Origin of the sequence: Arenibacter sp. ARW7G5Y1, from assembly GCF_003201775.1 — a bacterium.
Lineage (GTDB): Bacteria > Bacteroidota > Bacteroidia > Flavobacteriales > Flavobacteriaceae > Arenibacter.
The window spans coordinates 1-57,671 of the sequence record NZ_QJJZ01000013.1; the positions used below are offsets into that span (position 1 = coordinate 1).

The window sequence follows — 57,671 nt, forward strand, 5'->3', positions numbered from 1 at the left end:
ATTGCGTCTGATTATTGGTCTTCCAAACGACATTGCTTTTCATACCATTAAGATAAGAAAATCAATACTTTTTTTAAAATCATAAACAAAAAAAAAGAGACTGCCTTTTTAGACAGCCTCTTTTTTATATGATAAAATACTATCTAGAATTCCAATTCAAAGTATAGACTACTTGCCTCGTTTTCTTCGGTAATATCTTCCCCTTTTAACACCTCTCCTGTACTGTTCAACAGTTTTAGATTTAATTTCCAATACCCTGTCATGGTCAAGGACAACTTACCCTTATAGGATTTGGAAGCCGCATCATAGGTTAAATCCTCATTGTTGGGGGAACTGTGGTTACCCATACCTGGCATTCGCGGATCAAGTGCTACCGAATAGTTTTCCACATGGGAAAAGCTCATCATACTGTCCATTTTATATAGCAGGGCCTCTATATCGTTAACGGCAACTTCAGGATCGGTCGGTTCAACCATGGCCAAGACATACCTCGTTTCATCACTACCCATAAAAGAAGAAACCGTTTGCTTGCCATCACTTGGTGCTGTAACATCTATGGTTTCCGTTACCGAAAATTCCTGTCCCGCTACCGTGTAGGTGAAAGTTATGTCCCAGAATTCATCTGCATTACCAGGCATCTGGAATACAATATACCCTTTGGCCACCGTGTCATAATCATCCGTAATGTTTAGTTCGGATATTGGACAGGAATGGTTCATGCTCATCATATGCATTACGGGCAACCAGGTAATTTCCGGATTGGCATAATAAGTATCATCGGCAGTATTCTTTATACGTACAAAAAGTTCATTGTACCCAGTTGTAAAGCCGGTTTTTTCTTCCGAATACAGCTCCAAACTATGGCCATTGGCCGTAATATTTGTTACTAAATTAAATTCTGCCAAAGGATCAATTTCGTTTTTAGGTGAATCGTCCCCATCAGATGAACAGGATGACAGCCCTATGGCGGCTATAAATGTTATTAGACCTAGTTTTATTGTTTTCATAAGTTTATTTTTATTTAATTAATTGAATAAGAAAGTGTTAAAAAGAAGTTTCGCCCCATGCGCGGAATGTTTTTCCAATCGGTATAGGTGGAGTAGTTTTCATCAAAAATATTCTCAACCCCGAACTTCGCGTACATGGAATCGTTGTTAAAATTAAAGGTCTTCCCAAAGGTCAAGGAACACACCGTATAGGCCTTTGTTTGATCTTCCCCGAATTCCGGGTTATAGTTCACTTGTTTTCCTCCACCGGTAACCCTTAGGGCTGCCGAGAACGACCTATTGTCAAATTGAAACCCTGAGCGGTAGGAAAATGGACTTATAAAGGGTATGTTTCCCCCATTATTGTCGGTACCACGATGATAGGAAATCAACCCGGACCATTTCAGTTCTGGCAGAATGGCGTATTCCACATCCAAGGATGTGTTGAACAAATTGGCATACTCCAGGTTCTTGTAGATCTTTACCCCTTCCGCTCCTATGGTCATCACACTCAGGGAAGGATCAATTTCCCCAATGATATAATCGGCGATATGGAAATAATTGGCCTCGGCACTTAGCTTTAGCTTGGATTTTTCCCAAGAGATCTTGGCATTGGCCTCCATGGACTTTTCATTGGCAAGTTCCGGATCCCCAATATAATCATGGTTATCGAAGCTGTTGAACAAATAAAATCCATAACCTTCGGTTACGGAAGGTGCCCTATCGCCATAGGAAAGTCCCGCATTAAAATGCCATGGCATCCACATTTTATGCCATTGCCCAGAAATACTTTTTAGGAATCGCGTTTTGGATTTCTCCATCTCCGGATAAAAAATCTTTAGACTATTCAATCCAAACTCGTCTGCAACATTCTGGTTCTGAACGGTCATCCTGGTCGCTATTTTAAGAAAACTACCATTTAGGTCCAGTTCATCTTCCGCATAGATTCCGCCATTCGCAGTACGAACATCGGGCCAAGTAAGCATAAACATGGGCAATTCATTAGGGTCATTGGGGTACATTGTCATTTCTGCCAATGATTTGTTGTAATACCCATCTACCTTAAATAACAATTGATGTTTTTTGGCCTGTAGTGCTGCTTGGGTATAAAATCCATAAGTATCGCTCCAACCCGGCATATCCATGTGGATGGGTACATCTGGCCTTTTGGTATCGTCCATGACATGGGTTACCTTATTAAAATACAACTTGGATTTCCAATTACGTAAACTGCCCCATAAGGTATTCTGTTCAAAACCCACCGATGCAATAATGGCCCTTGCCAAGGAAACATCCATAGTCAGTGCCGGATAACCTACATCCCTTGCTTCATCGTAAATAAGACTCGCGGTCAGGGCTTGATCTTCTGCAATTTTATAACCCCCATTGGCCGAAAAATTATATTTTTCAAACTGGGAGAAATCCACTTCCTGATCGCCCCCTGCAAAATAATTTTCCGCTATGCGATAAATAATATCCGTATCCACATAGAAATTGGGATTCGAATAATTAAGTTCTGCCCCAACAACCCCCATTTGATTGTTGCTCTCAAAACCTGTCTCCACTCCACCATAAAGGCCCGTATCCTTAAAATTACCACGATCCAGCTCCAAATTAATGGCTCCACCGATGGTATTTCCATGTTCGGTACCTTGCTGACCGGACGCTATATGCGCCTGCGATAGGTTGGACACATCCACATAGGAGGTAACTGGATCCATTTTATCGGTACATGCACCAAAGATCTTCATTCCGTCAATAGTTACCGAAAGACGTTCCGAAAACATATTGTTCAAAGTTGGTTCCCAGGCATATGCTCCCCGTTTCACCATATCTACCTTTTTAGAGGATTCCAGATACTCGTCCAAAGTGGAAAGGGGTTTGGGCTGCCGATGGTAATCCAAAGCCTTTCTGGCCGAAATTAGGATTACTTCGTCCAAATTAATGGTTATGACCGAATCCCTTTGCAAAACCAATTCCTGCGCGCCAATGTCTTTGGGGAAAATACAAATCCCCAATAACAAAACCCAATAATTAATAGGTCTGCCAGTTTCCATAAGTATTAGGTATACCTTATGGACACATTTAAAAATGTTCATTTGATTTATTTAGATAATACAATTCCTTTAAGACGCCATAAGCCTTGTAGAGGTATTGGACCGAGCCCAATTCCCTATGGCGATGATTGAATTATCCCAGCTCTGGTGGCTGTGCAATATCTGTAGTATATAGAGCGGGAATTAAAGTTTGGATTCCCTTATAATTATTTTGTACTGTAAAATCGTATTCATTGACCGATCCAAGAACGAATAAAGGGTCGAACGGAGAATTGTACTGTATTTCAAAATTGAACCGTTTGCCCTCAAACGGGTTTTTATCGCTTCCCTCCGATTCTTTGGCCAATTGTTTGGCCAAGTAACATTTACCATCACAATGTAAGGAAGGGGTAGCCCTATTTTCGCAAAGATTCTCAACAATATAATCGTAATTTACTGCATATTCCGCTAAAGGCCATAGTGGCTTTATCAGCATTATTATCGCAACAAATAGGACTAAATGTTTCATTATCAATTTTTAAATTAAGGCAGGCTCCATGATAAAAGACGGCCATATTTAAAATACAGGACAAATATAATACATATTGAATAGATATAAAGATGACAATTGTCAGGTAATGCACCTTTTTGTTTTTATTCAATTTAAATAAGCAATAATGTAACCTGTGTTACCCAATTTCATTTTTAGTTGTTTAATTTTAAACTTAAATTAAACCTTAAGTTTTTTTTCATGGAGGATATGCTCTTTTATGATAGAATGCAATTTGCCTTTACTATCACCTTCCACTATTTGTTTCCACAACTTACCATGGGTCTTTCCCTGATCATTGTCTATTTTAAATGGAAATTTCTTAGAACCCAAGTAGGCCATTACAATGATGCTGCCAAATTTTGGATGCGGATCTTCGCGCTTAATTTTGCCATGGGGGTTGTTACCGGAATACCAATGGAATTTCAATTTGGGACCAATTGGGCCAAATTTTCCGAATTGACCGGGGGAATCATTGGGCAGACCTTGGCCATGGAAGGGATGTTCTCTTTTTTCCTGGAATCCTCCTTTTTGGGGCTATTTTTGTTCGGTGAGAAATTATTGGGGCACAAATTACATTTTGTAACAGGTTTCTTGGTGTTTCTGGGTTCCTGGGCCAGTGGCTTTTTAATTATTGCCACCCATTCCTGGATGCAGCATCCGGTAGGATATGAAATATTGAGCAATGGCAAATTTGTATTGAATAATTTTACTGCCCTATTTTCAAACCCTTGGCTTTTACCCTCCTATTTGCACAATCAATTGGCCAGTTTGGTTACCGCATCTTTTGTAATGGCTTCCATTGGGGCCTTTTATATTTTGAACAACAGACATAGTAGCTTCGGTAAGTTATTTGTTAAAACCGGGGTCGTCTTCGGGCTTGTGTCCTCGGTATTGGTAGCCTTTCCTACAGGAGATTGGGCAGCGAAAAATGTGGTGGAGCATCAGCCGGTTACCTTCGCTGCCATGGAAGGGCTATTTGAAACCCAGGACGGCGGGTCGGAAATTGTATTGATAGGGCAACCCAATGTGGTTGATAAAAAATTGGACAATAAAATTGCGGTCCCCAATATATTGAGTTTTTTAACCTACAAAAAATGGGATGCGGAAGTGAAAGGATTAAATGAATTTGAACCGGAAAACTATCCCACCAATATTCCGGGCCTATATTACGCCTATCACATAATGGTAGGACTGGGTACCCTATTCATAGCGCTAATGGCGGCGGGAGCCATTCAGTTATGGCGTAAAAAATTATACGCCACCAAGTGGATTTTGTGGTCCCTGCTGTTCTTCCTTCCCTTTCCCTATATTGCCAATACCACCGGATGGTATACCGCAGAATTGGGGAGACAGCCCTGGTTGGTATATAACCTATTGCGCACTTCGGAAGGAATTTCCCCAACAGTATCCTCTGGAAATACATTGTTCACCTTATTGGGATTTATTGGATTATATCTATTGTTGGGGATGCTATTTTTGATATTGGTAGGTAAAATTATAAATAAAGGACCTGTAACTACTGAAGCTTAATTATGGAAATATTCTGGTATATAGTTTTAATGAGTATGTTGGCCATTTATGTCGTCTTGGATGGTTATGATTTTGGAGCGGGAATAGTACATCTATTTTTCGCAAAAAAAGAAAAGGACAAGAAAGCCATTACCAATGCCATTGGCCCTTTTTGGGATGCCAACGAGGTCTGGCTCATTGCCTCCGGAGGTGTTCTTTTCTTTGCCTTCCCTACCTTATATGCCTCTTCCTTTAGTGGGTTTTACCTACCGTTGATCATGATTCTTTGGTTGCTGATTTTCAGGGCCATTGGACTTGAACTACGGGGTCAAATACACCACCGATTATGGGAGACCGTATGGGACAAGGCTTTTGGAATTGCCAGCTTTCTATTGGCCCTTTTCTTTGGCATAGCCTTGGGCAATGTTGTACGGGGCGTAAATTTGGGAATGGTAGAAAATGGCGTCTCCGCCCACGAAGCCCACTATTTTTTTCTCCCCTTATGGAATCCTACTTTTAGTCCAACGGCTGCACATTTAGGAATTATTGATTGGTTTACCATTTTACTAGGTCTGGTGGGAGTGGTCACCCTAACCATCCATGGTGCCAATTGGATTATCTACAAGACCAATTCGGACCTCAACGACAAATTGAGGACCGTTATCTTTCGGCTCAATTTTGCCCTGTTGGCGTTGGTAATCCTCTCCCTTGTGGTATGGCACGTTATAGCACCCAAGCCTTTCCTCAATTTTATTGAAACGCCATGGCTATGGATTTTTCCTATATTGACCCTTATAGGTCTTGTTGGACTCTTTTGGGTAAAGGCCTTTAAAAAGGACGGAATAGGATTTATATTCTCCTCCTTGTTCATTCTGGGCGGCTTTGCCTCTACCGCGGCATCTATTTTTCCCAAGCTTCTGCCGTCTACCAATTCTATAAATCCATCCTTGACAGTTTACAATGTAGCGGCAGATGAATACGGACTTTCGGTAGGCATAAATTGGTTTATAATTGCCTTTATACTGTTAATAGCCTATGTATTTATTCAATATAGGGTATTTAAGGGCAAAATGGATGATATTGGGTACGGGGAGCATTGATATCCAAAACCCTATGCCCCACACTAAAAAATGGTGCCAAATTTTATTTAAGATAAATTTGTCCGAAATAAGAATAAGAATTATATTTGTATCGATTTAATTTAGCATTAATATGTTTTCAAAGGCTTGCGAATACGGAATAAAAGCTACTATATACATAGCCGTAAAATCTATGAGACACACGCGTGTAAGCCTTAAAGAGATTGCGGAAGAGGTAAATTCTCCGGTAGCATTTACCGCAAAAATATTGCAATCCTTGGCTAAAAGTGGAATTATTGATTCCCATAAGGGCCCAACAGGTGGCTTTGAAATCGAGGAATCGAAAATAGACACCATTAAATTACACGATATTGTACATGCCATAGATGGCGACAATATATTTGTTGGCTGTGGTCTGGGTCTGAAACAATGTGATGCCACACAACCTTGTCCTGTACATGATAAATTTGTAGGCATCAGGGAGAATCTAAAAATGATGCTGCAAAATACAAGCCTGTACGAATTGGCTACAGGACTGGATATAGGTCTAACCCACTTAAAAAGATAAAAATTTACCACAATAAACGATAAAAAGGTATTAAACTCCTTATATAAATTATGAACGAAACTGCTTATCTATAAAATCATAAAATCCATAACAACACTTACATGTTAAACATCACCGATAAACTTGTTGAAAAATACCGATCCCTTGGAGAAAATCCAGACACCTATCTGGAGGGCCTTCTTCACGCAAAACCTATCACATATTGGGATTATGTAGAGGTGGAAACCCTGCTTTCGCTGCAAAGACCACGGACCAATTTTAAAGATGAGTCCATTTTTATCATGTACCACCAAGTAACAGAATTGTACCTTAAAATGATGCTGCATGAATTACAGCAGATAGTGGATGAAAAAGGGCCTACTACGGCCTATTTAATCAATAAAGTGGACCGACTTAACCATTACACTTCCATGCTTATCAATTCCTTTGATATTATGAAGGTAGGAATGGACTATGAAGATTACAATACCTTTCGTAAAACCCTAACCCCTGCGAGTGGTTTTCAATCCGCACAATTCCGGTTTATTGAATTGCATTGTACTTCCTTGGTAAACCTAACTGGCCATAGATATAAAAAAGAAGGCTCCAACAATCCAAATTTGGAGGAATGTTTTGAACATATTTATTGGAAAGATGCCGGAACGGACCCCAGAACCGGCAAAAAAAGTTTGACACTTCAACTTTTTGAGGAGAAATACCTACCAGCCTTGGCGCAAACCGCCAAAACCGTAGCGGGCAATACCTTGGAAGACAAAATGGCCCAACTGCCCTATGTTCCAGATGCATTGAGAAACAGACTTCGCACCTTTGATAAATTATACAATATAGATTGGCCCATGGTTCATTTGAGCACCGCCGAATACTATTTGGACAAAAAAGGTGAAAACAAGCAGGCTACTGGTGGTTCGGATTGGAAAAAATACCTCCATCCAAAATATCAGCAACGCAAATTCTTTCCAAGTCTATGGACAGAAACGGAAAAACAAAATTGGGGAATTAACCATAAAAATGAACATTATGCAAGTACTGAACACACCACAGTTGACGCATCTACAAGTCGGTGAAAAGCTAAAAATACTGCAAATTGAGGCCTTGAAGGATATGGGTATGCCCGAGCACAACAGTTCGCACGAAGCGGTCATTGTTGTTCAAGAGGGTAAAGCCATTCTTAAAACCGAGCATAAGGAGTACGTCTTAAAGAAAGGGTCCACAATGCTGGTTCCGGCAGGATTGGAACATAGCCTTACCGTATTGAAGGATTTTAAAGCGGTTGCCATAATGGCAACAGATTCAATTATAAATTTCAAAAAATAATTACTATGAAAAATTTAATGACCAAAAATATTGGTGAAATAGTTGCAGAAAACTACCGTACGGCACAAGTATTCAAAAATCACAAAATAGATTTTTGCTGCAAGGGAAACCGGAGTATTGTAGAAGTGGCCGAAAAATATAAACTGGACGCCACTCTCCTTTTACAGGAAATTGAAACGGTGCAGCACCAAACCAATGAAAACAATATCGATTTTAAAACTTGGCCCCTGGATCTATTGGCAGACTATATAGAGAAAAAACACCATAGATATGTGGAGGCACAAATTCCGATACTAAATCAATATCTGGCCAAACTATGCCGAGTCCATGGAGACCGTCATCCAGAACTTTATGAAATTACGGAACATTTCAACAAATGCGCTGGAGAACTGGCCATGCATATGAAAAAAGAGGAACTGATCGTCTTCCCTGCCGTACGTAAAATGGTTCAGAACAAACAATACGGCCAAGCCCCTGCTGAACAGCATTTTGGCACCATACAAAATCCAATTCAAATGATGATGCAGGAACATGAGAACGAAGGGGACCGATTTAGGCTCATAGAAGAGTTGAGCAATAATTATAACCCACCTGCCGATGCCTGCAACACCTATAGAGTAACCTTTTCCCTTCTAAAGGAGTTTGAAGAGGATTTACACAGGCATATCCATTTGGAAAATAATATTCTCTTTCCAAAGGCCATTGCCTTGGAAAAAGAATTACGCGCTTAAAGCTTACCTAAAAAACAACTGTAACCAAATCCCCCAGCGACCCAATTTTATAACCATTAAGGTGTGGCACATTATCTTAAAAATCCCCCTCGCTGCACCTTATTGGCCATAAAAACCGAGGCCTCTCCTGTACAGGAACACCCACAGGGTGACCTTAAAATTTGAGCTTAACCATACTAAAACATCTTGATATGAAAGTTAAACCTATAAAAAGACATAAAGCTATACAACCTTTGAGCAGGGAACACCATCAAGGTTTATTGTTGTCATGGAAAATTAGGACCGGTCTCTCCAAAGGAGTATCCACAAAACGTATAAAGACTTACGTTGATTGGTTTTATACCACCTATTTGGCTCCCCATTTTGAAGAGGAGGAAAAACACCTTTTCCCTATTCTCGGAAAAGACAACGCAATGGTAAAAAAAGCAGTGGCACAACACAGAAGACTGGATCGCCTTTTCAAAAGCACCACCGAATTAAATAAGTCCTTAAACCGTATAGAGGAAGAATTGGAACAACATATCAGATTTGAGGAACGGGTACTGTTCAATGAAATTCAGAAGATGGCGACCGAACAACAATTGCAATTCATTCTAGAACATCATATCGAAACCAAATTTTCGGAAAATACCACCGATAGTTTTTGGGAATAACAATAAAAATGACGATTATGAGACTTTACAATCAACTATTAAACGAATTTAAAAGGGAACAAACAGGCTATTCAACCATTGCCATTATTGGTCAAAGCTGTATTGGATCTGTTGCCGCCATGGTAGTCCTAATGCACCACATACCTGCAGCACTAAAATTTACCTTGCTTTTTCTGGTTACTATTTTATGTATGGCCTATAATGGTGCCGTTTTGGCCAGATTAAGTGCCAAAACCACTTTTAACCTTTTAATCTTTAGCGTCCTTTTCAGCATTTTTACCATTGTAGGGGTCCTAATTTAACATGGGTTGGATGGAATACCAGGCGATATGTAGTAAGTGATCAAAATATGGTTCCCAGATCGGTCCGATCTGCCCATAGACCATCAGGACAGAAGAGTTGGATATGGTAAATGATAGTCCATTATTGGCATTATATAGTAAACTACCTCGGGGCAAGCCCGCGAGGCATTCGTAGGAAACGAACTTTAATTTTCGAGGCAAGCCTCGGGGTATTATACCCTTTGGCGGTGCCAATAAATTGAACCCACGATAATTCAAATTACATGAAACCCGAACCCTACACTTTTACTTATATTGACGAATTTGGGGACAGTAATACCGCTATTTGTAGCCTAAACGAATACCATAGCCTTATGGAACTTCTATTTGATAAATATTTGCAGGAATGGGGAGATTGCAAAGGCAGGGCCTGGTGCGGAACATGTCATATACAAATTCTTCAAGGTGCTCTAAGTTCAAAAATAGAGGGCGATGAAAAACAGACCTTATCCCAACTGGAGGATGCCTCCTCTTTAAGTAGATTGGCATGTCAAATTCCAGTTAATGGGGACCTACATAATTTGGTTTTTAAAATAGTTACGGACAATGATTTCGGTTTAAAGTGATCCTAAAACGTGAAGGCAAAAGATATAGTTGGGCCTGTAGAATTCCAAACAAGTATTCTAAACGCCCAAACATTGCAAAATATAGATTCAACGGACTACCTTTACAGTATTCCCTGAGCCATTAAATTTAAATTATGTTGTTAAAATCGGAGATTAAGGAGAGAGAGGACGTGAACCTATTAGTGGTTAGTTTTTACACCAAGATTAGGGAGCACCAAATATTGGGGCCTATTTTTAATGGCATAATCAAGGACTGGGACAGCCACTTGGAATTATTGACCGATTTTTGGGAGAGTCAATTATTGCTAAAGCGAAAATATATAGGTAATCCAATTGCCGTTCATCAGGAGGTAGACAAGAAAATGAACCATACAATTACTCCTGAACATTTTGGACTTTGGCTAAACGAATGGTTTGCCACCATTGATGAGCTTTTTGAAGGGGACGTTGCGTGGATAGCCAAAAATAGGGCCCAAAAAATGTCCACCATGTTATATATGAACATCTATCAACACAGAACCAAGGACCATTAAACTTTTGCCTTAACACCATTGCCTTTGGAAGAATGCCCTAGGAGCACTAATACGGCCAATGGGATCAATATACTGGTACCTGCCAGAAATTTTGAATAATCTTCCCCTAAGGGCCAACCCATCCATGCAGCCATTCCCCTATAAAATATAAGGATTTCGGTAAGCAGAAAGCCTAACAGGTACAATGCACTGGCCGTTTTGGACAGTCTTATCAACCCAAAAAATTCCAAAAAGAATAACAGTCCCATGCTAATGACACCCAAAAAGGTCCAATGTAAATAACCAATAGTAAAATCCAGAATCGTTGCGGCCAAATTTGCAAAGTAGGGCCAAGCGGTGAGCCATTGTAACATCATTTTAACCAACAATAGGAAAGCCACCAACTTTAAAACATTCAACCGAAATGGGGAAAGTGCCGATTTCAATACCACTTTATTTACAAGGCAGATATTTAACAGTATGCCAAAGCCCATCAGCTGCAATACAGCGCCCAAACCTCCCAAAAGATAATAAATCATTGGAGGTCCCGTCCATAGGGTAGACAGAAAAAAACTCAGAATAATTCCCAGAACCGTGGTCAGGAAAAAGTACCTAAAAGTCTTTTGGGAAATATTAATTTGAAGTTGTTCCAATAAATAAAAAAAGAGTCCTAAAAGCGCCATTACCATCCAACCGTTATACTGAAAATGTAAATAGAAATAAATGGCCAGTCGGTACCATATGGATTCCGGTCCTAAAACCGTCATAATGGCACCTAAGGACCAAGGGCCAATACTGGAGCCTACCATGAACCAGAGGGCATATTTTACACAGCTATAGGCCTTTGTGCCCTTAAAGGGCAAAGGAACATATTTTATAAAAAAAACGGAAAACCAATAGGAGGCCAGCAGAAATAAAGTGGAGAATATTATAGAAAATAGGGCATACCCTTGAAAGGGAAAGGACAATAGCATCCCCAACAAACAAATCTGTGTAAACCAAAAAATTCTTCGGTACTTCCTATCCAAAACCCCTTTGTCCAAAAAGAGATGGTACAACAAGGTGGTAAGCGCAATATACACCCAGCCCAAAAGTGCTATATGGGAATGTGTATGCACCATAAACCTATAATTGATCGGCATTGTGGCCACAACAAACGTCCGCAATAACACGCCCAATAAGGCAGCCAATAAAAAATAGCCTAGGGATACTTTAATATGGGTTCTGCTAGCAATCACGCAATATCATGGAATTGAGTCAAAGATATCATTAAAAATCCTTTCTTTTGGCTACATAGGCCAAACGCCATACAGGGATTACCGTCCATAGGCACAACATAAAGATAGACATAAAAAGTCCTAGGTTGGTTCCGAAAAACTGTTTGAAAATGGCACCCGTATATCCCAAAAGGGCGGAAATATCAAGCTTTAACAGGATTAAAGTCCTGGATAGGTCTATAGGATTGAACATGGTGGCAATCAGGGAAAGGTTATCCAAGGGATATTCCTCAAAAACGATCAACGACATTAGGAAAAGTCCGTCGTAAATTACCGCCAAAAACAACCAGGCCAGGACGGCATATCCAAAACCTTTTATCTTATTTTCATTGGACAGGGCAATATTAAAGGCAACTGCCGTAAAGATCAGCGTTAAAAACGCACCTGTTATCAATAATAGTGAAAAATCCCAAATGGCATTGCTTTGAAACAGTCCGTACAGTGCAAAGGGAATTCCCAGTCCCAATACCAAACTCACCGTCAACGAACCGGCAACCCCCAAATATTGGCCAAGAAAAATGGAGGACCTTTTAATGGGCTGTGCCAAAAGAAGCTCTGTAAATTCCTTGGAATTGTAGTAATACATGACACCAAAAATAGTCCCGATCAAGGGTACCAAAACAATAATAACGTTCATTAGGGTAATTACGGCCTTGGAGAGCTCATTGTTCAAAAACAACAATACAAAGCCCAGCAATAGATAGAACAAGAAATAAACGTAACTCCAACGGCTACGCATTAGATCGTAAAAACTATATTTTAATATCTTAATCATGATTGTTGTGGGTTGATATTGCCGCTATGGCACGTTCAAAATTGCTTTGACCAGTTTTGGTCTTTAATTCCGTAATACTGCCTTTAAAATAAATTTTACCTTCAAGTAAGTAAACGATCTGGTCTGAAACCTCTTCTACAAATTGCATAATATGGGAGGTGATCAAGAACGTCTTTCCTTTTTCCCTTTCTTCAAAAATTAACTCCTTGAGACGGATCAGTGCCAAGGGATCCAAACCATTGGTAGGTTCGTCCAAAATAATCAAGGGACTGTCGAACATAAAGGTCAGTACAATATTTACCTTTTGTTTGGTACCTCCGGATAGGTTGCTCAATTTATTATCCAAGAATGGCTCCAATCCAAATAGACCGATCAACTTTTGTTCGTCGCTCGGTTTTTGTCGAATATCCTTAATCATTGCTATTAATTCCCTGACCTTCAGGTTTCCCGGAAAATTGGCAATTTGGGGAAGGTAATTTATGTCTTGGCGGTACTTCCACCTATTACCAATAGGGGTATCCATCACTTCTATGGTCCCTTTATTGGGAATCACCATACCCAACACCGTTTTTATCAAAGTTGTTTTACCGGAACCATTGGGCCCCAGGATAGCAGAAATACCTCCTTGGGCAATATCGAGATCCAATCCGGCCAATACCACATTTTTACCAAATCTCTTATGTAGGCTTTCAACGTGTATCATTTAATTCTTTTCATTAAGGGTTTTGCATCAACTAATTCGTCGGGAGTAAAAACAGGGGATACTTTTTCAGAAAAATCAATAATATCCATAAACAAACTACGCAACAGTATAATAGTTTCGGGGGTTCTGTTCACGATATAGGAGAATAACTTTACCGGCCTGTAGGGAATATCACCAGTCCCGTTCCTATCCAGATCGTATCCTGTATAATTGCTCCAATAATTTTCATCAAAAATATTGTCGTTCAAATTACTGTTGTAGGCCAGATCGAAGGAATTGTACAAAAAGTTATTATGGATAAAGGTATTGGTGTAACAGGCTCCACGCACTTTAATGGCCCAGCCATTTTTTATAAAGTTATTTTTGGAATAATTTATCCTATTGGAGCCTTCGATACTGATGCCTACTGTATTCTCTTCAAAGGTATTGCCCGTAATTTCTGCATCATTGATCTCCTTCAACAATATCCCAAAAGAGGCAGTACCCCAATTTTTTCTAAACGTATTGCCCAACATTTTTATCCTTTTGGAGAACATGACCGCAACCCCTGCCCCATTGTTCTCAAAGGTATTGTCCTTATAAATGTCATCATTGGAAAACATAAAGTGCAGCCCATACCGAAGATTGTCCGAACTGATATTGTTTTCTATAGTGATATTGTCCGAAAACTCCAGATAGATACCATCCCTTACGTGTTGCACAATATTGCGTTCCACCACAATATTCTGTGAATACCATAATTGTATGCCGTTTCCGGAATTGTATTCGTCTACGGCATCCCCGATTATCTTATTGTGATATACCTTTCCGTTCTTACACTTCTCCAAATAAATGCCGAAGAAGAGCTTTTCCAACACCACATTCTGTATTAAAAAATGTTCACTCTGCACCACCCTAATGGCAGCATAATCTGCCGTATAACTGGTTCCTACATTGATGATGAACAAACCGTCTATGGTAACATTGTCCGAAACTATGGTTATAATTTCACCCTTATCGCCACCATCGATTACAGGATAGTTTTCCCCAATAAGGGTCAGGGGTTTGGTTATTTGGATATTGAATTCGTTATAGGTCCCCTTTTTGATCAAAAGTGTATCAAAATCAGCGGCCATGGCTACACCCTCCTTGATAGTTTTCACCTTACAGGATCCGCAGACCGTAATGGTCCCTGCCTGTAAATGAATACCAAAAAGCAACAGTAAAGAGCAGAAAAATACCTCCCTCCTTTTCATTATCTGATAATCAGAAATTTTGAATTTTCCTCGGCCGATACCCAATGTGGCACGTCTTTGGGGAAACTGAAGTGTTGTTGACCACTTATGAAGTAGGAATTACCATTGATATGAAAGATTATCTTTCCTTCCAAAACAATCAGCTGTGCATCTGTAGGGGCAGTATGTTCCGGAAAAATGGCATCCTTTTCCAAGCTAATATTCAAAATCTCCAAGGCATCGGTTTTTACCAATTTATTTACCTGAAGTTTATTGTATTCCTGATTTTTTATCTGATCGCTAACGGTGTACATAGTTATTGTTTTTTTTGGCTAAGTAATTCCAACCACCAAGGAATGGAGGAAGTAAATTTCAGCGCTGTTCTTATTTACCTTCCATGGGAATCCCATGGGCTGCATTTTGAATGTTTATAATTGAAATCTCAACTTTAACTGGTCCCAGGTCAATAGGTCCCCCTCATAGGTCAACAGCGCATCTACTGCAGCTTGCTCTGTCTTAAAGGCCGTTAAAAACTCTCCCATAGGGCTGGGTATGCGATTGCTTATAAGATAGGTGGCTTTGGTTGCATTTATCAATTCCCCAGGTTGATTGTAATCGTTCACCAAAAAATAGGCCACTTGCTTAATATCTATGTCCTTGAGGTGGTTCATCATACATTCACTTGAATCGAACTTAAAGACTTTACCCTTATCGGTAACAATTTCAGCTGCATGTTGCCGGTCCACTATGGTCATACTACAAAAATGACATCCATCGGACCCATAGGATATTGGTTGCGGACCAACATTACAGGAAGATGTCAACAATAAAAATAAAAAGACCACTATTCTGTAGTTCACCATATTAAATTCTAAAATTAAGTAGTTACCGCATTTTTTGATTGCCGCTTTGTTTTCAATCCCTTTTTCTTCCATCCAAGATAGGAGGCTACCAATGTAAGTGACATTCCTACAAACATCATATAAGCCCCAACACTTGGGAGGGAGGTTACATCAAAATTCAACATTTTTTGAAAACCCAACAAAGGTGGCTTATAGGTCATAGGGGTTCCATCCTCATTGATTACTTTAATAATGGCATGTGGATCTAGGTTGGAACCATAATCCGTAAGCCATTGATTAAAATCGTACATTCCCAATATTCCTAAAAGGGACATCAGCACAAACCAGCCCAAGAACCATTTAAAATCCACTTTTCCAAAAAATCCCATTAAGCCTATAAGCACTCCAAGGATCACCATTCCAATGATAACCTTGGGAAAAACATCAAATTCCCACATCTCCCCGGGTTTTGGGATGGTTTTCATACCAATATAGTGATTTAATCCGTCTATATTCTGTAAATCAAATTCAGAGACCCCTTCTATTCCCGAAATATGAATATTCATGCCCAACGGTTCTGGATATTGAGGAGCCCCCAACATAATGTTCCATAAAGGAAAGGCAAACAATCCCAATAGAAATAATGGGCCAATAATCATTATTATACTTGCATTTTTCATTTCTTATTGTCATTTTATTATTTACAAATTGAAAAATGTATTGGATGGTTGTCCCCCTCTTCAACTTGTTAAAAAAGCGGGCAGTTTCTTCAACCAGACCCGCTTTTCTTCAAAACTAAAAATAAGTAATCTTATTCCCCTAGGGACCAGGAAAGCTCTATATTGGAATTTGCCGGTGAAACCCTGATATAGCCCTGCATCTCTTGGTGTAGTGCCGAACAGAAATCCGTGCAATAGAAGGGCCAAACCCCCACTTGCTTTGGTTCCCAAATTATTGTCTTGGTCTGACCCGGCATTACCAACAATTCCGAAGTGTTGGCTCCTATCACGGCAAAACCGTGTGGTACATCAAAATCCTGCTCTTGGTTTGTTATGTGAAAGTATACTTTATCACCTACCTTGACCCCTTCAATATTATCAGGGGTAAAATGACTTCGGATCGTTGACATATAAATATGAACATCCTTACCATCGCGAACCACCTTGGCATCAGCGGGACTCAAAGTAGCATATGGGTGTTTGTTTTCTGCCAGTTTATATATCTTTTGCGATTTTGGCGCTAGGATCTCTGCAGGGATTCCTGCGGCATAATGTGGCTCCCCATGGGTAGGAAAATCATAGATAAGTTCCATTTTGTCTCCTGAAATATCGTATAATTGGGCAGAATGCTCCAATTCCGGACCTGTAGGCAGATACCTATCCTTGGTAATCTTGTTCATAGCCACCACATATTTACCAAATGGTTTTCTAGAGTTACCGCCAGGAATCATCAAGTGACCAACAGAATAATAAGTAGGCTTTCTATCGATAACTTCCCAAGTTCCCAATTTCCACATCACTACCTCAGAAGAGATAAAGAAGGTGGTATAAGCATTTCCTTCACCGTCAAATTCGGTATGTAATGGCCCAAGACCTCCACTTTTTACAGTTCCGGCAAGTACCTCCTCAAATTTCAGAATAGGAATACCATAGGCTTCACCATCAAACTTTTTGCCCTCAATGGCAGCAATCATTTTATCAAAAGAGTGTACCGTTAAATCTGCCGATAACTTACCGTTCCCGATTATGTATTCCCCGGAGGGGTCTACATCACAGCCGTGGGGCGATTTTGGAGTGGGCAAGAAAAACACCGCTCCGGGTATTTTGGTGGGGTCTACGGTCAACACCTCCTTTTTCATAGTTGAAGTGGCGGTGTGGTTTTCATCACTATACACATTATGGGCGTAATTTGCCGGCATTTTGGTCCCACCTCCATTGTTTACGTATTCTTCAATTTTTTTCCAGTTTATAGCTGCAATAAAATCCTTGTCATTTTGAGATGCGTTAACTTCTAGGAGCGAGTTGGCCTCTTCCGTATTATAAGTGGTAAAGAAGAACCATCCATGGGATTTTCCCCGTCCGGGATGCGATAGATCATAGTTAAAACCGGGCATCAATATTTGGAATTTGATATCCATATGGCCATTTTCCGGGTCTACACTTATAAAGGATAAAGCACCTTTAAAATTTCCCTTGTATTCCTTAATGGGCATATCGGCCTGGGGAACGGGTACCGAAAAACGGGTTCCTGCAACGACATATTCGGTATTTTCGGTTATGAAAGAGGAGCTGTGGTTACCGGCACTATTAGGTACCTCAATGATTTCCTCTGTTTCAAAAGTTGTAAGGCTTATCCTTGCAATCCTCGGGGTGTTGTTCCCGTTTATGAATATCCATCTACCATCCAAGACACCATTGGTTTGACTAATATCAGGGTGGTGGGAGTCATCCCATGGCACAAAACCAAAAGAGGTGTTCAACATGGGTTTGGTCTCTTCCGAATATCCATAGCCTGAGGTGGCAAATTGGGAGAACACAGGGATTTCCTTAAACATACGTCCAGAAGGTAGGCCATAAACCGTTAGGTTGCCACTATATCCCCCGGACATAAAAGCGTAAAACTCGTCATGTTCCCCAGGGGCTACATAGACTTTTTCAGCATTGCTCGAATTCAATGCTCCTGAAGAACCCTTGCCATTATTGCCGTTACCGCAACTAGTCAATAAGGCGGCAAAGCCCAAGAGTCCCAATACTAAATAGATATGCTTTTTCATTGTTTTTAATTTAATTGATTATTGAGATTTATTATTATTCTGTTGGGGGCAACATTACCTTATCTACCACGTGTACAATTCCATTGCCCGCAGGTACACTGGCCAAAATTTTGGCGCCACCCACCAATACATCGTCCCCTACTACCTCAACGGTTACGTTCTGATTATTGGCCTGTCCCAATTTTTTAAACTTCATTAAAAATTCCTTGCTGTAATTGCCAGGTGTTACGTGAAACTTTAAAATATTGGCCAAAGCATCCTTGTTTTCCGGTTTTAAAAGGTCCTCCACAGTGCCCTCAGGGAGTGCGGCAAAAGCCGCATTGGTAGGGGCAAAAACCATTAAAGGCCCGGCATTCACCAAAACGTTTTCCAATTCAGCGGCTTGTACCGCCGCCACCAAGGTGGTATGGTCCGGGGAACCAATGGCAATTTGCAGTACATTGGGAGTAGAACCATCTTCACCTATAAAGGCTTGGCCCTGTCTTTCAACTTCCTCCGTTGCAACATTGCCCTGGGTTGGAGCCGTTGCCGACTTTGGTTCGTTCTTACAACCGAACGCAAGGCCCAGCATTAGAAATGATACGATCGTTAATTTTATGTTGGTTGTCTGGAACATAGTATTATATGTTTATTATAAGGTTCTAAAGTATTCCAATACCGCTCTGGCCTGTTCTTCGGTAAGACCTTGATTGGCCATAGGTGCTCCATTGAATTCGGCCAACAAAGCTTTTGCCAAAGGATCTTCCTTTACCATAACTTCAGGATTTAAGATCATATTCATTACCCATTCCGGGCTGCGTCTTTCCAAGACACCTTTTGGGGCAGGCCCTATGAATTTTTTATCTACCCTATGGCAGGCCAAACACATTTGATTGTAAATTTCCTCCCCTTTTTTAGCCATTGCCTGGTCTACTTCCGGCGCCAAGGTTAAGGAAGTAATGGGCCCAATCCCCTTATTGCTTAAATCCACGGTCTCCGAAGCCTTCGGCGCATCTGCCGCAGGAGCTGGTGTAGGTTGTTCCGTAGTGGTTTTTGCCCTGTCCACACTAAATCCTTCCTTTTTCTTTTCTTCCTTACCTCCACAGCCCATCATCAAAACTGAAAAAAGAACTGCGCTACTTTTTAAAATTATTTTCATCACTTTGTTTTTATTTGTTGTTTATAGGTTATTTTTAATTGTCCATAATACTGATTTTAAGCGTTGTTGCCCGTAAAGGCTTACTGTGTAATTTGATATTTTTAACAATTTATTGTGACAAAATTAGGCTCCCATTGAATGAAAAAACATGATATAAATCATATTTAGGATAAAAATGTCCTTTTTTTGATTTTTTGGCTGAACAAGGCCTGTAATATTGCCCCTATTCAAAAACCTATTTTAGAAAACGATCTTAAACAATTGTTTTTCAAAAGACTACCCCTTCATTCCATAGATCTAGCTATATTGGAAAACTAGGAATTGGTACAGCAGTATCTGTCTTTTAAATCTTTTACATATCTTAGTAAAAGCTGTTAAACAGAAACATTTGTTGTTGGTGGTCCCGATAATTTTTAGGGCCATTTCAATATACTTTCAATCTTAATATTGAAGGTCCAAATACAGGATTTAATAGGAATTGCAATAATGTTGAAGGCTGTAATGTCAGTTTACATTTAGGCGAAACTATTTGATCCCTAATTTTTTTGAATACTAATCGCCCAGTGTCTTTATAAAACAAGCCTTGGCCCAATTGTGAACCCGTATTTATGGTGAACTACGATATTACTATCGATAAGGAAAAAATCGTTTTAAATCCGGAGGATTCAACATCCTTGGATCTGGTTGCCATAGGCAATCGGCAGTTTCATGTCCTTAGGCACAACCGCTCTTATACAATCAAAATCTTGAATACCGATTTTGCCAAAAAAACCATGACCATAGAGGTAAATGGCAATGCTTATGAAATGGTCCTAGCAGACGAGTATGATCAAATGGTCCGCAAAATGGGATTGCTGACCGCCCAAGTCCACAAAATAAATAGTATTAAAGCCCCTATGCCCGGACTAATCATAGATATTATGGCCACCATAGGACAAAAGGTAGAAGCGGGCACTCCCTTGATTGTACTTTCGGCCATGAAAATGGAAAATATAATCACTTCCGGTGGGGAAGGCGTTATCAAAAGTATAAATGTAGAAGTGAACGATACTGTTGACAAAGGACAACTAATTATTGAAATGGAATAGCCTTAGTATGGAGATTAAAAAAATATTGGTAGCCAACCGTGGAGAAATAGCATTGCGCATCATGCGTACCGCCCAAAAGATGGGAATAAAAACAGTTGCGGTTTATTCTGATGCCGATAGGAAGGCTCCCCATGTACGATTTGCCGATGAAGCCGTGCATTTGGGAAATTCACCTTCTTCAGAATCCTACTTGAATATGGACAAAATTATGGGAGCAGCCATACAGACCAAAGTCCAAGCGATCCATCCAGGGTATGGCTTTTTAAGTGAGAACGCCGTTTTTGCCCAGCTGGTAGCCGATAACGGAATAACCTTCATTGGCCCTAAACCCCATGCCATAAAGGTAATGGGCAATAAATTAGCGGCCAAGGAGGCCGTAAAGGCTTACAATATTCCCATGGTACCCGGAATTGAAGAGTCTATTACCGATATTTCCCTGGCTCAGACGGTTTCCGAAGAGATAGGTTTTCCTATTCTAATAAAAGCCTCCGCAGGTGGTGGTGGTAAAGGAATGAGGGTGGTGCAAGAACCATCGGAACTACCGGAGCAAATGGAACGTGCCATCAGCGAGGCCAAGGCAGCCTTTGGAGACGGTGCCGTCTTTCTGGAAAAATATATTGAATCCCCTAGGCATATAGAAATCCAGATATTGGCCGATAATTATGGCAACATGGTACATCTTTTTGAAAGGGAGTGCAGTATACAAAGGAGACATCAAAAGGTAGTGGAAGAAGCCCCATCGGCCATATTGACCCCACAAATAAGAGCCGCCATGGGCGAAGCTGCCATACAAGTAGCCAAGGCCTGCGATTATGTAGGGGCAGGAACGGTGGAATTTCTCCTGGACCGTGATAAAAATTTCTATTTTCTGGAAATGAACACCCGCCTACAGGTAGAACATCCAGTAACGGAATTAATTACCGGTATGGATTTGGTGGAGCAACAGATCAAAATTGCCAGAAATGAAAAACTGGGCTTTTCACAACAAGATCTAAGTATTGAAGGGCATGCTTTGGAAGTTAGGGTCTATGCCGAGGATCCATTGGACAATTTTCTACCCAGCATGGGTACCTTGGAAACCTATAAGCGTCCGGAGGGCAAAGGAATAAGATTGGATGACGGTTTTGAGGAAGGAATGGAGATACCCATTTTTTACGATCCCATGTTGGCCAAATTGATCACCTATGGTAAAGACAGGGCAGAAGCCATTCAACTAATGATCAGAGCCATATCCGAGTATAAGATAAAGGGGATATCCACTACCCTGGCCTTTGGTAAGTTCGTTTGTGAACACCAAGCCTTTACCTCAGGGGAATTCGACACCCATTTTGTTAAGAATTTCTATACTCCGGAACTGTTGCAACAACAATACGCTGAGGAGCGGAAAATCGCGGCCATGGTAGGATTGAAACTATTTTTGGAATACAAGGACAAACTAAAAGTGCCCGGTAGCGAAAACTCCAATTGGCCCTTAAAACGGACCCAATGATAAGCAACCAATGGTATAAAGCATTATTTAATGAAGGAAAACATAAGAAAGCTCGAAGATAAAATTGCCCAAGCCAAATTGGGTGGCGGTCAAAAACGCATTGAAACCCAGCATTCCAAAGGCAAGCTTACGGCCCGTGAACGAATTCATTTTCTGTTGGACGAGGGTTCTTTTGAAGAGTTGGGTGCCCTGGTGACCCATAGGACCAAAGACTTTGGTATGGGCAAGCAAATATTTTATGGAGATGGGGTAGTCACGGGCTATGGAACCATTGCCGGTAGAAAGGTCTGTGTTTTTGCCCAGGATTTCACCGTATTTGGAGGTTCACTTTCCGAGACCCATGCCGAAAAAATATGCAAGGTAATGGATATGGCCATGAAAATAGGAGTGCCTATAATTGGCTTGAACGATAGCGGCGGCGCAAGAATACAGGAAGGGGTAAGATCCCTGGGCGGCTATGCCGATATCTTTCATAGGAATGTAATGGCTTCTGGGGTTGTCCCGCAAATATCCGCCATTATGGGTCCCTGTGCAGGGGGAGCGGTCTACTCCCCGGCTATGACCGACTTTACCCTGATGGTGGAAAATTCGAGCTATATGTTCGTCACCGGGCCCAATGTGGTCAAAACCGTGACCAATGAGGCGGTAAGCTCGGAAGAATTGGGCGGGGCCATGACCCATGCCACCAAATCCGGGGTTACCCACTTTACCGCGGAAAACGACTTGGAGTGTATTGCGCAGATAAAGGAACTTATTGGTTTCTTGCCCCAAAATTGCGAGGAAGTACCAAAGCCCCTCCCCTATTCCCTAAATACCGAAATCAGGGAAAAACTGGAAACCATTGTACCGGACAATTCCAATCAGCCCTATGACATGAGGCATATCATCAATGAAATCATAGACGATTCCCCATTCTTTGAGGTCCATAAGCATTATGCAGAAAATATAGTTGTGGGCTTTGCCAGATTGGCCGGTAAAAGTATTGGGATCGTTGCCAATCAGCCCATGATTCTGGCCGGGGTTTTGGACGTGAACAGTTCCAAAAAAGCGGCCCGCTTCACCCGTTTTTGTGATTGTTTCAATATTCCCCTTTTGGTATTGGTAGATGTCCCCGGATTCCTTCCAGGCACCGATCAGGAATGGAACGGTATAATCACCAATGGCGCCAAGCTGCTCTATGCCCTCAGTGAAGCCACGGTTCCGAAAGTAACCGTTATTACCAGAAAGGCCTACGGGGGCGCCTATGACGTTATGAACTCCAAACATATAGGGGCCGACCTTAACTATGCATGGCCTGGTGCCGAAATTGCGGTCATGGGTGCCAAAGGGGCCAGTGAGATTATCTTTAGGAAAGAGATCATCTCGGCGGAGGATCCAGAGGCCAAGCTAAAGGAGAAAGAAGAGGAATACGCCCATAAGTTCGCCAATCCCTATAGTGCAGCTGAAAGAGGGTTTATAGATGAAGTGATCCTTCCCAAGGATACCCGCAGGAAATTGATAAAAGCCTTCGCGCTTCTAGAAAATAAAGTGGCACATCTGCCCAAGAAAAAGCATGGAAACATACCTTTGTAATAGTATCCCAAAACTTAACGCAATTTTGAATCGATAACAGAACATGAGCAACTTAGAAGAACTTATTCAATTATTAACCTTGGAGAGAATCAATGACAATACCTTTGTAGGGCAGAACTATCAGGCTCCATGGGGCCGTGTTTTTGGAGGACAGGTGCTGGGCCAGTCATTGCACGCTGCCTACCAAACAGTCTCCGATGATAAGATGGCCCACTCCATGCACGGGTATTTTATTCTAGGGGGAGACCTGAGCATTCCCATTACCTATGAAGTAGATTGTCTGAGGGACGGACGTAGTTTTACCACACGTAGGGTGGTGGCAAAACAAAACGGCAAGGCCATATTTAATATGGCGGCATCCTTTCAGGTCAGGGAAGATGGCGTAGAGCACCAGATTACCATGCCCAATTTAATTACCCCCAAAAAGTTGATGAACAGTTTGGAGCAAATTGAGGAAATGAAAAAAACGGATCCGGACTCCTATAATCTTATAAAGCTTACCCATCCCAAGGTTTTTGAGTTTAAACCGGTTGAACGCCTAACCGCCCTGCTTGCTAAAAATGGCCCCCCATTCAACCATATGTGGATGCGCGCCACAGAAAAGGTAAAAGCCGATTTACCCCTACAACAGCAATTATTGGCATATGCCTCCGATTACAACATTCTTACCACCGCCTCCCTCCCCCATCGCGAAGAACTTAGAAAAGGGAAGACATTTTATGCCAGTATAGACCATGCTATTTGGTTCCATCGCGATTTTAAAATAGACGAATGGCTTTTGTACACCATGGACAGTCCCAGCGCTTGTAATTCCAGAGGTTTTTCCAGAGGCAGTATCTTTGACAGAAATGGTGTTTTAGTGGCCTCCGTAGCACAGGAAGGATTAATGCGCAATACACAGCTAGGCTAATACTGTTAACAAATAGGTTCCTAATGATTAATAAAGCACTTTTCACCTAATTGGAAGGTGCTTTATGGTATTAAATTTTTAGCGCTGCCCAGTTGCGCACAAATTGATATCCTTACTTTTCCTAGGGGTGGATTTTGGTCCGATCTTCCTTCATCCAAATGTTTTCGGACTATCATAGACCAACTACAATCCGCCAAACTACCATTAACATCCTTGAAATACTATTTGCCTTCAGGACCCCAACTGCGGTTTATCCTAGGTAAGCAACCATTCACCCGAACAAAAATTTTCCATCCGTTTTTTAACCATTATTTGTTCCTTTTGACCACTAAATTTCCATCCAAGCTATGGCTGGGCGAATTTTGCCCTGTAACATTAAATAAAAGATATGAAAACATTATTACTCGTTAAAGAAATTTATTCAGAAGGATTTAGAAACATTGGCAACATTATTGTCAGAAATTATTTCAAAGCATTCATGTGGTTCAGCGTGGCTATGTTTACCGTAGTGTTATACGCTTTCATTTTTAGATTGGCCACTGGATTTGTTTGGGATTAATTAAGAATAATTGCATTAATCAATATGAAAGGTATGCAGTATTTAAGGGAATTATTGGTAGGAAAAAGCGATGGAATTGAAATTCCAGTAACGCTAAAATTGTTATTGATATTGGTATTCCTTTGCTTTTTCCTTGCCTTGTTCTCAATTTTACTATACACCTTTGAATAGTATTGTTTTATTACAAGACATGAGGTTCTGCAAACTTTCAATTTTAGACTATTTTTTTGATGTTATATAGTTCCCCCAGCTAGAACAATATAATCCTGACCTGTTTTTATGATGTTGATCCAATGACAAGTCGTTCTTAAATAAATTATGGATATTATCCAAAATAATGGAAATATTCCATAGTTTAGCATACCTTTTTTTGGTGTGCAATGAACAAAACAATACTTCATTTGGATTTGGATACCTTTTTTGTATCCGTAGAGCGACTTCAGGACAGTAAATTGGAGCATAGGCCCATACTCGTTGGGGGGGTTAGCGACAGGGGCGTGGTGGCTGCATGCAGCTACGAGACCAGAGGTTTTGGAGTGCATTCCGGCATGCCTATGAAAATGGCAAAGGAACTCTGTCCGGAAGCCATCATCATAAAAGGGAACGCGGGAACCTATAGCAAACATTCGGATATCGTAACCGATATTATCAAAGAGCAGGTACCGGTCTTCGAAAAATCGAGCATAGATGAATTTTATGCAGATCTTACGGGGATGGACCGGTTTTATGGTTGCCACCAATATTCCACCGAACTTCGCCATAAAATTATCAAGGAAACCGGACTTCCCATTTCCTTTGGCCTGTCGGTAAACAAGGTAGTATCCAAAGTAGCTACCAATGAGGCCAAACCCAACAATGAACTGAAGATAGATATAGGCCATGAAAAACCTTTTTTAGCGCCTTTATCCATAAAAAAAATACCAATGGTAGGGGACAAAACCTACCAGACCCTAAGGAATTTGGGATTGCGGCAAATAAAGACCATCCAAGAAATGCCCATGGATATGATGCAGCGGGTATTGGGCGCCAATGGGGGCGTAATTTGGAAACGGGCCAATGGTATAGACAACACCCCTGTTATCCCTTTTTCCGAACGCAAATCTATTTCCACCGAACGTACTTTTGAGAGGGATACCATAGATGTCATTAAACTGCGGGGAATCCTTATTGCCATGACCGAGAATCTGGCCTATCAGTTGCGGAGGGGAAAAAAGCTTACCGCCTGCATTGCCGTAAAAATCCGTTATTCGGATTTCAACACCTATTCCAAACAATTAAAGATTCCGTACACCAGTGCAGACCATATCCTGATTCCCAAGATTTTGGACCTGTTCAATACACTTTACAACAAAAGATTGTTGATTAGATTGATCGGCATTCGTTTCAGTCATTTGGTCCATGGCAATTACCAAATAGATCTATTTGATGATACCGAGGAAATATTAAACCTATACAGCGCCTTGGACAAGATTAGGGAACGCTATGGGGACAAGAGCGTTATAAGGGCCTCCGGCATGGATGCCAAGACCATTGGCAGGATGCACAATCCGTTCAACGGACAACCCCCTATTGTTTTGGCACATCGGAAACTGTGAGCGGTGGAGAGTAAACAGTGAACAGTAGGCAGTCTTCAGTAATCATATTGAGGAGTGAAAAAAAAAAAAAAAGAATCTAGAACCTAGAGACTAGAGACTAGAAGATATAAATCGAAGTAGGCAGCAAAACTCGTAATCACGCTCAAAAAAAGCTCCTTCCCCTAACTAGGCCTGTCCCGCGTTTTCGCGGGAGGTTAAGGTGGATCCTCAACTATCAGGCGAGGAGACGGAAGGGGTACCAGTTTACGGTTTAGGAAATGGGTTTTTAATCACTAGTGAGTCCCGTATTCAAAGAACTTTAACTTTGAACTTTCCATCTTTGAACCTTCAATTACCGTCTACGGTATATTCAAATACTTATGCGTTTGGAGCGACACTTTCCACTTTGGGTTTTGCATAACATAATCTACTATCCACGGAGTTACCTTGTCCCTAACGCTCCATTCCGGCTGCAGGTACAAAATACAATCCTTATTGGTCTTTGCCGCCTGCTCCTCTGCAAAAATAAAGTCGTGCTTATTGTACACGATCATCTTTAGTTCGTGCGCCTTATCATAGATAATGCCTTCCGGCAACTTGTTCTTCTTAGGGGAAAGACAGATCCAGTCCCATGTTCCGGAAAGCGGGTAAGCTCCGGAAGTTTCTATATGGGTCTTTAGGTTCTTGGCCCTTAGGGCTGCCGTAAGGGGCCCCATGTCCCAGGTAAGGGGTTCTCCCCCGGTAATGACTATGGTATCGGAATATTTGGCCGCATTGGTTACAATATGGTCTATCCCCGTGGGTGGGTGGGTTTCCGCATTCCAACTTTCCTTAACATCGCACCAATGGCACCCCACGTCGCAACCGCCCACACGAATAAAATAAGCTGCGGTCCCCTTGTGGAAACCTTCGCCCTGAATAGTGTAAAACTCCTCCATTAAAGGAAGCATAAGGCCTTGATCAACCAACGCTAAAACATCTTCTTTTACCATGGCGCAAAGATAGAAAATACCCCGCTCCACCACTACTAATTAAGAAAAAGATATTTCGGCAGGGCCCAATCCCTGCTTTTTAAGTAAACTACCTCGGGGCAAGCCCGTGAGGCATTCGTAGGAAACGAACTTTAATTTTCGAGGCAAGCCTCGGGGTATTATACCCTTTGGCGGTGCCAATAAAATTGTAAATTAATCCTTTATAAGTGCCCGAGGAATACACCTTAGGTTTGTGTTTGTAAATAGGTATGCCCAGAGTACCATCTACGGTTATGGTATGCCATTTGAAGCAACTAAACAAGAGGTTCTGCATCTTCCCAATAAAACACTCTTATGAAGAAAATAATTTTAATCCTATTTATAATTGGAATTACAATATCCTGTAACAACGATGGTGGTATTACCATAACCAAACAGAACTATTTAATTTTCGGCCATTTCTATGGAGAGTGTGGAGGAGAAGCTTGTGTGGAAACTTTTAAGCTAACCGACCAAAAATTGTTTGAAGATACCGTAGACGATTATTCGGGGCAACACATGGAATTCGTGGAATTGGAAGACGCAAAATTTGAACAGGTTAAGGATTTGGTCAATTTTTTCCCCTATCGACTTCTCCATGATACTGAAACTGTTTTTGGTTGTCCGGATTGTGCTGACGGTGGAGGACTATTTATTCAATACTCAAATAATGGAAATGTAAAAAGTTGGAGAATTGACCAGGATAAAAATAACGTCCCAAGTTATTTACATGAATTTATGAATAAAGTAAATGTAAAAATTGAATTGATAAATCATTAAAAACTACTTACCATAAATCCTATTGACAATACGTCCGTACCTCCTTGTTGCAGGCTTTGCGCATTTTTATGTAAGCAGAAAAACTTGGGGATTCTGCTTTGTACAAAAAAAGTAAAAACTAAAATCCGGCCGAAATTGGTATTCGGACACGGGTTGGGGCAGGTATAAAGATTAACCTCCAGTACTGTTTCTACCTACTATAACGCTAGCAGCATTTTATAAAGATATGATTAGACCCTACAAACCTGCTGATAAAGAGATTTTATTAAAAATCTTCAACTTGAACATACCTATTTTTTTTGACAAAAACGAAATAGAGGATTTTGAAAAATATCTAGATCAAAACGCACAAACCTATTTGACCGTTGAAGTAGATAATACTATTGTTGGCGGAACTGGATATTATATTAATGAAAAGGATGCCTCTGGACGAATAACGTGGATTTTTTTTGACCCAAGTTATTCCGGAAAAGGATTGGGAAAACAATCGGTAGAGCATTGTTTAAAAATATTAAGTAAAGATAAAAGGGTAGAAAAATTGATTGTAATAACATCCCAACTTACCTATAAGTTTTTTGAAAAATTTTATTTTAATATTCATCGAATCGAAAAAAATTACTGGGGGGGGGGGGGGGGGGGGGGGGGGGGGGGGGGGCTGGACCTGTATGAAATGGAAATGTCCAATGAAGAAAAGTCAGCAGCCGACAACCATAATTCAGTGCCGCTCATAAATTTATAGATATTCCCTGATTATAATAGGCTCGATGAGTATAATCAAAAAAGCCCTCCCGATATTTTAGCAAATCTGATTTTTTGTCGATACCACACCCATTGTACAAAAACCACAAGAACTGTTTGTTTGTGCCAACACTTTAGCTAGTTTAAATGAATTGTTGAAAAATGTCTCGTAAATTCCATAAGTGACCAAACAAAATAAACCTTTAATCGCTATCTTGCAAGAACAAATCTGAATGCAACAAATGGAATTAGAAGAACGCATAAACATTGAAGACTTTGATGACACTACAAGCAAAATTAGACTAATAGAGTCAGAAAACGAGCAGAAAGCTTCCTTTACCCATTATTTGCACAATCACAAAAACGGTGTTTCCCAGTTCTATAAAAAAGATGCTATTGAACATGTTAAGGATGTTTTAGAAAAAAAATATCCCGAGAATAAAATTTCACATCAATCGGCGGAAGAAGCACTACAATATTTACTATACGATTTCAAAAATTCAGTCCCGTTTCCTGAGCCTAAAATTCAAAAATTCAAATTTATTGACCTCTTTGCAGGAATTGGTGGATTTAGATTGGCTCTCCAAAATCTTGGAGGAAAGTGTGTTTTTACAAGCGAATGGGACAAATATTCCAAACGGACTTACCAAGCAAATTTTGGAGAAGTGCCTTTTGGAGATATAACTAAGCCTGAAACAAAAAGTTATATCCCAGATGGATTTGACGTTCTGTGCGCTGGCTTTCCCTGTCAAGCTTTTTCAATAGCTGGCAAAAGAGGTGGTTTTGAAGATACTCGCGGTACACTATTTTTTGACGTTGCGGAGATCATCAAGAAAAAACAACCAAAGGCAATATTTTTAGAAAATGTTAAAGGTCTTCGAAGTCACGATAGAGGTAAAACTTTGTCGACAATTTTAAATGTACTTAGAGAAGATTTGAACTATTATGTTCCTGAACCCCAAGTAATAAATGCTAAAGAATTTGGGGTTCCCCAAAACAGAGAACGAATTTTCATTGTTGGCTTTAGAAAAGATTTAGGAATTTCGGAATTCCAATATCCGGAACCTATTGATGAAAAGGTAGTTTTAGAAGATATTTTAGAAGAAGATGAAGTGTCCGTGAAATACTACTTATCAACAACTTATATCGACACACTTCGTAAGCATCGAGCAAGACATGAAAGTAAAGGCAATGGGTTTGGCTATGAAATAATCCCTAATGATGGAATCGCCAATGCCGTAGTTTGTGGGGGAATGGGTCGCGAAAGAAATCTTATCCTAGATGACAAACTAACAAACTTCAAACCTGTAACAAAAATATCCGGCGAAGTCAACCGTGAGGGAATTAGAAAAATGACTCCTAGAGAATGGGCTAGACTACAAGGTTTTCCTGATGAATTTAAAATTGTTGTTTCAGACCAACAGGCTTATAAACAGTTTGGTAATTCTGTTGCAGTTCCTGCTATTCAAGCAACAGCTGAAAAAATTATTGAGAAACTTAGCTGCAAATGATAACAGGTAATAAAGGCGAATGGAGCGAGGTTTACACACTTCTTAAAATAATTTCAGACAAAAAATTATTTGCTGGAGACAGTGACTTAAAAAAGCTCGAAAGCCTAATTTTTCCTATAATTAAAATATTAAGAGACGAATCCAACGGCACTTACGAATATGGTTATTTAAGCGACTTAGTTATCATAAAAGGGAATGCTGAAGAGTTTAGAATACCAATTACACAGTTTAAAGAGAAAGCCGCTATATTACTTTCAAAATTAAAAGAATCAACTACTGCAACTTTTTCAATTCCTGAAATTGAGACTTTCATGAATTCTTTTAACTGTGTTTCACTTAAAGCTAAATCTTCTGTAAAAAGTGATATTAGAATTGTAATCCACGATCAAAGAACAGGAACAACCCCTGAATTGGGTTTCAGTATAAAATCACAACTGGGGGGTGCTTCTACCCTATTGAATGCAGGAAAAACAACCAATTTCGTCTATGAAATTGAGCATACTATTTTATCCGAGCAACAAATTCAGACAATTAATGGTATAGATTCAAGAAGCAAAATCAAAGATAGAATAGAAAAGCTTGAGGAGTTTTCAGGTGCATTAAGATTTAGACAAACAGAAAGTTCGGTTTTTGGTAATAATCTAACCTTGATTGATAGTGCTTTGCCTAATATTCTTGCCGAGATAATTCTTCTGTTTTTCACATCAAGCCATTCTAAAACAATTGATTTAGTAAATGAAATTTCAAGGTTAAATCCGCTTGAATTTAATCTGGAAACAAATCACCCCTACTATTCATATAAAATTAAACGCTTCTTGACGGACATTGCCTTGGGTATGATGCCTTCAAAAGTTTGGACAGGAGAACTTGATACAACAGGTGGATATTTAGTTGTCAAGGAAAACGGAGAAATATTATGCTACCACATTTATAACCGGAACGAATTTGAAGACTATTTGCTGAACAATACCAAACTTGAAACAGCAAGCAGCACAAGACATGATTTCGGAACAGTTTACGAAGCGAATGGCAAACAGCTTTTTAAACTGAACTTGCAAATTAGATTTTTGAAGTAAGACATTTATTACTAAAAAGTTAGACAACTTAGTATTAAAGAATAGGCCAAGTACAATTGAATATTTGGGAATAAAAATGTGCTCGCATACACATCCATCTAGCGCCAGCCTGTCCTCCTCCTAAACACAAGACAAACCAAAAGGATAAGACCACACCTTTTCCAAGTTTTTTTTATATTTAAATTAGTTTAACCCCTAAGCTGTTAATTATTGGTACGCCCTTACCCCAATACAAAAGGTTGGCATACATGTTTTTAAATACATTCCTATGATGGAGACTGCAGGTTATTCAGGAACTCCCTTGGCCAAAAAGCTGGGAATTAAAGAAGGTTACACCATAAGACTTATAAACCCTCCCGATTATTATTTTCAACTCTTTAGTGATTTACCCCCTGGGATCAATGTTATACCCCACTTAAAGACCAAGAAGGATTTTATACATTTTTTTGCCAAAACAGTGACCGAACTTCATAACAACCTTCCAACAATGCGGCAAGAAATAGAGCAAAACGGGATTATATGGATTTCCTGGCCCAAAAAATCCTCCAAAGTACAAACGGAACTTAATGGCAATACGGTTAGGGAAATAGGCCTAAAATATGGTCTTGTGGATATAAAGGTCTGTGCAGTGGACGAAATTTGGTCCGGACTAAAATTCGTTATCCCTGTTAAGGACAGGAAATAATTCCAAATGTCCCATAACACAAAGCTCCCCTTCCATGGACTAAAAATTTGTCCAACATTCACCTTTTTAATAAAGCCCAATTCCCCCAGCTGCCACCACCAATTTTTGCTTAAATGCAAGAGCTTCTTACCTATTTTATAGGGAACGCCCACCAACCCCAATCACATCATATATCCAAAACATTTATACTATTTGCCGAAAATTCATAATTTAGTACCTACACCCATTACTAATTGCTCGGTTATAATCCACATTCAAAAATCCTACCTTATGAATCCAAAAGTAGTTGATAGATTTTTAGATAGGGCTAAAAAATGGAACCAGGAAATGACCTTGTTGAGGGAAATCTGCCTGGAGTGTGGCCTTACGGAAGAATTTAAATGGATGCACCCCTGTTATACGTTTCAAGGCAAAAATGTTGTTTTAATTCACGATTTTAAAGCGTATTGCGCCCTTCTTTTTCACAAAGGAGTTCTGCTGAAGGACACCAACAACATCTTGACCCAACAAACCGAGAACGTACAATCTGCCCGTCAAATTCGCTTTACAGGCCTACAGCAGATCATTGATCTAAAATCTACCATCAAAGCCTATATTTTCGAGGCCGTTGAAGTAGAAAAAGCGGGATTGGAAGTGCCTATGAAAAAGACTTCCGAATTTAAAATGCCCAATGAACTTAAAAAGGCCTTGGATAATGATCCCGATTTAAAAGCTGCTTTCCAAGGCTTAACACCGGGAAGACAAAGGGGGTATTTGCTGTATTTCTCACAAGCCAAGCAATCGGCCACAAGAGCTAACAGGGTTGAAAAATATATATCCAAAATTCTCCAGGGCAAAGGATTAAATGACTAGTGATAGTGAGTGAGATAAACAAGCTCCCATTCCATAACTTATTATAAATAAACAATGCCCAGGATCCAAGAGCCTGGGCATCGTTTTTACACTATCGAACCATTGTGTTACAATGGTGGTCATTAGGGAGCTACCGCTTCCTATACGTTCTCAGGAACTTCAAATCCTTCCCTATAATCACGTCTCAACATTTTATCCGCTTCTGGGTCGTTTATGAACGACTCGGATTTTGGATTGAATGTAAGGACACGATCCAGTCTATAGGCAATATTGCCCAAGTGTGCCAAGCCCGAAGAAAGGTGGGCTGTTTCTACCGGCCCGTTCAGGATCGTTTTGTCGCGCTTGCGCACTGCCTCTATAAAATTGGCAAAATGTCCGTCCGTACCTCCGTTACCTCGGTCCATTCCGGTTCCAGATTCTCCGCCATCCTCGCCAGATTTCCCTGGTGTCCTGTCCTTGCCTAGATACGTCTTATACTTATCGTAGCCATCTACTACCAAAATACCCTTATCTCCGTAGAAAATGTTCCCCACGGTGGCACCTTCCTCGGTGTTGGTGCACCAAGGCCGTACTTCAAACTGTATGATCTTTCTTTCTTCCGGGTAGTTATATACCGAGGTAAGCACTTCCGGCACCTCCTTACAATCGTCCCAAAGGTACTTACCGCCCATAGAGGTAATCTTTGTTGGAAGCCCTACATCCAAGCCCCACATACATAGATCGGTTTCATGTATACCTTGGTTCCCTACATCCCCATTGCCATAATCCCAATGCCAGTGCCAATTGTAGTGCACCAAATTTCTGGTAAATGGCCGTTTTGGCGCTGGTCCGGTCCACAGGTCATAATCTATTCCTGCCGGTACGGGAGAGAAACCTTGGTCCCCGATATCACCTCTCCAACGAAAAACAATACCCCTGGCCATATAAACCCTTCCTATATATCCATCGCGCATCAAATTAATAGCCTCGTTCACGGCAGGGGAACTTCTTAATTGCACCCCGTGCTGTACAATACGATCATATTTTGCAGCTGCCTCTACCATTTTACGACCTTCCCAGATGTTGTGCGACCCTGGTTTTTCAACATAGGCATCCTTTCCGGCCTGACAGGCCCAAATTACAGAAAGGGCGTGCCAGTGGTTTGGCGATGCAATACTCACCACGTCTATATCTTTATTGTCCATGACCCTACGAAGATCTTGCTCCAAGGCAACATCCTTTTTATAGGTTTCCTTAAACGATTTTTGGCGATCCCTTAATAAGTTCATATCCGGATCGCACAAGGTGGTAACCTGCACATTTTTTTGTGCCATAAGGCCTTGAATATGACTTTTTCCACGGCCATTGACCCCTAAAACCGCCGCATTAATACGGTCGTTGGCCCCAAAGACTGTGGATGAGATTATAGTAGGTGCCGCAATAACGGCAGAACTGGCCACGGCCGTTCTTTTGATAAATGATCTTCTCGTAGATTTCATTTGCAATTATATTTACGTTAACTATTTATTTTATAGACATTATACCAAAGTCTGACCTATAATTCCCAAACCGGTTTAATCCTTTAAGCAACCAGGCGCCCATTCGGAATTTTTGTGTTTTGGGCCAACATTTACAATTCATGTAAAATATACCTCATCTCCTTTTGCATGAAAGTTAGCATTATTTTTTTATTCGTTAACGTTAACAAGAATAGTTTTTTGTTATTTTTTTAAACTTTGGATGTGGATTATTAATATTCATGGTACTTTTATTTAACAACCTTGTATTAATTTAATTTATCCATTACCTTTCTTTATTTAAATTTTAGGTTATGAAAGATTTACGGTTTAAGACCGATAGCAGGGTTGAATCGGTTTTCAATAATTACCCTCCAGAAATCCGTAAAAAATTAGAAATCCTGAGATCCCTGATCATTGAATCCGCCCAAAATATTGAAAGCCTCAGCTTGCTTGAAGAAACCCTTAAATGGAGCGAGCCCAGTTATATAGCTAAAAATGGCAGTACCATCAGAATAGATTGGAAACCAAAAAATCCGGATCAATATGCCATGTACTTCCAATGCACCAGCAAATTGATACCCACCTTTAAAATGGTGTATCACAATATGTTTAGGTTCGAGGGCAGCAGAGCTATTATTTTTCATTTGAAGGACAGCATCCCCAAAAAGGAATTGCAGGCTTGCATTACCGCTGCCCTCACCTATCACCAAGTGAAGCACTTACCCACCTTGGGCTTGTAGGTTCCATTAGAGATATTCTTGGCCGCTACCTACAACCAACCCCCTCCAAAAAAAGTTTATCCAACCCTAACGCCTACCCCTATATCTGAAAGCAATGGGTGAAGAAATCGCACATCATAGCCGCAATCACTATCCATATTCAGCTAAAACAACTGAAATCATCATTGGATTCAACCTTACAACAAGTCATTACCCCTTGATAATCAAGTCTTAATATATTCTTATTTAGATTTAATATAAATAATTTGGTCAATTCAATTCTTCAAGATATTTTTGCGCTCAAATCACTATTTATTATTAGTCTAAATAAAAACCATGAAATTTCAATTAGCCTTTTTGCTTCTTTTAACCACCACCTCAATTGCATTTTCACAAAGCGCAACCATAAGTGGGACCATAACGGACAACACCCAAATTCCTTTATTCGGAGTAAACATTATTGTACAGAACTCTGAAAAAGGAACCCAGAGCAATGAAAATGGATATTTCGAAATCAAAGGACTGGACAATGGAGACCACACCCTTAGTATTTCCTATTTGGGTTTTAAGACCAGGGTTATTGCGTTTTCCATTGTAAACAACAATTCCTTAGATCTAAGGAATATTGTTCTGTACGAAGGAAACGAAATATTGGGCGAGGTTGTCGTTGAAGGGGAGCGCATTAATAAATTCTCTAGAAAGAAAACGGCCTATGTATCCAAGCTACCTCTAAAAGACATTGAGAACACCCAGGTGTATAACACGATTACCACCGATCTTTTGGAATCACAAATAGTGACCAATTTTGACGATGCCCTTAAGAATGCCGCCGGTGTAGAGAACTTATGGACCTCCACGGGTCGTGGTGGAGACGGCGCTGGATACTATTCCATGCGTGGGTTCTCCGTTCAGCCACAATTGGTCAATGGTCTGCCAGGCTTAACCAACGGTACCATAAATCCTGCCAATATAGAACGTATAGAGGTGTTAAAGGGACCTTCGGCAACCCTATTTGGCAATGCCGTTAGTTCCTATGGCGGACTCATTAATGTTGTGACCAAAAAACCCTATATAGGTACGGGAGGAGAACTTTCCTTTACCTCTGGTACCTACGGATTAAATCAGATAACGGGCGATTTTAATACTGCTATCAATAAAAGTGAAAATCTTTATTTTAGGATCAATACCTCCTACTCCACGGAACAGAGTTTTCAGGATGCCGGTTTTAGAAAGTCATTTTTTGTTGCCCCTTCCCTTTCCTACAAGGTAAACAACAAATTATCCTTCTCCTTCTACGGAGAAATTACACAGGCGGAACAGACCAATCCTACATTTCTATTTTTAAATCGAGGCGCCCCAACCGAGGCCCAAAATCTTGAGGAATTGGGCTACAACAACAAACTATCCTTTACTAGTAATGACTTGACTTTGGAGAATCCTACCCAGAATTATAGGATTGAAATGGATTATAAATTGTCCGATACTTGGCAATCGCAAACCCTTCTTTCCAAAAGTTCCACCTCTACCAAAGGATACTATTCCTACCTATACGATTATGGAATTTTAGGGAACGATACCTTCACAAGATTTATCAATAAACAAAACGCCAATACTCAGACCACGGACATCCAGCAAAATTTTATAGGCGATTTCAAGATTGCCTCCCTTAGGAACCGAGTGGTAATTGGCCTGGATTATTTCAATGCTACGGAAATCAACAATAGTACCGGCTATGCCTTCTATGGCAATGTAACTCCAGAGGGCGGATCCAATGGGGACAATCCCTTTACCGTTGCGGTAGAAACCGATTCTTATGCCCTCTCCACGGCAGCAGTAGATGCCGTTCTATCTACACAGGCCGTAGGGAACATTAAATCTAAATATCACATCTATAGCCTTTATGCCTCCGATGTCCTAAATATCACCAATAAGCTTTCGGCAATGCTTGGACTGCGTATAGATCGTTTTGACAATGAAGGCAATTTGTCCAATGTGGACGATGATTATGATCAAACCACCCTGTCCCCCAAGTTTGGATTGCTTTACCAACCCCTCTTGGATGAACTTTCCATCTTTGCCAATTACCAAAACGGATTTACCAATGTTGCCCCACAATTGATAGGAGATCCGGACGCGGGACCACAGACCTTGGAAACATTTGATCCAGAACAGGCCAATCAGTTGGAATTTGGTGTTAAGACCAACCTTTTTAACAACAGGTTAAATGCAACCATTAGTTACTACGACATTAAGGTCAAGGACCGTGTCATTACCGATCCCTCTTCTCCCTTCAACAAAATTCAAGGCGGGGAAGTGGAAAACAAAGGTTTTGAAATAGAAATCAACGCCAACCCCGTTAAAGGTTTGAACCTAAGGGCCGGCTTTAGTAATAACGATAGTGAGACCATCAAATCTGACAATGCCGAGATTTTGAATCGAAGACCTCTTGAGGCAGGTCCTGAAACACAGTATAATTTTTGGGCCAACTATGAGTTGCAAGAGGGTACATTGGACGGTTTTGGAATGGGTCTTGGGTTTAACGGCGCAAGTGAGCGTTTTGCCATAAACTATGCCTCTACAGGAGAATTTATCCTACCAAGCTATACCATTGCCAATGCCTCCCTTTATTACCAGGCCCACAAGTATCGCATTGGCCTAAAACTAAATAATGCGTTCAACAAAGAATATTACAAAGGCTGGTCCACGATCAACCCTCAGACACCTAGAGTCTTGTTGGCCAACTTTACGTACAAGTTTTAGACAGAACATCAACATCAACCATCAAAAGCTTAGCTATGAAATTTAGAAAATTCTTATTTGAACTTCATAAGATATTGGGGCTCACTACAGGTGTAGTTGTCTTTATCGTAGCCATTACCGGCTGTTGCTGGGCATTCAGGGATGAGATTGAAAGTCTTTATGATGACTATAAAAAGGTGACCCCCCAAAACAAGCCTATACTTACCCCTACAGAGGCCAAAATGTATGCCAAGGAAGTGTTTCCCGATAACCACATACATGGAACCCTGTATAAAAAGGCGGATGATGCCATTGAGGTAATTTTTTATGATCCAAAGCCAGAATTTTATCAAAGTGTTTTTCTAAATCCATATACTGGCAACGTGATACAGGTGGATGATCATTTGTCCGGGTTTTTTGCTTTTATATTAAAAGGTCATATGCGGTTATGGTTGCCAAAAGAAATTGGGGAGCAGGTAGTTGGAGCTTCCATACTTATTTTTATGTTGATCATAATTTCGGGTATCTTCCTTTGGATACCTAAGAAGCGTAAAAATCTAAAACAACGTTTAAAGTTCAATTGGAAAGATACTACGCGTTGGAAACGAAAGAACTTTGACCTTCATGCAATCATCGGTTTTTATATATGCTCCCTAGCACTGATCCTTGCCTTTACGGGTTCGGTAATGTCTTACAACTGGATGAAATATGTTCTGTACAAGTCGTTGGGAGGGGAAAAGGAGGCGGCATTTATAATTCCTGAAAATATTGGTTCTCCAAGCCAAAGCGAAGGTGTGTTGCCGATAGACCTTCTTATTCCCAAACTGCAGGCAGCATCTCCCAATGCAGAAAGTTTTGAACTTCACTACCCCACGAGCGCGGATGCAAGTATTTATGTGGAAGTCTCCAATAGCTCTGGATTATACTACGATTCGGACTTTCGCTTTTTTGACCAATACACCCTGGAGGAAATTGAGACTCCGGGCATTTATGGCAAATATGAAAATGCCAAGTTAGCGGATAAAATACTGCGTATGAATTATGACATCCATATCGGGGCCATAGGGGGAATTGCTGGTAAAATAATTGCCTTTTTGGTGAGCCTCCTTACCGCCAGCCTTCCGGTTACCGGAATTTTATTATGGTATGGAAGAACCTATAAAAAGAAAAATACTCTGGTAAAAATGGAGGCCTAGCACCAAACAAAAAAATATTGTAAATTAATACCTTCCTTCCTCCTTTGTGGATGAATTTGGAAGCAGTGATAAATACAATAACGATACAAACCGATATTATATCAATAAAGTGCCCTGTATCTAAAAACCAAATTATATGAAAAATGCGGTCTTCAGTATTTTAACTTTATTGATTACTGCTTTTTCCATGGCCCAAACCAAATCCATCAATGAAAGAAAATTTATTTCTTTAGGTGGTTTGGAACAGTGGATTACTATAAAAGGTGATGACATTTCGAAACCGGTAATTCTTTTCATCCATGGTGGTCCTGGCAGTACAATGAGTCAATTCACCAATGCCATGTATGGCGAATGGGAAAAGGACTTTATTTTGGTGAATTGGGACCAAAGAGGAGCCGGAAGAACTTATGGCCGTAATTTACCCCCAAACGTCACTGAAGATTACTGGATAGAGAACCCATTAACAGTAGAGCAGATGACCAAAGATGGAATTGAGCTCACCAAATACCTTATTAACTATTTAAACAAGAAAAAAGTTATTCTCATAGGTACCTCCTGGGGTTCTATCCTGGGTACGGAAATGGCGTTGGATCACCCTGAACTTTTTCACGCCTACATTGGAAATTCCCAATTCGTTAATTTCTCGGAAAACATTGATTTTGCCTATCATAAAGTTTATGGGTTGGCCAAAAAAGAGAATGATATTGAGAGTATTCAAAAACTTGAATCCCTAGGGATTCCACCTTACAACAATGCCAAAAAATATGGTCAATTGTTGCAGGTCGTAAAAAGTTACGAAAGAAAAAACACCCAACCTGTGCCTAATACGTGGTATAAATTGGAAGCTGAATACGATAATGAAAAAGATAGTAAGGATAGGTATGATGGAGATGATTATTCATTTCTACATTTAGTTGGTCATGAAAAACTCAACATAAAATCCATGGTATCTGAAATTGATTTCAACAAAAATGCCTTGAATTTTAAACTTCCCATTTATTATATACAGGGGGAAGAGGACATACTTACCTCCAAAGAGCTTAACAAACCATATTTTGACCAAATAAAAGCTCCGATAAAGGAATATTTTCTAATACCTGATGCCGGTCATGGCCAAAACCAATCGGTGGTTGACAAACAATTTGAGGTTGTAAACAAATTTAAATCGAGCCATTAGCAGATAACCACAGGTAGCATGCATAAAAATAAATGCCCACAGCAACTTCTCCTTGACGACAAGCTCAATCCTTTCGGCCAAGGAAGGCCTATGAGCAACAGCTTTTTTGAACCAGCTCTACGCTTAAACAATTATTAGATCCATTATGAAACCCAACATCGAAATAAAACCGGCCCTAACGGCGACCGACTTCCTAGAGGCAAAAGAGTTGATTTTGGAATATGTAGACTGGTTGGGCATTGATCTATCGTTTCAAAATTTTGATCAAGAAATGGCAGGCCTGCCCAAAATGTACAACCCTGGGGATGGTGGATTATTTATTGCACAAATAAATGGGGAAGCCGTTGGCATTGCCGGTATCCGTAGATTCAACGAGCAGGATTGTGAAGTAAAAAGAATGTATGTAAAGCCCCAAAGCAGAGGCATGGGCATAGGGCAATTGTTACTGAAGCAATGTCTGGATACCGCTAGGAAACTTGAATACAAAAGTGTGAAATTGGACACGGCGGATTTTATGAAATCGGCCATAAAACTCTATACGGACCATGGTTTTGAGGAAATCCCCGCCTACCGGCATAACCCTCACGAATCTGCCAAGTATTTTGAATTGGATTTGACCAAGAACTTCAATTTTTAAACAACCACTTAAGGACAACTATACCTCGCAAAATGAAAAATATAATTGCGGATACAGAAAATAACCGCCTGTACAAACTGGCCCTTGGATTTGCCTTGTTCACCATAATCTACAATGTTGCCGAGGGCCTAATCTCTACCTACTTAGGTTTTGAGGACGAAAGCCTGGCGCTGTTCGGGTTTGGTGCGGATAGTTTTATAGAGGTCATCTCCGGTATTGGAATAGCACACATGATCCTAAGAATCCAAAAAAAACCTGAAAGTAACAAGGATGTTTTTGAACGTACCGCTTTGAGGATAACAGGATTCGCCTTTTATACTCTTGTGGCAGCCTTGGTATTCACTAGCCTGTACAACATATGGATTGGCCACAAACCTATAACCACCTTTTGGGGCGTTGTCATATCCATAGTCTCCATTGCCATTATGTGGATGCTTGTCCTGGGGAAAAGAAAGGTGGGTAAAGAACTAGACTCGGAACCAATCCTCTCCGATGCCAATTGTACTATGGTTTGTGTATATATGTCCATTATCCTGTTAATTAGTAGTGCTTTCTATGAACTGTGGAACATTCCCTATATAGACAGTATTGGTACTCTGGCCCTTTCCTATTTTGCATTTAAGGAAGGAAAGGAATGCTTTGAGAAAGCCCGTAGCAATAAATATTGTGGTTGCGATTGATTTTTAGTGACTAAAGCGAACCTAAGAATAAAGTTCACATATTAAAAATATTGCTTAAAATTTGTTTAGTTAGGATTCCTTACTATATTTGTGGAGCAATAGTGTTTAACTTAAAAATTGGAAGAATGAAAAAATCAGTTTTTTATCACGCAGGATGTCCCGTATGCCTAAGTGCAGAACATGAGATCTTGGAACTAGTAGGAACGGACAATGTGGAAATTGTACATTTCGGAACCAACAAATCCCGTATTCCCGAAGCCGAAAAAGCCGGGGTTAAATCGGTTCCCGCCTTGGTTACCCCCACCGGAAATGTGCTCCACATTAACTTTGGCGCTTCTATGGCAGATGTAAAGGGTTAAAAAAATTTAATTTTACTGGTTAGGATTCCTAATTACCTATCGAGTCATTTCAACAAGAAATACAATAAAGATATCGGTTTGGGACACTTACGTAGCCCGTGAAGATGGTAAGTCCATGCATTTTGACATACTGGTCCCCAGTACAATGGAAGATAAGGACAGGGTTATTAAATACGGGCGTAAATTCCTATCCCATAAGCCGTTCCCAACAGCCGACATATCCTCCAAGAAATGTAAATTCTGCCATATGGAACAGGTTTCAGAGGCCATAGCCGATATTATCATTAAAGAAGGATATTATATCGTAGAAATGGAAAATTGCGAATAATTTAATTAGGATGACTAACTTTGCCTGTCGGGTATAATCCCGACAGGCTTTTTATATGGATAAAAGTATTTTTAATCCGGACCATCAGGAGAACGACGTTTCCAGTAAAATTGTTGCCGGACTTGAACGTATCTCCGAAGCATTCAAGGTTTTGCTCTGGGATAAAGCCAAATTATTGGGATTAAGCCCCATCCAGATCCAGATCTTAATTTTTATTGCCTACCACAAAACCGAATTCTGTAATGTAAGCCACTTGGCCAAAGAATTCAATATTACCAAACCCACTATTAGTGATGCCATTAGGGTATTGGACAAAAAAGGCTTCATTACCAAAAACTACTCCTCCAGCGATAGTAGAAGTTATTCCATTGGCCTCTCTGTAACTGGCCGAGATATTGTGGCCGAAACATCAGATTTTGCCAATCCCTTAAAGAACCAGCTTACCACTATCCATCAGACCGACCTGGAAGCTCTATTCGGAACCCTTGGCAAACTTATCTATCAATTAAATAAAAGCGGCATTCTTACCGTGCAAAGAACTTGTTACGGATGTAAATTCTATAGTAGGAATACCGAACGGGACTATTGCAACTTATTGGATAAAGAATTATTGAATTCGGACATTAGGCTGGACTGCCCTGAATTTGAAGAAAGGCAAATACACTAATTCTTCAGTTCCAATTTATATAATGTTTGCAAAAGCTGAATATCTTCCCTTCACCTTTGTGATATTTGCCAAGATTTAGGATATTTACCGCTTCCAAGTTTTAAGAAAAACTGGCAAATCCAAACCTTAGGTCACCCTAGGCTTATAAACTAAGTAAATGAAGAACATTTGGCTACAGTGCAGTCTATTTCTATTGGTTATCATTCCTTGCGTGGCACAACAGGGAAATACCTCAACATTATCCGTCAAAGAAATTATGCAGGGCGATGACTTTGTGGGGCATCTTCCTTCCAATCCACAATGGTCCCTGGACGGACAGACCCTTTATTTTGACTGGAATCCCGTACAGGCCCAAAGCGACTCACTTTACAGCTACCATTTAAGATCGTCCAAGACGGTAAAAACAGATTTTGAAACAGCATATGCCCTACCCGGCTCCAACGGGGTCTATAACCAGGATAGATCCCTGAAACTATATACCAAGCGGGGTGACATATTTATGTTGAACCTTAAGACCCAACTCATTACACAAATAACCCGGACCGAAGCTTACGAAAGCTCTCCCCATTTTACCGAGAACGGCACCAAAGTGGCCTACCAAAAGGGCAAAAACCTATTTACTTGGAACATAGCTACCGGAAGTACCGTACAGCTGACCCAGATTAAGTCTAAAAAAACGGATGACGAAAAAAGTAAAAAAGACCAATGGCTTTACGAAGATCAATTGGGCCTATTTGATGTGCTGCGCGAAAGAAGAGCAAAAAAAGATGCCGCCGAGGAAATGAACAAACGCCTAGAGGCCAAGGAACCCTTGCCCATTGACCCCGGAGACAAATCCATCTACAATCTAAAGATTGATCCCAAGGGAGAATATATCACCTACATAGCCGTAAAATCGCCAACATCCAATAAAGGCACCATTGTTCCCCATTACGTTACCGAATCAGGGTATACCGAAGAAGAAAATACAAGATCCAAGGTAGGCGACGAACCCTACGAATATGAAATGTTCATATATGATATGGCCAAAAGAAAAGCCTATCAAGTTGTCCTGGACAGCCTGGAAGGTTTGGATTATATACCTGAGTACACCAAGGATTACCCCGATAAGGCCTACGAAAATAAAAACAGACTGGGCTATATTGATGGCCCTCTATGGAGCGAGGACGGAAAATATGCTGTAATCAACATTAGCAGCAACGATTATAAAGACCGATGGATTGCACTGCTAGACCCCAAAAACGGTACGGTTACGCAGTTGGATCGCCAACATGACGAAGCTTGGATAGCCGGTCCTGGTATTGGGGGAGGCAATATAGGTTGGATGCCCGATGGAAAAAGTATCTGGTTCCAATCTGAAAAAACTGGCTATTCGCATCTCTACAGAATGGATGTAATTACCAATAAAGTAACGGCATTAACATCTGGGGAATTTGAAATTTACGACCCTCAAATTTCAAAGGACAAGAAACGCTGGTATTTTACCGCCAATAAGAACCATCCCGGGGACAGACAGTTCTATAGTATGCCTATCGGAGGTGGACAACTACGGCAGTTGACCCAGATGACCGGTGACAACCAGGTTACCCTATCTCCTGACGAGCGTAAAATGGCCATTTTGTATTCGTACGCCAACAAGCCCACGGAACTCTATCTACAGGACAATCCTATTTGGGGAAAATCCAAGGCAGAAGCAAAACGTATCACTTTCTCCACTACCCAAAGCTTTAACGCATACCATTGGCGCGACCCGGAAATAATCACCTTTAAGGCCAAGGACGGTGAAGCGGTGCATGCCCGTTTGTACCAACCCAATTCCAATATCAAAAATAAGGCAGCCGTAATTTTCGTACATGGAGCCGGCTATTTACAGAACGCCCATAAATGGTGGAGCAGCTATTTTAGGGAGTATATGTTCCACAATCTCTTAGTGGACAATGGTTATACCGTTTTGGATATAGATTATAGGGGAAGTGCCGGTTATGGTCGGGATTGGAGAACAGGGATTTACAGGCATATGGGTGGAAAGGACCTGTACGACCATGTGGATGGAGCCGAATATTTAATAAATGAACTGGGCATAGACCAGGATAAAATAGGCATCTATGGCGGTTCCTATGGTGGATTTATTACCCTAATGGCAATGTTCACTGCCCCCGACACCTTTAAAGCCGGGGCGGCCATAAGATCCGTGGGAGACTGGGCAGCATACAACCATGGGTATACGGCCCGTATTTTGAACACTCCTGTCACCGACAGTTTGGCCTACCGAAGAAGCTCGCCCATATATTTTGCGGACGGATTAAAGGGCGATTTATTGATACTTCACGGCATGGTGGACGACAACGTACATTTTCAGGATATGGTGCGACTATCGCAACGCCTTATCGAATTGGAGAAACACAATTGGGAAATGGCCGTGTACCCAGTAGAACGGCATGGTTTTGTAGAACCCAGTAGCTGGACCGATGAATACACCCGTATCTTTAAGTTGTTCCAAAAGAGCTTATTGAATAAGAAACAGGAAGAATAAATGGGTCACTTATTTGGAATGGAGTGCATTTCTTTATTTTCTTGGAATATTAAGGGCAATAGATAAGGTGCATTTTTTATCCCCATTACAACCTTTTGAGTAATTGACCTCCAAGCGGAAAGACTGAAAACTTAAATTGCCAATCAGTATTGGGACCATAAAAATGCAGGCCGTAATGCAATACATTTTTAGAAATCACAGTCACAAAAAGCAAGGGGAATTTAACCAATGTAACAGTAATATTCAGCAAAGTATTCTTACCGTAAAGTAAGCGCTAGGTGGGAGGGCATAGGAATAACTTAAAACCAACAACTTTTCTTTTGACCAAAAATTAGTCTATTTTTATCAAAAATTAACCTAATGGACATCAAAGACAAATTCTTTGCACATATAGAGGAAGGATATACCACAAAGGGAGACTTTATTACCATGGGATCTGCCATGCTGGATGGGGAAACAATAACCAATGCACACGTAAAAATCCCGTTAAAGACCCTTAACAGGCATGGTCTTATTGCCGGAGCAACGGGTACCGGTAAAACCAAAACATTACAGATAATTGCTGAAAACTTATCGGACAAAGGTATCCCAGTGTTGTTGATGGACCTTAAGGGGGATCTGAGTGGACTGGCACAACCCAGTCCCGGACATGCAAAAATTGATGAACGTCACGCCAAAATAGGTGGCCTACCCTTTACCCCCAAAGCCTTTCCCGTGGAAATGCTTTCCCTTTCCGAACAGGATGGGGTAAAATTACGTGCTACTGTTTCAGAATTTGGACCGGTACTCTTAAGCCGAATATTGGATCTTTCGGTGACACAGGAAGGAATCGTAGCAGTTGTTTTTAAGTATTGTGATGATAATAAACTGCCGCTACTAGACCTAAAAGACTTTAAAAAGGTACTGCAATACGCTACCGAAGAGGGCAAAAAGGAATTCTCCGATTCCTATGGAAGAATCTCCACCAGTTCTACCGGAACCATTCTGAGAAAAATAATAGAACTGGAACAACAAGGTGCAGAGCTATTTTTCGGGGAAAAATCTTTTGATGTGGAAGACCTTACTCGTATCGATGAAAATGGCCGGGGCTATATCAACATTTTACGTTTGACCGATATCCAGGATCGTCCCAAATTGTTTTCTACCTTCATGCTGAGCCTCTTGGCTGAAATTTATGATACCTTTCCAGAACAAGGGGATACGGACAGACCGGAATTGGTCCTCTTTATAGACGAGGCCCACCTCATTTTTAATGAGGCTTCAAAAGCCCTATTGAATCAAATTGAGAGTATCGTAAAATTGATCCGCTCCAAAGGAATAGGGGTGTATTTTGTAACCCAAAACCCTACCGATGTCCCGGATGCGGTTCTGTCCCAGTTGGGATTAAAGGTGCAACATGCCTTACGGGCTTTTACGGCAAAAGATAGAAAAGCCATAAAACTTACCGCAGAAAACTATCCCATTTCAGATTTCTATGACACCAAGGAAGTTTTAACTTCCCTGGGAATAGGGGAGGCACTGATCAGTGCCCTTGACGAAAAGGGAAGACCAACCCCCCTAGCGGCCACTTTGCTTAGAGCCCCTATGAGCCGTATGGATATTCTTACGGACAGGGAGCTAAAAGAAGTTATAGACAAATCCAAATTGGTTGGAAAATACAATGAAACCATAGATCGCGAAAGCGCCTATGAACTGCTTAACGATAAGATTGAACGGGCAGAGAAACTGGCAGAGAAGGAAAAGGCCTCTTCCAAAACTAGATCAACCCGATCTTCCACAAGAAGGGCCAGTACACGCCAAAACCCTGTAATAAAAGTATTGACCAGTGCTACTTTTATAAGGGGAGTCCTAGGCGTTTTAAAGAAAGTAATGCGATAATCCATTGCACCATAAAAATCCATAATAAGTAAGAATACCTTTTAATTATAAAATGATAAGAAAAACGATTTTTGCCGTAGCACTAAGCGCGCTACTCTTTATTCAATGTAACACCAATACGGATTTTGTAATTGCCAAAGACCAAGTAGGCAAGCTGCTAAAATCCAATACCATTGATGACATTGAAACCGTATTTGCCAGTGATTCCATAGTTAGGGATACGGTAAATACCAGAATAGGTGCAGCAGTAAAAAAAATCAACATTTATGAAAAGGGAGGCAAGCATTTACTCACCCTTACCCCTAATATGGACAGCATTCAGAAATTTGAAATTATCCGCATTTACGATCCAAGATATGTTACCGAAAAAGGGGTTGGACTCAATAGCACCTTTAAGGATATCAAGGACAAACACAGCATTAAAAAAATTATTACCGCCCTCAACAATGTAGTGGTTTTCCTAAAAGACTCCGACGCTTATTTCACAATTGCCAAGACCGAACTTCCCAGCAACCTACAATATGGCAACAACACCAATATTGAAGCTGTTCAGATACCGGACAAGGCTAAGATCAAATATATGATGGTAGGCTGGGAATAGCCACAGATTCTATGCAAAAACTACTTTATCGCACGCTGGCACTATCCTACGGTGCCTACTTCAATTCAACCGCCCTTTTCTCGGAAAGGGAGGCTGGTAAAAAAGCGTTCAAAACTTTTACGACGCCTAGAAAGGGCAGAATTTTGCCGGTTCATCAAGAATACCTACAACGGCATTTGGGCAAAAGGGTTAAGGTGAACAACACTGGACTGCAGACCTATGAATGGCCGGGAACAAGGGAAACCGTTCTTTTAATGCACGGCTGGGAAAGCAATGCTTTTAGGTGGCGATATCTCATTGAAAAATTACAGGAAAGGGAATTTAACATCATTGCCTTTGACGCCCCAGGCCATGGACATTCAGAAGGAAATAGCTTAAACGTGGTTACCTATTCGGACAGCGCACGGCAGCTCATAGACCTTTACCGGCCCAAATATATTGTTGGGCATTCCATGGGGGGACTTGCCACCCTTCACAATCAATATCAAAATCCAAACACCTCCATTGAAAAAATAGTGACTTTGGGAGCCCCGGCCGAACTTTCCGAGCTAATGTCGCATTACCAAAACCTGGTCAGGTTTAACAAGCGGGTACTTGAAGCCTTGGATAGGCACATATATGAGCATTTCAACTTACGAATCCACGATATATCGACCCCCAAGTTTGCCAAATCCATTGAACAAAAAGGGCTTATCATCCACGATGAACGGGATACGATAACCCCGTTCAACGCTTCCGAACGTCTTCACCAAAACTGGAAAAATAGTAGCTTAATAAAAACCACCGGGCTTGGCCATTCCTTGCACCAAGAGGAAATAAACTTACAGATAGTAGACTTTTTATTGTCCTAAATTATAGCGCATTTTTACTCCCTAGCCTATTTCCTTTTTAAATTATGTTTATTTTTAAAAGTTTTATATCCCCTATTCCATAAATTAAAGAACTGGACCCATGCCCGAGATTACTCCCTTTCATATTGCCATTCCCGTACATAATTTGGCGGAGTGCCGTAAATTTTACGGGGAAATATTAAACTGTGAAGAAGGAAGAAGCAGTGACCATTGGGTAGACTTCAACCTGTTCGGCCACCAATTGGTAATCCATTACAAGCCTAAGGCCAAGGGAGAAGATTTGCACCTTAACCCTGTAGATGGCAAGGATGTCCCTGTACCACATTACGGAGTAGTCTTACCTTGGGATACTTTTTTTTCCTTTTCGGAAGAACTTATTGCCAAGGGTATAAACTTTGTTATTGAGCCCTATATCCGCTTTAAGGGCGAGGTAGGCGAACAGGCCACCATGTTTTTTTTGGACCCTGCAGGAAATGCCTTGGAATTCAAAGCCTTTAAGGATATGGGACAATTATTCGCCAAATGAGCTTCCCTTAGTCCATTACATTTTATTCCTTTATTTATTCAAGATAAAGCAACCTAAAAACCTACATATTTTTCATAAATTTCATATTGTGCTCCATACTCTCAAAAGGGGTACTGGCATACTCTTCTTGTTCTATGAAAATATATTTAAGTCCGGATTCCTTTTTATATTTAAGCACTTGGGCAATATCCAAGCCTCCCTTTCCAAACTCGGTACTTTCCTTTTTCACCATATCCATATCCTTCAAATGCCATAAAGGAAACCTTCCTTCATATTTTCTGAAATAATCCAAAGGATTCTTCCCGGCAACCACTACCCATCCCAGATCAAGTTCCATATGTACCAGACCCGGATCCGTATTGTTCAATAAAATATCGTAAAACACTTCCCCGTTTTCGGATTCGAATTCATATTCATGATTGTGGTATCCGAATTTGATATTTCTACTACCGCATTCCTCCCCTGCCTTATTAAAGGCCTCGGCTACAGCCTTGTAGTTATCCGCCGTCTGTCCTTCGGTAGGCATGGAGGAACAAATTAAATATTCCTGACCGGCCTCGGCCGCCTGATCCATAGTCGCCTTCCATTGTTCATCCAAGGCTACGTGGCCGCTCCTAAGGGTCATGCCAAGGTCTTCACAAACGTCTTTCATTTCTTTCGGCTTCAGACCGTAATACAGCCCCTTGGTACTCCTTGCCGATTCAATCTGTTTAATACCCAAGGCCGCAATACGCTTTAAGGTACCAACGGCATCTTCCAACATCTCCTTGCGAAAGGTATACAATTGTACCCCTAAATTTTTTTTAGGATTCTTATAGGGTAAGGTAAAGGATGGCAATAAAACCATTCCCGCTGCCAACATTCCTGACTGCATTAAAAATTCTTTTCTCGATGTCATAAATTTATTCTTTTCTTATTGCGACCATTCGGTTGGTTTTCTATCCCATCTATGGCTTTTCAATTCTTCATATAATATAATGGGCAACCCCTTGCCATCACTTACGGCCGTATTCATTAAAACGTTCCTTTCCTTGCGCATTCCAGGGATAATGGTGCTCACCGATTTGTTCATGGTAATAAAACGCAACGCCATTTCAGCCATGGTCATCCCCTCCGGAACAACCGGTCTCAATAGATCTGCCCTGTCCGCACTCGCAATTAAATTCTCGGGAACAAAATACGTTCCCCTCCAATCCCCTTCCGGAAACTTGGTCTCTTTGGTAATATTCCCGGTCAAGGTGCCTTCATCAAAAGGAACCCTTGCAATAACAGCTATATCCAATGCTTCACATAAGGGAAAAAGCTCGTCTTCCGGAGCTTGGTCGAAAATATTGTAAATAACCTGCACCGCATCAAAAACACCGGTCTTAAGGGCTTTTATACCATTTTCGGGCTCCCAACGGTTTACACTGATCCCCATGGCAGCTACCTTCCCCGACTTTTTTAAATCTTCCACTGCTCTTTGCCATTCCTCACGATCGGACCAACTGTCGTCCCAGGTATGGAATTGCATTAAATCCAATTGCTCCGACCGTAAATTTTTAAGGGTTTTTTCGGTATAATCCATTATATGGGAGGTAGGATAGGATTCCTCTAAACTATATTCCGGTTTTGCCGGCCATTTGAAATTTTTCGCCGGAATCTTACTTGCGGTATATAGTTTCTTGTTGGGAAACCTTTGCAACAACTCTCCCAATAATTTTTCACTGTGCCCATGGCCATAGGCCCAAGCGGTATCGAAAAAATTAACTCCGTTTTCCACGGCCAGATCCAACGACTTGGCAGACAGCAGGTCATCGGATTCGGTCCATCCGCCCATACCCCACATTCCATATCCTATTTCACTAACATCCCATTGGGTTCTGCCAAATTTTCTTTTGATCATACTTGTTCTTTACACTCTTACTCCGAAAGATCCCGGACATGGGTTAGTTCGAATTCGATTTAAAAATCAAACCGACCCATGTTGTTTAGATATCAATATTGATGGAAGGCATCGGAAACAAATTCCAAAACCACGGGTAGGGATTCCCGCCAATAGGTCCAACTATGACGCCCTTCCCTCACCCTGTATTCATGTGGCACCTCCTTCTTTTTCATAGCAATATGCACCAGACTATTGCCTTCATATAGAAAATCATCGTCCCCACAGTCTATGTACCATCTAACCGACTTTAGATCCTCTAGGGATGAAGCCTGTATAAGCGACAGGGCATTGTGTTTTTCATAATAGGCACTTACAAGACCATCTTCGTACTTCTCATTGTTATTTTTTAGCCTTTGTTTAAAATCATCCAAACTTAGGGCTCCTATATAGGCACTTAAAGGACAGGCTGAAGAAAATAACTCCGGGTGGCGCAAGGCGTACATGAACGATCCACCACCACCCATAGAAAGGCCGGCTATGGCCCTAAAGCGCTTTTCCCCTTTAATGCGATATTTCTTCTCTACATAGGGCATTAATTCCTCAAAAAAGAAATCCTCATACCTCCAGTCCCCTTTTATGGAATTGAAATAGCCTCTAGTACCCGTATTGGCGTCTGGCATCACAATAATCATTGGAGTAGCCTTACCTTCTTGAATAGCGTTATCCGTAATGCGCAACACCTCTCCAAATTGCACCCAGCCCGTTTGATCGTCCCCAGCTCCATGTAATAGGTATAATACCGGATAACTTCTATTGGATGTTTCATAATCAGGCGGCAGGTATACAGCAAATTTCCTTTCGCTCTTTAGAATTTCACTCTTCATTGTAAGAGCATCAAATACCTTTCCGGTCTGCGCGTTTGAGGCGGTAAGCCAAACTAGCGCACATAACAATAATAGATTATTTCGCATATTTATCAGGTTTCTACCACGTACGGTATACATTAGCAAATAATTATTGAAGCCCTGGAATATCCACTATTTCGTTCACGTCCTCATCATAATCCACGCCTTCTACCATAAAACCGAACAAATTGAAGAAATCCTTTTCATACCCTTTAAGATCACCAATATTGGGTAAAGTTTCGGTAGTGGCCTTCTTCCAAAGTTCGGCTACCTTGGCCTGCACATCAGCGCGCATTTCCAAATCATCTATTCGTATTCTTCCTTTATCATCGGTAGGTACCTGGCCAGCATACAATCTATCCTGGAACAAGCGCTGAATTTGTTCTATACATCCTTCGTGTATGCCCTCCTCCTTCATTACCTTGTACAGTAGGGATATATATAAAGGAATTACCGGTATGGCAGAACTTGCCTGGGTCACCAAGGCCTTATTTACCGAAACATAAGCCTTACCATTTAATGGCTTTAAACTGTCCGTAATGGTAAAAGCAGTGGCTTCCAAATGATCCTTGGCACGGCCAATGGTTCCTTTTCTATAAACCGCTTCTGTAAGTGACGGACCAATATAAGAGTAGGCTATAGTGGTAAATCCTTCAGAAAGCAGACCTTCACCTTTCAAATCATCGATCCACATTTTCCAGTCTTCACCTCCCATGACCGCCACAGTATTCGCTATATCATCCCCTTGGGCAGGTTCTATGGACACTTCGGATACTACCCCGGTATGAAAGTCCACCGTTTTGTTTTGAAATTTAGCCCCTATTGGTTTTAAGACCGATTTATATTTTACTCCAGTATCCGGATGCGTCCTTACCGGGGAAGCCAAACTGTAAATCACCATATCTATTTGTCCCAAATCGGCTTTGATAAGAGCTAAGGTCTGTTTTTTAATTTCATTGGAAAAGGCATCCCCATTTATACTTTTGGCGTATAATCCCGCCTTATGCGCTTCTTTTTCAAAGGCCGCACTATTGTACCAACCTGGGGAGGCCGGTCTGCCCTCTGAAGGTGGTTTTTCAAAAAACACCCCTATAGTGGAAGCTCCTGCACCAAAGGCGCTGGTAATTCTGGAGGCCAGGCCAAATCCTGTGGAAGCTCCTATCACCAATACTTTTTTTGCCCCATCAATGGCTCCCTTGGACTTTATATATTCAATTTGGTCAATAACATTTTGTTCACATCCTTTAGGATGGGAGGTAAGGCAAATAAATCCGCGTGTTCTAGGCTCTATTATCATTTCTTAATTTATTTTCAGCACTTTCCCAATACGGGTCGTGCAAAAGTGCATATTGTTTATAATTTTCCCAATTATCGAAGATATATAAAAGATTCAAAAGATAAAGTTGAAGTGGGCAAAATTGCATCCCATAATAGGGAATTATACAAAACTATTCCCAAGTTAAGGCAATTGTTCCATTAAAAACCGTTTAACATTCTCGCCCATAACGGCTCTGATCTCCAATTCCGAAAATCCTTGATTCATTAATTCCTGTACAATAAATGGCAGACCGGTTACATCTATAGGGGTTGTGGCCGCCCCATCAAAATCGGACCCTAGGGCCACATGTTCTATACCCACCAGATCACGGACATACTTCATAGCCTCCACAATGTGCTTAATCTCCCCTTTTATGGCACCTCTAAAAAACCCAATACCTATTAGCCCCCCGGAGGCTGCAATTCTATTTATATGTTGGTCTGATATATTTCTGGGGCTATCCTTGGTGCCTTTAACACCGGTATGGGATACCACAACCGGACGGGTAGTTTGGTCAAGAATTTCATCTATCATTTTGGGGGATACGTGAGCCAAATCGATTATGATACCCAAACGGTTCATCTCCTTGATTACCTCCTTACCAAAATTGGTAAGTCCAGCCCCGGAAAGACCATGTGCGGATCCACCTAATTCATTGTCGAAAAAATGCGTGGGAGCCATCATTCTAACTCCTTCGTCGTAAAGGTTCTGTACATTATACAAATTCCCCTCCAGACAATGTGCCCCTTCAATTCCCAAAAGGCCTCCAATGACCTCTGGGTCCGTTTGCTTAGATGCTATCAATTTTGTTAGATCTTGGCGCGATTCAACCAATAAGAATTTACCGTCATACTTCTCTTGGTATTCCTGCAAAGCCCTTGCCTGGTGCACGGCCCGCTTGTACAGACTAAACCACTTATCGGGCAGTTGGCCCTGAACGAAATTCAACAACGTAATTTTATCGAAGGCATCCGCACTGTTCTGCTTAAAATTTTGCCCTTTGGGCGATTTGGTAACAATGGTAAAAGCCTGCAAGCTCATATTGGCCTGTTGCATACGTGGAAAATCCAAATGGGCATAATCCATTTTTTTGGTCAAGTCACGATCCCAAAGCAAGGCATCACAATGCAGGTCTGCAATGAACCCCAAAGAATTATACAGTTCTTTTGCTTCGGGCCCCAGTTGTCTGGGATCGTTATATTCAACAAGGTTCATCTGTTTATCCAAAATTGGAGACACCAGAAACGTTGCCAAGAAATAAAGCAGTAGTACAACGGCCAAGGTATACCTAAGAATTTTTTTCATCCAATTTCGCCAATTTTGTGAGCCAAAAAATAATCAAAATAAATTAAAAACAATTATAAAGTGAATCGATTTCTAAATTTTTAAGTCCTAATGGACTGTATCTCTTTTTGGTGTTGTCTAAAAACGTAAATGCTTGTAAAACAAAAAAGAAGATTTAACGTTATGTCATTAAATTGAATTTGGAAACACCTACTAAAATCTGAACTCATGAAAAAAGCAATCTACTTAGCAACATTCTTATTTTGCACCCTAACCATCTTCAGTTGTACCAATGACGAAGATGAGGAAAAAATTGATGTCCTAACCCCTTCCGATAGTACCCAAACCAGTCTTGAAGTTTTTGAACCAGCGGAATAGGGCATAAAAAAGGTCGGTTTGTAGCGAGATATTCTCCAAACCGACCTTTTTATTATTGTTTTACTCCCTTGAAATTCTTTTTAAATCGGCCATTTTCTCATTTGAAGGTAATGGTAAAGGTAACCCCATTATTAACTTCACTTTCTACTGCAATAGTACCTCCGAGACTGTTGATATGATTATACACCAGATAAAGTCCAACCCCTTTACTATCCCCATCTCCACCTCCATTATTATGGAATTTTTGATTGAGGCCAAATATTTTACTGCCAAACTTTTCCATGTCAAAACCAAGGCCGTTGTCTGTATAAATAAGCTGATTCTTACCTTCTACAACCTGTGATGTAATAGAAATTACCGGCGGAACATCGGGCCTGGCATACTTAATGGAATTGGTCAACAGGTTTAGGAAAATACTTTCCATATAACTTGGATTATGTCTTACGCCCCTTAAATTGGAAAAATCTACATTAAAGGTTACATTGGCATTCCCCAATAGGGAACTGATGGATGACTTAACCTGTTTAAGAATTAATTCAAAATCTACTACCTCCAGGTCTATGTTCGATGTTTCCCTCTTACTTATAAGATCCACATAATTGTTCAGGGAATTATTGAGCCCCTCGGTGGCCATCTTCATATAATCCAAGGTTTCCAAAATTTCCTTATCTTCAATTTTGCTCATATCCAAAAACCCAAATATGGATAATAAATTGTTTACTGGAGACCTTAAATCATGGGATGTGGTATAATTGAGTTGTTTCAACTCATGGTTTTTATCCACCAAGTTGATCAGATGCTCAATACGCTCTTTTTCCAGTTTCTTTTTATGGGTTATATTTTTGGCAATGGCATATACCAATTTTTCATTCTCCAAGGGTATGGAAGTCCAATGCAACCAAATTATCTCCCCTGTTTTAGAGACGTATCTATTTTCGTAATTGACCAAGGGCACATTCTTTATCAAATTCTCCCTATATCTACCCGTCAGGTCCCTATCTTCCTCATGGATGAACTCCTGTATTTTCCTGGAAAACAACTCCTCTTCGGTATAGCCCAAGAGTTGCACCAAAGCTGGATTTACTTTTTTAAAATAGCCGTCATAACCAGCTATACATAATAAATCCATGGAAAGATTAAAAAAAGGTTCCAGACTAAGGTTATCGGTTTCTTGCATGCTGTTGTTATGATAATGGTAATATACGTTTTTTAACCAAACAAAATAAATACTAGTGCTTGTCCTGCCCAAGGCCAGACTATTAGGTAAGCTCTTCACAAATTCAAAAAACTGCCATTATCAATCCCATCACGAACATATGGGTATAAACAAAAAAACCGCAGTTAAAATGAATGCGGTCTTCTGGAATTATTTTTGGCTTCTATGCCTTTCCCGTGCCAACAAGGTATTTTTTAACAACATGGCGATCGTCATTGGTCCCACACCTCCAGGAACCGGAGTAATATAAGAAGCCTTCTTGCTCACATTTTCAAAATCCACATCCCCCGTTATATAATAACCTCTCTCTTTGGTGTCGTCCGGAACTCTGGTGATGCCAACATCAATGATTACGGCATCATCCTTCACCATTTCGGCTTTTAAAAAGTTGGGCACTCCCAATGCGGAGATAACTATATCGGCCTGTGATATAATCTGGGTAATATTTTTGGTATGGCTATGCGTAAGGGTTACGGTGGAATTTCCAGGCCAACCTTTTCTTCCCATAAGAATACTCATTGGTCTACCTACAATATGGCTCCGACCAATAACTACGGTATGCTTTCCCTTTGTCTCCACCTTATATCTTTCCAAGAGTTCCAATATCCCAAAAGGCGTGGCAGGAATAAAAGTGCTCATATCCAGGGCCATTTTTCCAAAGTTGGTCGGATGGAATCCGTCCACATCCTTATCCGGATCCACCGCCAACAAGACACGTTGTGTATTGATCTGCTCTGGCAAAGGCAATTGAACAATAAATCCGTCTATATCCTCATTCTTGTTGAGTTCTTCTATTTTGTTCAACAACTCCTGTTCCGAGGTGGTGCTTGGCAACTGTACCAAGGTAGATTCGAATCCTACTTTCTCACAGGACCTTACCTTGCTACCAACATAGGTAA

At 40.7% G+C, this 57,671-nt stretch carries 59 protein-coding genes (1 of these 59 running past the window's edge); 37 read left to right on the forward strand and 22 right to left on the reverse strand.

Annotation, left to right across the window (positions count from 1 at the left end):
* Window positions 1-143 precede the first annotated feature (143 nt).
* The 3 genes from C7972_RS16920 to C7972_RS16930 all read right to left on the reverse strand — a co-directional run bounded on the left by C7972_RS16920 (window position 144) and on the right by C7972_RS16930 (window position 3,551).
* Complete coding sequence (locus C7972_RS16920; protein WP_110357365.1) at window positions 144-1,007, reverse strand: hypothetical protein; 864 nt, start codon at window positions 1,005-1,007, stop codon at window positions 144-146.
* Between the two features lie 14 nt (window positions 1,008-1,021).
* Entirely contained in the window at window positions 1,022-3,085 is a 2,064-nt protein-coding gene (locus tag C7972_RS16925) for a TonB-dependent receptor (protein ID WP_258364883.1), read from the reverse strand.
* Window positions 3,086-3,176: 91 nt separating this feature from the next.
* On the reverse strand, window positions 3,177-3,551 hold the full coding sequence (locus C7972_RS16930; RefSeq protein WP_146216346.1) for a hypothetical protein: 375 nt from the start codon (window positions 3,549-3,551) through the stop codon (window positions 3,177-3,179).
* Window positions 3,552-3,773: 222 nt separating this feature from the next.
* On the opposite strand from C7972_RS16930, the gene C7972_RS16935 reads away from it, so the two are divergent.
* The 10 genes from C7972_RS16935 to C7972_RS16980 all read left to right on the forward strand — a co-directional run bounded on the left by C7972_RS16935 (window position 3,774) and on the right by C7972_RS16980 (window position 10,869).
* On the forward strand, window positions 3,774-5,105 hold the full coding sequence (locus C7972_RS16935) for a cytochrome ubiquinol oxidase subunit I (protein WP_110357367.1): 1,332 nt from the start codon (window positions 3,774-3,776) through the stop codon (window positions 5,103-5,105).
* A gap of 2 nt (window positions 5,106-5,107) precedes the next feature.
* Window positions 5,108-6,184, forward strand: a complete 1,077-nt coding sequence (gene cydB, locus C7972_RS16940) for a cytochrome d ubiquinol oxidase subunit II (RefSeq protein WP_110357368.1) — start codon at window positions 5,108-5,110, stop codon at window positions 6,182-6,184.
* A gap of 112 nt (window positions 6,185-6,296) precedes the next feature.
* Window positions 6,297-6,731: an Rrf2 family transcriptional regulator gene (locus tag C7972_RS16945; RefSeq protein WP_110357369.1), complete on the forward strand. Its 435-nt coding sequence runs from the start codon at window positions 6,297-6,299 to the stop codon at window positions 6,729-6,731.
* A 101-nt stretch (window positions 6,732-6,832) separates the two neighbouring features.
* Window positions 6,833-7,795 carry a tryptophan 2,3-dioxygenase family protein gene (locus C7972_RS16950; protein ID WP_110357370.1) on the forward strand — a complete coding sequence of 321 codons (963 nt, stop codon included), beginning with the start codon at window positions 6,833-6,835 and terminating at the stop codon, window positions 7,793-7,795.
* A complete protein-coding gene (locus C7972_RS16955; RefSeq protein WP_110357371.1) occupies window positions 7,749-8,045 on the forward strand; it encodes a cupin domain-containing protein in 297 nt (98 codons plus the stop codon). The genes C7972_RS16950 and C7972_RS16955 overlap by 47 nt, the downstream gene beginning before the upstream one ends.
* 5 nt (window positions 8,046-8,050) lie before the next feature.
* The gene (gene ric, locus C7972_RS16960; RefSeq protein ID WP_110357372.1) at window positions 8,051-8,776 is read left to right on the forward strand and encodes an iron-sulfur cluster repair di-iron protein; all 726 of its coding nucleotides are present in this window, start codon (window positions 8,051-8,053) and stop codon (window positions 8,774-8,776) included.
* Between the two features lie 191 nt (window positions 8,777-8,967).
* Window positions 8,968-9,429 carry a hemerythrin domain-containing protein gene (locus C7972_RS16965; RefSeq protein WP_110357373.1) on the forward strand — a complete coding sequence of 154 codons (462 nt, stop codon included), beginning with the start codon at window positions 8,968-8,970 and terminating at the stop codon, window positions 9,427-9,429.
* A 17-nt stretch (window positions 9,430-9,446) separates the two neighbouring features.
* Window positions 9,447-9,731 (forward strand): hypothetical protein, encoded by a 285-nt coding sequence (locus C7972_RS16970; protein WP_110357374.1) that lies wholly within the window; start codon window positions 9,447-9,449, stop codon window positions 9,729-9,731.
* 263 nt (window positions 9,732-9,994) lie between these two features.
* A complete protein-coding gene (locus C7972_RS16975) occupies window positions 9,995-10,336 on the forward strand; it encodes a 2Fe-2S iron-sulfur cluster-binding protein (protein ID WP_110357375.1) in 342 nt (113 codons plus the stop codon).
* 134 nt (window positions 10,337-10,470) lie between these two features.
* Window positions 10,471-10,869: a group III truncated hemoglobin gene (locus C7972_RS16980; RefSeq protein WP_375334791.1), complete on the forward strand. Its 399-nt coding sequence runs from the start codon at window positions 10,471-10,473 to the stop codon at window positions 10,867-10,869.
* On the opposite strand, the gene C7972_RS16985 is transcribed toward C7972_RS16980, so the two are convergent.
* The 10 genes from C7972_RS16985 to C7972_RS17030 form a co-directional block, all read right to left on the reverse strand.
* The gene (locus C7972_RS16985; RefSeq protein ID WP_110357376.1) at window positions 10,866-12,086 is read right to left on the reverse strand and encodes a hypothetical protein; all 1,221 of its coding nucleotides are present in this window, start codon (window positions 12,084-12,086) and stop codon (window positions 10,866-10,868) included. The genes C7972_RS16980 and C7972_RS16985 overlap by 4 nt on opposite strands.
* 31 nt (window positions 12,087-12,117) lie before the next feature.
* Window positions 12,118-12,900 carry an ABC transporter permease gene (locus tag C7972_RS16990; RefSeq protein WP_110357377.1) on the reverse strand — a complete coding sequence of 261 codons (783 nt, stop codon included), beginning with the start codon at window positions 12,898-12,900 and terminating at the stop codon, window positions 12,118-12,120.
* On the reverse strand, window positions 12,893-13,603 hold the full coding sequence (locus C7972_RS16995) for an ABC transporter ATP-binding protein (protein ID WP_110357378.1): 711 nt from the start codon (window positions 13,601-13,603) through the stop codon (window positions 12,893-12,895). The genes C7972_RS16990 and C7972_RS16995 overlap by 8 nt, the downstream gene beginning before the upstream one ends.
* Window positions 13,600-14,838, reverse strand: a complete 1,239-nt coding sequence (locus tag C7972_RS17000) for a nitrous oxide reductase family maturation protein NosD (protein ID WP_110357379.1) — start codon at window positions 14,836-14,838, stop codon at window positions 13,600-13,602. The genes C7972_RS16995 and C7972_RS17000 overlap by 4 nt, the downstream gene beginning before the upstream one ends.
* Window positions 14,838-15,131, reverse strand: a complete 294-nt coding sequence (locus C7972_RS17005) for a cupin domain-containing protein (RefSeq protein ID WP_110357380.1) — start codon at window positions 15,129-15,131, stop codon at window positions 14,838-14,840. Before C7972_RS17005 ends, C7972_RS17000 begins: the two co-directional genes overlap by 1 nt.
* 114 nt (window positions 15,132-15,245) lie before the next feature.
* Window positions 15,246-15,680, reverse strand: a complete 435-nt coding sequence (locus C7972_RS17010; protein WP_110357504.1) for a nitrous oxide reductase accessory protein NosL — start codon at window positions 15,678-15,680, stop codon at window positions 15,246-15,248.
* Between the two features lie 14 nt (window positions 15,681-15,694).
* Window positions 15,695-16,339 carry a hypothetical protein gene (locus tag C7972_RS17015; protein WP_110357381.1) on the reverse strand — a complete coding sequence of 215 codons (645 nt, stop codon included), beginning with the start codon at window positions 16,337-16,339 and terminating at the stop codon, window positions 15,695-15,697.
* Between the two features lie 131 nt (window positions 16,340-16,470).
* Window positions 16,471-18,432 carry a Sec-dependent nitrous-oxide reductase gene (gene nosZ / locus C7972_RS17020; protein WP_110357382.1) on the reverse strand — a complete coding sequence of 654 codons (1,962 nt, stop codon included), beginning with the start codon at window positions 18,430-18,432 and terminating at the stop codon, window positions 16,471-16,473.
* 34 nt (window positions 18,433-18,466) lie between these two features.
* On the reverse strand, window positions 18,467-19,048 hold the full coding sequence (locus C7972_RS17025) for a fasciclin domain-containing protein (RefSeq protein WP_110357383.1): 582 nt from the start codon (window positions 19,046-19,048) through the stop codon (window positions 18,467-18,469).
* Between the two features lie 15 nt (window positions 19,049-19,063).
* On the reverse strand, window positions 19,064-19,570 hold the full coding sequence (locus C7972_RS17030; protein ID WP_110357384.1) for a cytochrome c: 507 nt from the start codon (window positions 19,568-19,570) through the stop codon (window positions 19,064-19,066).
* 608 nt (window positions 19,571-20,178) lie between these two features.
* Here C7972_RS17030 and C7972_RS17035 point away from each other — a divergent pair.
* The 6 genes from C7972_RS17035 (at window position 20,179) to C7972_RS17060 (ending at window position 26,783) form a co-directional block, all read left to right on the forward strand.
* Entirely contained in the window at window positions 20,179-20,658 is a 480-nt protein-coding gene (locus C7972_RS17035) for an acetyl-CoA carboxylase biotin carboxyl carrier protein subunit (protein WP_110357385.1), read from the forward strand.
* A gap of 13 nt (window positions 20,659-20,671) precedes the next feature.
* A complete protein-coding gene (gene accC / locus C7972_RS17040; protein WP_110357505.1) occupies window positions 20,672-22,147 on the forward strand; it encodes an acetyl-CoA carboxylase biotin carboxylase subunit in 1,476 nt (491 codons plus the stop codon).
* 30 nt (window positions 22,148-22,177) lie between these two features.
* On the forward strand, window positions 22,178-23,719 hold the full coding sequence (locus C7972_RS17045) for an acyl-CoA carboxylase subunit beta (protein ID WP_110357386.1): 1,542 nt from the start codon (window positions 22,178-22,180) through the stop codon (window positions 23,717-23,719).
* A 43-nt stretch (window positions 23,720-23,762) separates the two neighbouring features.
* Window positions 23,763-24,629 (forward strand): acyl-CoA thioesterase II, encoded by an 867-nt coding sequence (locus C7972_RS17050; protein ID WP_110357387.1) that lies wholly within the window; start codon window positions 23,763-23,765, stop codon window positions 24,627-24,629.
* A 388-nt stretch (window positions 24,630-25,017) separates the two neighbouring features.
* Window positions 25,018-25,188, forward strand: a complete 171-nt coding sequence (locus C7972_RS24340; RefSeq protein ID WP_309148932.1) for a DUF6747 family protein — start codon at window positions 25,018-25,020, stop codon at window positions 25,186-25,188.
* A gap of 380 nt (window positions 25,189-25,568) precedes the next feature.
* On the forward strand, window positions 25,569-26,783 hold the full coding sequence (locus tag C7972_RS17060; protein ID WP_110357389.1) for a DNA polymerase IV: 1,215 nt from the start codon (window positions 25,569-25,571) through the stop codon (window positions 26,781-26,783).
* 338 nt (window positions 26,784-27,121) lie between these two features.
* On the opposite strand, the gene C7972_RS17065 is transcribed toward C7972_RS17060, so the two are convergent.
* A complete protein-coding gene (locus C7972_RS17065) occupies window positions 27,122-27,754 on the reverse strand; it encodes a 7-carboxy-7-deazaguanine synthase QueE (RefSeq protein WP_110357390.1) in 633 nt (210 codons plus the stop codon).
* A gap of 333 nt (window positions 27,755-28,087) precedes the next feature.
* On the opposite strand from C7972_RS17065, the gene C7972_RS17075 reads away from it, so the two are divergent.
* The 6 genes from C7972_RS17075 (at window position 28,088) to C7972_RS17100 (ending at window position 33,414) form a co-directional block, all read left to right on the forward strand.
* Complete coding sequence (locus C7972_RS17075; RefSeq protein WP_110357392.1) at window positions 28,088-28,552, forward strand: hypothetical protein; 465 nt, start codon at window positions 28,088-28,090, stop codon at window positions 28,550-28,552.
* Window positions 28,553-28,832: 280 nt separating this feature from the next.
* Complete coding sequence (locus C7972_RS17080; protein ID WP_181422925.1) at window positions 28,833-29,291, forward strand: GNAT family N-acetyltransferase; 459 nt, start codon at window positions 28,833-28,835, stop codon at window positions 29,289-29,291.
* Between the two features lie 241 nt (window positions 29,292-29,532).
* Window positions 29,533-30,801, forward strand: a complete 1,269-nt coding sequence (locus tag C7972_RS17085; RefSeq protein ID WP_110357506.1) for a DNA cytosine methyltransferase — start codon at window positions 29,533-29,535, stop codon at window positions 30,799-30,801.
* Window positions 30,798-31,877 (forward strand): HpaII family restriction endonuclease, encoded by a 1,080-nt coding sequence (locus C7972_RS17090; RefSeq protein WP_110357394.1) that lies wholly within the window; start codon window positions 30,798-30,800, stop codon window positions 31,875-31,877. The genes C7972_RS17085 and C7972_RS17090 overlap by 4 nt, the downstream gene beginning before the upstream one ends.
* Window positions 31,878-32,145: 268 nt before the next feature.
* Window positions 32,146-32,562, forward strand: coding sequence for a DUF3052 domain-containing protein (locus C7972_RS17095; protein WP_258364884.1), 417 nt, complete (start codon window positions 32,146-32,148; stop codon window positions 32,560-32,562).
* Window positions 32,563-32,832: 270 nt separating this feature from the next.
* Window positions 32,833-33,414 (forward strand): YdeI family protein, encoded by a 582-nt coding sequence (locus C7972_RS17100; protein ID WP_110357395.1) that lies wholly within the window; start codon window positions 32,833-32,835, stop codon window positions 33,412-33,414.
* A 140-nt stretch (window positions 33,415-33,554) separates the two neighbouring features.
* Here the strand turns inward: C7972_RS17100 and C7972_RS17105 are convergent, their stop codons facing one another.
* Complete coding sequence (locus tag C7972_RS17105; protein WP_110357396.1) at window positions 33,555-34,892, reverse strand: Gfo/Idh/MocA family protein; 1,338 nt, start codon at window positions 34,890-34,892, stop codon at window positions 33,555-33,557.
* Window positions 34,893-35,224: 332 nt separating this feature from the next.
* Here C7972_RS17105 and C7972_RS17110 point away from each other — a divergent pair, with 332 nt between their 5' ends.
* The 14 genes from C7972_RS17110 (at window position 35,225) to C7972_RS23895 (ending at window position 49,804) form a co-directional block, all read left to right on the forward strand.
* Window positions 35,225-35,653: a DUF1801 domain-containing protein gene (locus tag C7972_RS17110; protein ID WP_110357397.1), complete on the forward strand. Its 429-nt coding sequence runs from the start codon at window positions 35,225-35,227 to the stop codon at window positions 35,651-35,653.
* A 315-nt stretch (window positions 35,654-35,968) separates the two neighbouring features.
* On the forward strand, window positions 35,969-38,392 hold the full coding sequence (locus C7972_RS17115; protein WP_110357398.1) for a TonB-dependent receptor: 2,424 nt from the start codon (window positions 35,969-35,971) through the stop codon (window positions 38,390-38,392).
* A 35-nt stretch (window positions 38,393-38,427) separates the two neighbouring features.
* Window positions 38,428-39,567 (forward strand): PepSY domain-containing protein, encoded by a 1,140-nt coding sequence (locus C7972_RS17120; RefSeq protein ID WP_110357399.1) that lies wholly within the window; start codon window positions 38,428-38,430, stop codon window positions 39,565-39,567.
* 136 nt (window positions 39,568-39,703) lie between these two features.
* Window positions 39,704-40,744, forward strand: a complete 1,041-nt coding sequence (locus C7972_RS17125) for an alpha/beta hydrolase (protein WP_110357400.1) — start codon at window positions 39,704-39,706, stop codon at window positions 40,742-40,744.
* Window positions 40,745-40,889: 145 nt separating this feature from the next.
* Window positions 40,890-41,381, forward strand: coding sequence for a GNAT family N-acetyltransferase (locus C7972_RS17130; protein ID WP_110357401.1), 492 nt, complete (start codon window positions 40,890-40,892; stop codon window positions 41,379-41,381).
* Window positions 41,382-41,413: 32 nt separating this feature from the next.
* Entirely contained in the window at window positions 41,414-42,061 is a 648-nt protein-coding gene (locus C7972_RS17135; RefSeq protein ID WP_110357402.1) for a cation transporter, read from the forward strand.
* Between the two features lie 125 nt (window positions 42,062-42,186).
* The gene (locus tag C7972_RS17140; RefSeq protein WP_110357403.1) at window positions 42,187-42,420 is read left to right on the forward strand and encodes a thioredoxin family protein; all 234 of its coding nucleotides are present in this window, start codon (window positions 42,187-42,189) and stop codon (window positions 42,418-42,420) included.
* A 70-nt stretch (window positions 42,421-42,490) separates the two neighbouring features.
* A complete protein-coding gene (locus C7972_RS17145; RefSeq protein WP_258364887.1) occupies window positions 42,491-42,748 on the forward strand; it encodes a DUF2024 family protein in 258 nt (85 codons plus the stop codon).
* A 55-nt stretch (window positions 42,749-42,803) separates the two neighbouring features.
* The gene (locus tag C7972_RS17150) at window positions 42,804-43,415 is read left to right on the forward strand and encodes a MarR family transcriptional regulator (protein ID WP_110357405.1); all 612 of its coding nucleotides are present in this window, start codon (window positions 42,804-42,806) and stop codon (window positions 43,413-43,415) included.
* A gap of 157 nt (window positions 43,416-43,572) precedes the next feature.
* The gene (locus C7972_RS17155; RefSeq protein ID WP_110357406.1) at window positions 43,573-45,948 is read left to right on the forward strand and encodes a prolyl oligopeptidase family serine peptidase; all 2,376 of its coding nucleotides are present in this window, start codon (window positions 43,573-43,575) and stop codon (window positions 45,946-45,948) included.
* A gap of 360 nt (window positions 45,949-46,308) precedes the next feature.
* On the forward strand, window positions 46,309-47,826 hold the full coding sequence (locus tag C7972_RS17160; RefSeq protein ID WP_110357407.1) for a helicase HerA-like domain-containing protein: 1,518 nt from the start codon (window positions 46,309-46,311) through the stop codon (window positions 47,824-47,826).
* Between the two features lie 52 nt (window positions 47,827-47,878).
* A complete protein-coding gene (locus C7972_RS17165) occupies window positions 47,879-48,427 on the forward strand; it encodes a hypothetical protein (RefSeq protein WP_110357408.1) in 549 nt (182 codons plus the stop codon).
* A gap of 11 nt (window positions 48,428-48,438) precedes the next feature.
* On the forward strand, window positions 48,439-49,278 hold the full coding sequence (locus C7972_RS17170; protein WP_110357409.1) for an alpha/beta fold hydrolase: 840 nt from the start codon (window positions 48,439-48,441) through the stop codon (window positions 49,276-49,278).
* A 100-nt stretch (window positions 49,279-49,378) separates the two neighbouring features.
* Window positions 49,379-49,804: a VOC family protein gene (locus C7972_RS23895; RefSeq protein WP_181422926.1), complete on the forward strand. Its 426-nt coding sequence runs from the start codon at window positions 49,379-49,381 to the stop codon at window positions 49,802-49,804.
* 61 nt (window positions 49,805-49,865) lie between these two features.
* On the opposite strand, the gene C7972_RS17180 is transcribed toward C7972_RS23895, so the two are convergent.
* The 5 genes from C7972_RS17180 to C7972_RS17200 all read right to left on the reverse strand — a co-directional run bounded on the left by C7972_RS17180 (window position 49,866) and on the right by C7972_RS17200 (window position 55,199).
* Complete coding sequence (locus tag C7972_RS17180; protein WP_110357410.1) at window positions 49,866-50,702, reverse strand: sugar phosphate isomerase/epimerase; 837 nt, start codon at window positions 50,700-50,702, stop codon at window positions 49,866-49,868.
* A gap of 15 nt (window positions 50,703-50,717) precedes the next feature.
* Window positions 50,718-51,689 (reverse strand): aldo/keto reductase, encoded by a 972-nt coding sequence (locus C7972_RS17185; protein ID WP_110357411.1) that lies wholly within the window; start codon window positions 51,687-51,689, stop codon window positions 50,718-50,720.
* Window positions 51,690-51,781: 92 nt separating this feature from the next.
* Window positions 51,782-52,675 (reverse strand): esterase family protein, encoded by an 894-nt coding sequence (locus C7972_RS17190; protein WP_258364885.1) that lies wholly within the window; start codon window positions 52,673-52,675, stop codon window positions 51,782-51,784.
* Between the two features lie 10 nt (window positions 52,676-52,685).
* Entirely contained in the window at window positions 52,686-53,873 is a 1,188-nt protein-coding gene (gene fabV, locus C7972_RS17195; RefSeq protein ID WP_110357412.1) for an enoyl-ACP reductase FabV, read from the reverse strand.
* Between the two features lie 162 nt (window positions 53,874-54,035).
* Window positions 54,036-55,199 (reverse strand): dipeptidase, encoded by a 1,164-nt coding sequence (locus C7972_RS17200; RefSeq protein WP_110357413.1) that lies wholly within the window; start codon window positions 55,197-55,199, stop codon window positions 54,036-54,038.
* Window positions 55,200-55,406: 207 nt separating this feature from the next.
* On the opposite strand from C7972_RS17200, the gene C7972_RS23900 reads away from it, so the two are divergent.
* On the forward strand, window positions 55,407-55,556 hold the full coding sequence (locus C7972_RS23900; protein ID WP_181422928.1) for a hypothetical protein: 150 nt from the start codon (window positions 55,407-55,409) through the stop codon (window positions 55,554-55,556).
* Between the two features lie 97 nt (window positions 55,557-55,653).
* Here the strand turns inward: C7972_RS23900 and C7972_RS17205 are convergent, their stop codons facing one another.
* A complete protein-coding gene (locus C7972_RS17205) occupies window positions 55,654-56,733 on the reverse strand; it encodes a PAS domain S-box protein (RefSeq protein WP_110357414.1) in 1,080 nt (359 codons plus the stop codon).
* Window positions 56,734-56,922: 189 nt separating this feature from the next.
* Window positions 56,923-57,671, reverse strand: partial view of a bifunctional 5,10-methylenetetrahydrofolate dehydrogenase/5,10-methenyltetrahydrofolate cyclohydrolase gene (locus C7972_RS17210; protein ID WP_110357415.1) — the 3' portion only. It continues 136 nt past the right edge of the window; 749 of the gene's 885 nt are visible here — the last part of the coding sequence; its start codon lies off the right edge, out of view — the gene reads right to left on this strand; the stop codon is at window positions 56,923-56,925.

Coding starts and splice junctions, on each gene's coding strand:
- C7972_RS17200 (WP_110357413.1), bottom strand. CDS start 55,199: ATGAAAAAAATTCTTAGGTATACCTTGGCCGTTGTACTACTGCTTTAT.
- C7972_RS17050 (WP_110357387.1), top strand. CDS start 23,763: ATGAGCAACTTAGAAGAACTTATTCAATTATTAACCTTGGAGAGAATC.
- C7972_RS17105 (WP_110357396.1), bottom strand. CDS start 34,892: ATGAAATCTACGAGAAGATCATTTATCAAAAGAACGGCCGTGGCCAGT.
- C7972_RS17085 (WP_110357506.1), top strand. CDS start 29,533: ATGGAATTAGAAGAACGCATAAACATTGAAGACTTTGATGACACTACA.
- C7972_RS17155 (WP_110357406.1), top strand. CDS start 43,573: ATGAAGAACATTTGGCTACAGTGCAGTCTATTTCTATTGGTTATCATT.
- C7972_RS17125 (WP_110357400.1), top strand. CDS start 39,704: ATGAAAAATGCGGTCTTCAGTATTTTAACTTTATTGATTACTGCTTTT.
- C7972_RS17030 (WP_110357384.1), bottom strand. CDS start 19,570: ATGAAAATAATTTTAAAAAGTAGCGCAGTTCTTTTTTCAGTTTTGATG.
- C7972_RS16955 (WP_110357371.1), top strand. CDS start 7,749: ATGCAAGTACTGAACACACCACAGTTGACGCATCTACAAGTCGGTGAA.
- C7972_RS16935 (WP_110357367.1), top strand. CDS start 3,774: ATGGAGGATATGCTCTTTTATGATAGAATGCAATTTGCCTTTACTATC.
- C7972_RS17100 (WP_110357395.1), top strand. CDS start 32,833: ATGAATCCAAAAGTAGTTGATAGATTTTTAGATAGGGCTAAAAAATGG.
- C7972_RS17190 (WP_258364885.1), bottom strand. CDS start 52,675: ATGTATACCGTACGTGGTAGAAACCTGATAAATATGCGAAATAATCTA.
- C7972_RS17000 (WP_110357379.1), bottom strand. CDS start 14,838: ATGAAAAGGAGGGAGGTATTTTTCTGCTCTTTACTGTTGCTTTTTGGT.
- C7972_RS17075 (WP_110357392.1), top strand. CDS start 28,088: ATGAAGAAAATAATTTTAATCCTATTTATAATTGGAATTACAATATCC.
- C7972_RS17015 (WP_110357381.1), bottom strand. CDS start 16,339: ATGAAAAATGCAAGTATAATAATGATTATTGGCCCATTATTTCTATTG.
- C7972_RS17160 (WP_110357407.1), top strand. CDS start 46,309: ATGGACATCAAAGACAAATTCTTTGCACATATAGAGGAAGGATATACC.
- C7972_RS17090 (WP_110357394.1), top strand. CDS start 30,798: ATGATAACAGGTAATAAAGGCGAATGGAGCGAGGTTTACACACTTCTT.
- C7972_RS17165 (WP_110357408.1), top strand. CDS start 47,879: ATGATAAGAAAAACGATTTTTGCCGTAGCACTAAGCGCGCTACTCTTT.
- C7972_RS16920 (WP_110357365.1), bottom strand. CDS start 1,007: ATGAAAACAATAAAACTAGGTCTAATAACATTTATAGCCGCCATAGGG.
- C7972_RS16970 (WP_110357374.1), top strand. CDS start 9,447: ATGAGACTTTACAATCAACTATTAAACGAATTTAAAAGGGAACAAACA.
- C7972_RS16965 (WP_110357373.1), top strand. CDS start 8,968: ATGAAAGTTAAACCTATAAAAAGACATAAAGCTATACAACCTTTGAGC.
- cydB (WP_110357368.1), top strand. CDS start 5,108: ATGGAAATATTCTGGTATATAGTTTTAATGAGTATGTTGGCCATTTAT.
- C7972_RS17010 (WP_110357504.1), bottom strand. CDS start 15,680: ATGGTGAACTACAGAATAGTGGTCTTTTTATTTTTATTGTTGACATCT.
- C7972_RS17180 (WP_110357410.1), bottom strand. CDS start 50,702: ATGACATCGAGAAAAGAATTTTTAATGCAGTCAGGAATGTTGGCAGCG.
- ric (WP_110357372.1), top strand. CDS start 8,051: ATGAAAAATTTAATGACCAAAAATATTGGTGAAATAGTTGCAGAAAAC.
- C7972_RS17115 (WP_110357398.1), top strand. CDS start 35,969: ATGAAATTTCAATTAGCCTTTTTGCTTCTTTTAACCACCACCTCAATT.
- C7972_RS16980 (WP_375334791.1), top strand. CDS start 10,471: ATGTTGTTAAAATCGGAGATTAAGGAGAGAGAGGACGTGAACCTATTA.
- C7972_RS16995 (WP_110357378.1), bottom strand. CDS start 13,603: ATGATACACGTTGAAAGCCTACATAAGAGATTTGGTAAAAATGTGGTA.
- fabV (WP_110357412.1), bottom strand. CDS start 53,873: ATGATAATAGAGCCTAGAACACGCGGATTTATTTGCCTTACCTCCCAT.
- C7972_RS16930 (WP_146216346.1), bottom strand. CDS start 3,551: ATGAAACATTTAGTCCTATTTGTTGCGATAATAATGCTGATAAAGCCA.
- C7972_RS23900 (WP_181422928.1), top strand. CDS start 55,407: ATGAAAAAAGCAATCTACTTAGCAACATTCTTATTTTGCACCCTAACC.
- C7972_RS17185 (WP_110357411.1), bottom strand. CDS start 51,689: ATGATCAAAAGAAAATTTGGCAGAACCCAATGGGATGTTAGTGAAATA.
- C7972_RS16990 (WP_110357377.1), bottom strand. CDS start 12,900: ATGATTAAGATATTAAAATATAGTTTTTACGATCTAATGCGTAGCCGT.
- C7972_RS24340 (WP_309148932.1), top strand. CDS start 25,018: ATGAAAACATTATTACTCGTTAAAGAAATTTATTCAGAAGGATTTAGA.
- C7972_RS16975 (WP_110357375.1), top strand. CDS start 9,995: ATGAAACCCGAACCCTACACTTTTACTTATATTGACGAATTTGGGGAC.
- nosZ (WP_110357382.1), bottom strand. CDS start 18,432: ATGAAAAAGCATATCTATTTAGTATTGGGACTCTTGGGCTTTGCCGCC.
- C7972_RS17120 (WP_110357399.1), top strand. CDS start 38,428: ATGAAATTTAGAAAATTCTTATTTGAACTTCATAAGATATTGGGGCTC.
- C7972_RS17045 (WP_110357386.1), top strand. CDS start 22,178: ATGAAGGAAAACATAAGAAAGCTCGAAGATAAAATTGCCCAAGCCAAA.
- C7972_RS17095 (WP_258364884.1), top strand. CDS start 32,146: ATGATGGAGACTGCAGGTTATTCAGGAACTCCCTTGGCCAAAAAGCTG.
- C7972_RS17140 (WP_110357403.1), top strand. CDS start 42,187: ATGAAAAAATCAGTTTTTTATCACGCAGGATGTCCCGTATGCCTAAGT.
- C7972_RS23895 (WP_181422926.1), top strand. CDS start 49,379: ATGCCCGAGATTACTCCCTTTCATATTGCCATTCCCGTACATAATTTG.
- C7972_RS17150 (WP_110357405.1), top strand. CDS start 42,804: ATGGATAAAAGTATTTTTAATCCGGACCATCAGGAGAACGACGTTTCC.
- C7972_RS17130 (WP_110357401.1), top strand. CDS start 40,890: ATGAAACCCAACATCGAAATAAAACCGGCCCTAACGGCGACCGACTTC.
- C7972_RS16925 (WP_258364883.1), bottom strand. CDS start 3,085: ATGAACATTTTTAAATGTGTCCATAAGGTATACCTAATACTTATGGAA.
- C7972_RS17005 (WP_110357380.1), bottom strand. CDS start 15,131: ATGTACACCGTTAGCGATCAGATAAAAAATCAGGAATACAATAAACTT.
- C7972_RS17060 (WP_110357389.1), top strand. CDS start 25,569: ATGAACAAAACAATACTTCATTTGGATTTGGATACCTTTTTTGTATCC.
- C7972_RS17110 (WP_110357397.1), top strand. CDS start 35,225: ATGAAAGATTTACGGTTTAAGACCGATAGCAGGGTTGAATCGGTTTTC.
- C7972_RS17025 (WP_110357383.1), bottom strand. CDS start 19,048: ATGTTCCAGACAACCAACATAAAATTAACGATCGTATCATTTCTAATG.
- C7972_RS17135 (WP_110357402.1), top strand. CDS start 41,414: ATGAAAAATATAATTGCGGATACAGAAAATAACCGCCTGTACAAACTG.
- C7972_RS17170 (WP_110357409.1), top strand. CDS start 48,439: ATGCAAAAACTACTTTATCGCACGCTGGCACTATCCTACGGTGCCTAC.
- C7972_RS16950 (WP_110357370.1), top strand. CDS start 6,833: ATGTTAAACATCACCGATAAACTTGTTGAAAAATACCGATCCCTTGGA.
- C7972_RS16945 (WP_110357369.1), top strand. CDS start 6,297: ATGTTTTCAAAGGCTTGCGAATACGGAATAAAAGCTACTATATACATA.
- C7972_RS17035 (WP_110357385.1), top strand. CDS start 20,179: ATGGTGAACTACGATATTACTATCGATAAGGAAAAAATCGTTTTAAAT.
- C7972_RS17205 (WP_110357414.1), bottom strand. CDS start 56,733: ATGCAAGAAACCGATAACCTTAGTCTGGAACCTTTTTTTAATCTTTCC.
- C7972_RS17065 (WP_110357390.1), bottom strand. CDS start 27,754: ATGGTAAAAGAAGATGTTTTAGCGTTGGTTGATCAAGGCCTTATGCTT.